The sequence below is a fragment of the Blautia sp. AF19-10LB genome, from assembly GCF_003461245.1.
Classification (GTDB): Bacteria; Bacillota; Clostridia; order Lachnospirales; family Lachnospiraceae; genus Blautia_A; species Blautia_A intestinihominis.
The window spans coordinates 14858-59862 of the sequence record NZ_QTWS01000026.1 but is presented as its reverse complement, the minus strand read 5'-3'; the positions used below and the strand labels follow the sequence as shown (position 1 = coordinate 59862).

The 45005-nt window shown below is 41.4% G+C and carries 37 protein-coding genes and 1 other annotated feature; of the genes, 30 read left to right on the top strand and 7 right to left on the bottom strand.

Translation table 11 applies throughout. From position 1 onward, the window contains the following. Positions 1-88: 88 nt before the first annotated feature. Positions 89-520, top strand: coding sequence for a winged helix-turn-helix domain-containing protein (locus DWX28_RS13965; protein ID WP_020993285.1), 432 nt, complete (start codon positions 89-91; stop codon positions 518-520). Between the two features lie 30 nt (positions 521-550). On the opposite strand, the gene DWX28_RS13960 is transcribed toward DWX28_RS13965, so the two are convergent. Further along, positions 551-1594 carry a hypothetical protein gene (locus DWX28_RS13960; RefSeq protein WP_118253151.1) on the bottom strand — a complete coding sequence of 348 codons (1044 nt, stop codon included), beginning with the start codon at positions 1592-1594 and terminating at the stop codon, positions 551-553. Positions 1595-1910: 316 nt separating this feature from the next. Between DWX28_RS13960 and DWX28_RS13955 the strand changes: the two genes are divergently transcribed. The 9 genes from DWX28_RS13955 (at position 1911) to DWX28_RS13915 (ending at position 13214) form a co-directional block, all read left to right on the top strand. Next, complete coding sequence (locus DWX28_RS13955) at positions 1911-2135, top strand: helix-turn-helix domain-containing protein (protein ID WP_008707138.1); 225 nt, start codon at positions 1911-1913, stop codon at positions 2133-2135. A 180-nt stretch (positions 2136-2315) separates the two neighbouring features. Beyond that, the gene (locus tag DWX28_RS13950) at positions 2316-3554 is read left to right on the top strand and encodes a hypothetical protein (protein ID WP_008707136.1); all 1239 of its coding nucleotides are present in this window, start codon (positions 2316-2318) and stop codon (positions 3552-3554) included. A 21-nt stretch (positions 3555-3575) separates the two neighbouring features. After that, positions 3576-4280 carry a CHC2 zinc finger domain-containing protein gene (locus DWX28_RS13945; protein WP_008707134.1) on the top strand — a complete coding sequence of 235 codons (705 nt, stop codon included), beginning with the start codon at positions 3576-3578 and terminating at the stop codon, positions 4278-4280. Further along, positions 4189-5538 (top strand): virulence-associated E family protein, encoded by a 1350-nt coding sequence (locus tag DWX28_RS13940; protein ID WP_008707132.1) that lies wholly within the window; start codon positions 4189-4191, stop codon positions 5536-5538. The genes DWX28_RS13945 and DWX28_RS13940 overlap by 92 nt, the downstream gene beginning before the upstream one ends. A 307-nt stretch (positions 5539-5845) precedes the next feature. Beyond that, positions 5846-6022: a hypothetical protein gene (locus tag DWX28_RS19590; protein ID WP_171030313.1), complete on the top strand. Its 177-nt coding sequence runs from the start codon at positions 5846-5848 to the stop codon at positions 6020-6022. 128 nt (positions 6023-6150) lie between these two features. Then, complete coding sequence (locus DWX28_RS13935) at positions 6151-7827, top strand: RNA-binding domain-containing protein (protein ID WP_117593511.1); 1677 nt, start codon at positions 6151-6153, stop codon at positions 7825-7827. Between the two features lie 27 nt (positions 7828-7854). Further along, on the top strand, positions 7855-9579 hold the full coding sequence (locus tag DWX28_RS13930; RefSeq protein WP_015541718.1) for a hypothetical protein: 1725 nt from the start codon (positions 7855-7857) through the stop codon (positions 9577-9579). Between the two features lie 119 nt (positions 9580-9698). Then, positions 9699-11387 (top strand): recombinase family protein, encoded by a 1689-nt coding sequence (locus DWX28_RS13925; protein ID WP_442857735.1) that lies wholly within the window; start codon positions 9699-9701, stop codon positions 11385-11387. A 99-nt stretch (positions 11388-11486) separates the two neighbouring features. Then, positions 11487-13214, top strand: coding sequence for a helix-turn-helix domain-containing protein (locus DWX28_RS13915; RefSeq protein ID WP_118253146.1), 1728 nt, complete (start codon positions 11487-11489; stop codon positions 13212-13214). Between the two features lie 16 nt (positions 13215-13230). Here the strand turns inward: DWX28_RS13915 and DWX28_RS13910 are convergent, their stop codons facing one another. Continuing rightward, positions 13231-14319, bottom strand: coding sequence for a pyridoxal phosphate-dependent aminotransferase (locus tag DWX28_RS13910; RefSeq protein ID WP_118253143.1), 1089 nt, complete (start codon positions 14317-14319; stop codon positions 13231-13233). A gap of 145 nt (positions 14320-14464) precedes the next feature. Here DWX28_RS13910 and DWX28_RS13905 point away from each other — a divergent pair, with 145 nt between their 5' ends. Genes DWX28_RS13905 through DWX28_RS13895 form a run of 3 tightly spaced genes read left to right on the top strand, consistent with a single transcriptional unit; the run spans position 14465 to position 16091 of the window. Continuing rightward, on the top strand, positions 14465-14716 hold the full coding sequence (locus DWX28_RS13905; protein WP_022213421.1) for a hypothetical protein: 252 nt from the start codon (positions 14465-14467) through the stop codon (positions 14714-14716). A 20-nt stretch (positions 14717-14736) separates the two neighbouring features. Then, complete coding sequence (locus DWX28_RS13900) at positions 14737-15288, top strand: GNAT family N-acetyltransferase (protein ID WP_118253140.1); 552 nt, start codon at positions 14737-14739, stop codon at positions 15286-15288. A 26-nt stretch (positions 15289-15314) separates the two neighbouring features. Then, entirely contained in the window at positions 15315-16091 is a 777-nt protein-coding gene (locus DWX28_RS13895; protein ID WP_118253138.1) for a sulfite exporter TauE/SafE family protein, read from the top strand. Positions 16092-16108: 17 nt separating this feature from the next. Here the strand turns inward: DWX28_RS13895 and DWX28_RS13890 are convergent, their stop codons facing one another. Beyond that, the gene (locus DWX28_RS13890; RefSeq protein WP_118253135.1) at positions 16109-17674 is read right to left on the bottom strand and encodes a CDP-glycerol glycerophosphotransferase family protein; all 1566 of its coding nucleotides are present in this window, start codon (positions 17672-17674) and stop codon (positions 16109-16111) included. Positions 17675-17856: 182 nt separating this feature from the next. Here DWX28_RS13890 and DWX28_RS13885 point away from each other — a divergent pair, with 182 nt between their 5' ends. Beyond that, entirely contained in the window at positions 17857-18969 is a 1113-nt protein-coding gene (locus tag DWX28_RS13885) for an acyltransferase family protein (protein ID WP_022213417.1), read from the top strand. A gap of 64 nt (positions 18970-19033) precedes the next feature. Here the strand turns inward: DWX28_RS13885 and DWX28_RS13880 are convergent, their stop codons facing one another. Further along, positions 19034-21124 carry a CDP-glycerol glycerophosphotransferase family protein gene (locus DWX28_RS13880; protein WP_022213416.1) on the bottom strand — a complete coding sequence of 697 codons (2091 nt, stop codon included), beginning with the start codon at positions 21122-21124 and terminating at the stop codon, positions 19034-19036. Between the two features lie 145 nt (positions 21125-21269). Next, positions 21270-21407: a sequence feature (ribosomal protein L10 leader region), on the top strand. A 32-nt stretch (positions 21408-21439) separates the two neighbouring features. Between DWX28_RS13880 and rplJ the strand changes: the two genes are divergently transcribed. The 7 genes from rplJ (at position 21440) to DWX28_RS13845 (ending at position 34285) form a co-directional block, all read left to right on the top strand. Continuing rightward, on the top strand, positions 21440-21952 hold the full coding sequence (gene rplJ / locus DWX28_RS13875) for a 50S ribosomal protein L10 (protein WP_022213415.1): 513 nt from the start codon (positions 21440-21442) through the stop codon (positions 21950-21952). Between the two features lie 42 nt (positions 21953-21994). Then, positions 21995-22369, top strand: a complete 375-nt coding sequence (rplL, locus tag DWX28_RS13870; RefSeq protein WP_118253130.1) for a 50S ribosomal protein L7/L12 — start codon at positions 21995-21997, stop codon at positions 22367-22369. A 202-nt stretch (positions 22370-22571) separates the two neighbouring features. Beyond that, positions 22572-26429 carry a DNA-directed RNA polymerase subunit beta gene (gene rpoB / locus DWX28_RS13865; RefSeq protein WP_118253127.1) on the top strand — a complete coding sequence of 1286 codons (3858 nt, stop codon included), beginning with the start codon at positions 22572-22574 and terminating at the stop codon, positions 26427-26429. Positions 26430-26446: 17 nt separating this feature from the next. Next, complete coding sequence (gene rpoC, locus DWX28_RS13860; protein ID WP_118253124.1) at positions 26447-30160, top strand: DNA-directed RNA polymerase subunit beta'; 3714 nt, start codon at positions 26447-26449, stop codon at positions 30158-30160. Positions 30161-30494: 334 nt separating this feature from the next. Beyond that, a complete protein-coding gene (locus DWX28_RS13855; protein WP_022213570.1) occupies positions 30495-32201 on the top strand; it encodes a serine/threonine protein kinase in 1707 nt (568 codons plus the stop codon). A gap of 13 nt (positions 32202-32214) precedes the next feature. Continuing rightward, complete coding sequence (locus DWX28_RS13850; RefSeq protein ID WP_118253121.1) at positions 32215-33021, top strand: PP2C family protein-serine/threonine phosphatase; 807 nt, start codon at positions 32215-32217, stop codon at positions 33019-33021. Positions 33022-33040: 19 nt separating this feature from the next. Continuing rightward, on the top strand, positions 33041-34285 hold the full coding sequence (locus tag DWX28_RS13845) for a hypothetical protein (protein WP_118253118.1): 1245 nt from the start codon (positions 33041-33043) through the stop codon (positions 34283-34285). Between the two features lie 62 nt (positions 34286-34347). Here DWX28_RS13845 and DWX28_RS13840 read toward each other — a convergent pair whose 3' ends face one another. Together DWX28_RS13840 and DWX28_RS13835 are read right to left on the bottom strand one after the other, a co-directional pair. Continuing rightward, positions 34348-35424: a serine hydrolase gene (locus DWX28_RS13840; RefSeq protein ID WP_118253115.1), complete on the bottom strand. Its 1077-nt coding sequence runs from the start codon at positions 35422-35424 to the stop codon at positions 34348-34350. Between the two features lie 33 nt (positions 35425-35457). Next, on the bottom strand, positions 35458-35886 hold the full coding sequence (locus DWX28_RS13835) for a hypothetical protein (protein ID WP_118253112.1): 429 nt from the start codon (positions 35884-35886) through the stop codon (positions 35458-35460). A gap of 300 nt (positions 35887-36186) precedes the next feature. Here DWX28_RS13835 and rpsL point away from each other — a divergent pair, with 300 nt between their 5' ends. The 4 genes from rpsL (at position 36187) to tuf (ending at position 40927) form a co-directional block, all read left to right on the top strand. After that, positions 36187-36603: a 30S ribosomal protein S12 gene (rpsL, locus tag DWX28_RS13830; protein WP_118253109.1), complete on the top strand. Its 417-nt coding sequence runs from the start codon at positions 36187-36189 to the stop codon at positions 36601-36603. A gap of 255 nt (positions 36604-36858) precedes the next feature. After that, entirely contained in the window at positions 36859-37329 is a 471-nt protein-coding gene (gene rpsG, locus DWX28_RS13825; RefSeq protein ID WP_044925146.1) for a 30S ribosomal protein S7, read from the top strand. A gap of 17 nt (positions 37330-37346) precedes the next feature. Beyond that, positions 37347-39470 carry an elongation factor G gene (gene fusA, locus DWX28_RS13820; RefSeq protein ID WP_227222331.1) on the top strand — a complete coding sequence of 708 codons (2124 nt, stop codon included), beginning with the start codon at positions 37347-37349 and terminating at the stop codon, positions 39468-39470. Positions 39471-39733: 263 nt separating this feature from the next. Beyond that, positions 39734-40927 carry an elongation factor Tu gene (gene tuf / locus DWX28_RS13815; RefSeq protein ID WP_005423313.1) on the top strand — a complete coding sequence of 398 codons (1194 nt, stop codon included), beginning with the start codon at positions 39734-39736 and terminating at the stop codon, positions 40925-40927. 258 nt (positions 40928-41185) lie between these two features. Here tuf and DWX28_RS13810 read toward each other — a convergent pair whose 3' ends face one another. Further along, entirely contained in the window at positions 41186-41668 is a 483-nt protein-coding gene (locus DWX28_RS13810) for a helix-turn-helix domain-containing protein (protein ID WP_015541737.1), read from the bottom strand. 232 nt (positions 41669-41900) lie between these two features. On the opposite strand from DWX28_RS13810, the gene DWX28_RS13805 reads away from it, so the two are divergent. The 5 genes from DWX28_RS13805 to DWX28_RS20600 all read left to right on the top strand — a co-directional run. Beyond that, entirely contained in the window at positions 41901-42095 is a 195-nt protein-coding gene (locus DWX28_RS13805) for a hypothetical protein (RefSeq protein WP_055258613.1), read from the top strand. Between the two features lie 11 nt (positions 42096-42106). After that, positions 42107-43192 carry a site-specific integrase gene (locus DWX28_RS13800; protein WP_055258611.1) on the top strand — a complete coding sequence of 362 codons (1086 nt, stop codon included), beginning with the start codon at positions 42107-42109 and terminating at the stop codon, positions 43190-43192. Between the two features lie 169 nt (positions 43193-43361). Continuing rightward, positions 43362-44438, top strand: coding sequence for an AAA family ATPase (locus tag DWX28_RS13795; protein ID WP_055258609.1), 1077 nt, complete (start codon positions 43362-43364; stop codon positions 44436-44438). 67 nt (positions 44439-44505) lie between these two features. Beyond that, positions 44506-44745 (top strand): complexin-2, encoded by a 240-nt coding sequence (locus DWX28_RS13790; RefSeq protein WP_118253106.1) that lies wholly within the window; start codon positions 44506-44508, stop codon positions 44743-44745. 148 nt (positions 44746-44893) lie between these two features. Continuing rightward, positions 44894-45005, top strand: a 112-nt coding sequence (locus DWX28_RS20600; protein ID WP_199611833.1) for a DUF5348 domain-containing protein, incomplete at its 3' end; no start/stop codon positions are given.

Below are 45005 nucleotides of genomic sequence, written 5' to 3'. Positions count from 1 at the left end.
ATTCTTTGCGCATTTACAGGTTTTCATATAATTTATTTGAAGTAGCACAATAGGTTAAGTTAGTATTAAATGAAACGAGGACGATTAGGTGGGAAAAATATTGCTGGTATCATTCGAGGGAGCTGAGGAAGATTTGGTAAATTCTGTTATTTCTGTGTTAGATTCCGGCAGAGAGAAATTTCTTTTTCAGGAAATACAATTTCAATCGAAAATATGGCATAAGGGTATAGCGATTGATTTGAAACGGAGAGAAGTCGTTCGTGATAATAGAAAAATAGAATTAACTTACACCGAGTTTGAAATCCTGCAGTTATTAGCACAAAATCCAGGAAGAGTATTTAGTAAAGAACAGATTTATGATATAGTCTGGAAAGAATCCTATTTTGGCGATTACAATATAGTAATGAGCCATATCAGTCATATTCGTGAGAAAATAGAAGATGATCCGGGTAACCCGGTATATATTCAAACCGTCTGGGGTGTAGGATACAAGTTCAATGAGAAGGCAGGCAGCGAGTAAATTCGCTGCCTTTCCTTTACAGGGATGGATTCAGATTTTGCTGAGTTTTAAGATAATATTGCTCTGCTGATACAACCAGTCTGTGAATTCTGTCGGACTGGTTGCTCCTGCCTTTACAGCTTTCTTACGCTGCAGAGCTTCTTTCTTAAAAAGGTCAAACGCATTTTTCATTTCTTCCAGGCGTTCAATCGGAAAATTAGCAGTTTTTTGGGACTTATTGATTTTATTACGCCAATTCTGGCATTCATTTTTATAAAGCAGATCATAGTTATTTTCTCTGGCTCGTTCATCAAACTCCCTTTTGTTTTGAAGTGCCTGTGCTTTACGGCACTTATCACTGCACAGTTCATAACGCTGGCTTTTTGCCAGAAAATATTTTACACAGACTTTGCACTGACGGAAACAAAGGCCCCAGTCATTCAGTCGATTCAAGTAATAAGTGATAAGCGGATAAAAAGAGCTATAGGCAGCTACGCATTCTGTTCTGCGCCTATTATCCGGAAACCAAAGTTCAAGTCGAGTGATTTCAGCAGGAGTGTTGCGGAAATAAAGACTGCCAGTATGAAAACGTTCTGGTTTTCCGGTATCAGAATTAAAATTCATGACATTTTCTGTTTGGAATGCCTGAGTCAAAATTTGGATTTTTTCTATAAAACGATCACAGGCAGTATTACGGTCACGATATTCCCCTGTAACAAGATATTCATTCCAAATACGGAATGTAGCATACATTCTCACCGGATCACCGGTGAGATATTTTTTTGCCAGAAAATCACCAGCAGTCTGTTCCAGTGCAGGCTGTTTCCAACGGTTAGTGTGCAATGCATCACGTAGGGGAGCAAGTCCATATATATTCCAGTTCTTTTCTTTATCATATTCAAAATCTATCAGAAAACGTCCTAGAGGACGTGTTATATCATATATGACATCGTTATCTTTATTTCCGTCCAGTCGAAAACGGATTTGCTGTTCCGTTCCGATTAAAATTCGCTCCTTCATTTTGTCTCTATCCAATGCCAGAACGAAGAGGATGTGGTCGTAGCAAGGTTCTTGCCTTATAAATTGATAAGCCATTTCTATTTGCTCCTGTTTTGTATGGTAATTTTAAAAAATATAATATTAGTTACATTTATGGTATCGCGAAAGTATTGAAAAGTCAAGATGAGATTGATAAGATACGATTGAATGGTAATTTCGTACTATGCAGTGTACTTTGACAACTTTATGACCGTCTAACCTGAGATAAACCGCCATGACCTTCGATAAAAGAAGTGAGCGCATCCGAATGGATGACGTGTTGTATGCCTTGACAGCAGTATGACTCAGGAAACAGGAAAGAGAAAACGGCAATGAGAAGCTAAAAAAATGAGATCAAAAATGGAGGAACAACATGAGTGAAAATAAGAGATTAAACAATTATGATGAACTGCCTCTTGTACTGGATGTGGCTGATATTCAGCGGATTATGGGGATTTCCAGAGTAACGGCTTATGAACTGGTTCATACACCCGGTTTTCCGGCATTTCGAAGCGGCAGATTAATTAAGGTTAGTAAAATTGCTTTTTTCGAATGGATGGCAAAGGGGAATGGAAGGGTGCCGGAGAATAGTAACTAAATCTGGAGCAGAGCGGAGAGCGAAGTCTTTTGTGCAGGTTAAGGGCGGCAGCCATTGCCCAGTGAGTTGATGCGTGCGTCTACTCGTACTGGGTATTACCTGACGCAAATTCACGCAGGTTTGCAGCTTCGCTGCCTTATTTAATTTGGAAAAACGTGAAAAAGGAGGGCAAGAAAATTATTGAAAGCAACAAGACACAATGGACGCTCCGGGAAAAATGGCACTTATAATCCCAGGCATAATGATCGCCGTTTCGACTTGGAAAACAGTGAACATATTGATGCTGGAAGAGTCAGAGAAAATATTTACTGGGACTGTTACCGTGGCTATACCACAATGCAGAACAGGGAAGAAGATTCTCAGGATATCAGTTTTGAGAAAATTGAATGTACTTTTTATCAGGAACATTATGGAAAATATATAGAAGCGCAGAATGAAAGAAATGCAAGAACCCGTCATACAGAGCGTAACCGATCTGTGGAAGATTTACTAAAGAACAATAAAACCTGTCCAGAGGAAACTATTTTTCAAATAGGAACAGTAGAAGAATCTGTTTCCTATGAAATATTACTTGCGGTCGTACAGGACTTTACAAAGCAGTTCACAAATCGGTTCGGTTCTCATGTCCATATTCTGGACTGGGCACTGCATTTGGACGAAGGAACGCCGCACATTCATGAACGTCATGTTTTTGATTGTGAGAATAAGTACGGGGAAATCTGTCCCCAGCAGGAAAAAGCACTGGAAGAATTAGGGATTGCACTTCCAAAACCGGATAAACCTAAAGGCCGCAATAATAATCGAAAGCAGACTTTTGATGCTATTTGCCGGACAATGCTTTTTGATATAACTCGAAAATACGGGTTGCATCTGGAAGAAGAACCGTCTTATGGAGGGCGAGATTATCTTGAAAAGCAGGATTATATCCTGTTTAAGCAAAAGGAACAGATGAAAAACCAGACAGAAATACTGGATACACTTACTTTGAAAATTGAAGAAGTAGAAGCTTTGATCGATGAAGTTTCAGATATTGCTTACGACAAAGCTGTGGAGGTTGTGACGGATGAGGTCAGAGTGGAAACCCATAAAGAAGACATTCGTCTGGTAGAACAGTCAAAGGCGTGGGTGCTTTCCCCTGAGCGCAAGGCTTCCCAAAAAGAAAGAACTTATGCTGTAAGTCGATTGGACGGAGTAATTACCAAAATTACAAAAGCTATGCAGACAGCAGTTAAAACAATCCAGACCACGCTGATAAAACCGGAAGTCAAAAAGGTGAATACCGAACAGATTAAGAAAAAAGCCAGAAGTTCCATTCTGGATAGGCTGGCAAAAGCAAAAATTACTGCGGAACAGGAGAACCGAGAGCGATGGGAACACGAAGGAAGAACTAAATTGGGAAGGAACGATATGGAGTTGTGATGTAAAGAAAAGAGGAAAAGGATGAATATATTTGAAGCAGTTAAACAGTCTGTGACTACCCGGCAGGCTGCAGAAAGCTATGGAATACGGGTAAACAAGAATGGAATGGCGGTCTGTCCATTTCACCGTGACAAGAATCCAAGCATGAAAGTGGACAGGCGTTTTCATTGTTTCGGATGTCAGGCAGATGGGGATGTGATTGATTTTACGGCACACTTGTACAATTTAAAACCAAAAGAGGCGGCAGAGAAATTGGCAAGAGATTTTTCTATACATTATGAGAACATGGGGCACAGCCCGCCACAGAGAAAACAAATCAAACGACAGCTAACACAGGAACAGAGGTATCTGCAGGCAGAAAATAGATATTTCCGTGCACTGGCAGATTACCTGCATTTGTTGAAACAGTGGAAAGAAGAGTGTGCTCCGAAACAGGTGGAAGATGTCTGGCATCCGCTGTTTATGGAGGCATTGGAAAAAATATCAGAAACAGAGTACCTGTTGGATACATTATTATCAGGCACATTAGAAGAACGAGTTGCCGTAGTGGTGGCTCATGGGAAGGAGGTGACAGCGATTGAACAGAGAATTTCAGACTTTATCACCACAGACACGACAGGAATTGTGCGAAGTAATGGATATAATGGAAACGGAGTTGACAGTAGAGGAAATCAGAGAACAACTGGAAATGACACAGAAGGGTGCTGTGAAAAACAATCGGCATAACTGTAAGCTAATTTTAGAACATGATCCTCTGTTAAAAGATGTATTCCGGCACAATATTTTGACTGAGCAGACAGACATTGTAAAACCCGTGTGGTGGGAACGGATAAGCCCGGCATTCACAGATATGGATTTGAACTATATTATGCTTTATTTGGAAGAGACTTACGGTCTGACGATGGATAAGATTGTGCAGAAAAGTATTGTCCATCAGGCAGATCGGAACAAATATCACCCTGTCCGGGATTATTTGAACAGTCTGCAATGGGATGGGCAGGAACGTATCCGCTATGTGCTGCATCATTTTCTTGGTGCACCTGTGGATGAGTTGACCTATGAAAGTATGAAAATGTTTTTGCTGGGAGCTATTGCCCGTGCGTTCCGCCCCGGAATTAAGTTTGAATATATGCTCTGTCTGGTCGGGGGTCAGGGCGTGGGAAAATCTACATTTTTTCGTTTCATGGCAGTAAAGGATGACTGGTTCACTGATGACATCGGCAAACTGGATTCGGAAAAAGTTTATTGTCAGCTTCGTGGTCATTGGATGATTGAAATGTCTGAAATGGTCGCAACGGCACGCTCTAAGAGTATTGAGGAAACAAAGAGCTTTCTGAGCAGGCAGAAAGAGACTTATCGGGATTCTTATGCAGTATATGCTCTTGATCGTCCGAGGCAATGTGTATTTGGAGGAACATCCAATATTAAGCGATTCCTGCCGTTTGACCGTACCGGAAATCGAAGATTCGTTCCGGTTCAGACGAACCGGGCAGAGATGGAGGTTCATATCCTCGAAAATGAGAAGGAATCCAGACAGTATATTGATCAGGTGTGGGCGGAAGCAATGATGTTGTACCGTAATGGAAATTTTAAACTGGCGTTTTCAAAGGAAACAGAAACACAGCTTGATAAACTGCGGCAGGAGTTCATGGCGGATGATACGGAAGCCGGAATGATACAGGCATGGCTGGATGAACATGAAGACAGAAAAGTCTGTTCATTGATGCTTTTTAAAGAGGCACTGGACAATCCTTATGTAAAGCCGAAGAAGGCGGAGACAGACCGCATCTGTGAAATCATGAATACAAGCATTGTGGGTTGGAAACAGGGGACGATGACAAGATTCAAGGATTACGGTACACAGCGTTCGTGGGTATGTGTAAACGAAAACTGTAAACGAGACGCAAAAGACTTAAAAAATGAAAATGACTGGCATCCGATTACTGAGAAGGAAGCCCGGCAGGTGGAGTTACCTTTCCAGTAAAATGCCAGTCAGGTTTACGGTAGTTGGCGTGTTGTTTACACTTTTTTCTATGGATATTGCTTTGACTTGTAGAATTTGTAAACAGTAAACAGATATATAAGAGTAATTTGGTATTGAGGAAAGAAAACTGAAAAAACAAAAAGAATTAGATTTTTTGGAGTTTGTTTACAGCGGTGGTTTACAACAGGGATGCCCCTTTGACCGGCATCTATTTAAGTTGAACAGGAATGGCATTTGGCAGGACTATTTCAAAAAACATTTTCATAGTTATGGACAAAGACATACGGGAGGAGGTGGAAATTCCGCTATGAAAAAGAGAAAACTTAATTATCGATTCCATAATCCAAACACTGCGGAAGTAACCGCCGACTATCTGTTAAAGATATTGATTGAAGCAAATGCAAGTAAGGTGGAACAGGCAATACAAGAAGCAGCGGATGAGCTTCCCAATGAACCAAAACATGATGGAGGGTGTCCTGCGTAGCGCGTGGGATGCCTTTTATTTTTTTGCTATTGCTTGTGTTCTGTCTGAAAATCAGTTAAAATTAGTTCTAGAAAGTCATAGATTAGTCATAGAATTTAGTCATAGAAAATTTTGAAAGGCGGAAGAATATGATATATACGGATAGCCAATTAAAAGAAAAGATTGTTCGCATGATAGAATCTTTTGAAAATGAAGTTGTAGAATTTAAAGAAGCACGCACAAATTATTCGTTTAATGACATTGGTAAATATTTTTCTGCACTTAGCAATGAAGCAAATCTTCGGGGATTACAGGAGGCGTGGCTGATTTTCGGAATTTCGGATGATAAACGATATGTAGGAACGGAATTTCGGAAACAGGGAAGTCTGCAAAGTTTGAAAAAGGAAATCGTAAATGGAACCAATGAACGATTGACATTTCTGGAGATATACGAACTGACAATGGAAAAATGTCGAGTGATAGCATTTCAAATTCCTCCAGCTATTAGGGGGATTCCGACAACATGGCAAGGGGCAGCGTATGCCAGAGAGCATGAATCTATATCACCGCTTCCGATGAATAAAGTAGATCTACTTAGAAGTCAAATAGGAATGGATTGGTCAAAAGAAATTGTAGAAGATGCAACGATAGAAGACTTGGATGAAGAAGCGATTAAAAGAGCAAGAGAACTTTTCTCAAAACGTCAGAGTGATCGAAAAAAAGCACAGGAAGTTTTAAAGAAACTGTCTGATATTGAGGTTTTAAATAAAGCTGGTATTACAATAAAAGGAAAAATCACCAGAACGGCATTATTGTTATTAGGAAAAAGTGAGGCTAAATATTTCTTTGATGGCTTTATTCCTAGAATTACCTGGACACTTTATAATGCAGATAATTCGGTAAAAGCTTATGAACATTTTGATATACCGATGTTAATGGCAGTGGATAAGGTATATTCCAGGATCAGAAATGTAAAGTATCGTTATATTGCCGGACAGCAGACTTTGTTTCCGGATGAAGTAGATCAATATGAACCAGAGCTGATCAAAGAGATTATTAATAACTGTATTGCTCATCAGGACTATCGCTTGCGTGGAAAAATCAACGTAGAGGAATTTGAGGACAGACTGGTATTTATCAATGAGGGGGCTTTTATACCAGAAACTATTGAACAAGCACTGGAACCGGGATATAAACCACCGTATTATCGAAATGTGTTTTTGTGTAACGCAATGGTAAATCTGTATATGATTGATACAAATTCAATGGGAATACCAATGATGTATCAGATACAGCGTGATAAATGCTTCCCATTGCCGACATATGATTTGAACACAATTAATAGAGTTACAGTGACTGTGTACGGAAAGATATTGGATAAGAATTATACTCAGCTTTTATATTCCAATGAAGATTTAGATATGAGAACTGTATTTTTGTTGGATAAAGTTCAGAAACAGGAAGTAGTTTCTAAAGAAAGCTTTAAGGATTTGAAGAAAAAAGGTCTTGTGGAAGGACGTTATCCTAATGTTTTTGTATCTTTCAAGGTGGCAGATATTGTCGGACAGAAAGCTGCTTATGTTCGAAATAAAGGGTTAGATGATGATATTTGCAAGCAGTTAATTATAAAAGCACTTCAGTCAATGGGAGAAGCCAGCAAAAGAGATTTAATGGAAGTACTGGAAAAAGCATTGCCAGAAGTACTTAGCGATGAACAGAAATCGAAGAAGGTTTCTAATTTGTTACAGGCAATGAAAAAGGATGGAATTGTTGTTACAACAGGAACTAATAGGTATGCAAAGTGGTACTTGATAAAAAATGATTGATTTACAAAAATGCGAGGGGGATGAAAAATGAAATATATTACACAAGATTGGACATCTACTAAGGATGGATATTTATTTTTTGTTCAAAGACTACAAGAAATGTTGTTTCATTATTCAGATGATATTGTTAAAGCGCCTGTTCATAATACACAAACATTATTAGAAGAATATGTTGATACTGAAAAAGATGTGGTGAAAGGGAGTATTAAGCAATATCAATTAGATATAATTGCAAAAGAGATTAAGTCGAGTTTAATGACAGACGTTATTGTTCGAGAGTTGTATAAATATGAAGTTATTGAAGAGATGGCAAAATTTTTAGATAAAGATCAAAGAACAGCGGTACATTATATATTCAATAAGATACCAAAGAAAAAGTACTATGAAATATGTTGTAAATACTTGAAAGAAAATTTGTCGGAATCAAACCGTAAAACAGAAATTGAAAAAGGACTTCGTGCTTGGCTTGCTTTTTTGCTATGGCATGGATATTCATCGGAATATATATATAGATTCCTGAGAAATATATTTGAGGAAAGTATAAATGATCCAGAAAAAAAAGCACAGATTTTTTTGAATAGGTTTGATTTTGAAATTGGTAAATACAAAGTGTACTTTGTTTTTTATGAAAAATTAAAGCCATATCAAAAGTTGTTAAATGAAAGATTGCATATTTCGTTTGAAGATGATGGTTGCTTTAAACAGATTAAAAGAAAGCAAAAGTCCTTTATAGGGGTTATGGAAACAAAGGCATATGATAATTATTCAGCAATGAAACGAGCGTATTCTGCATTAGAAATTTTTTTGAGATATTTAGAAGTTTTTTTGAATGATAATATCAGTGTAATAGGTAAAAACGGATTGGTAATTCGACAAGATACCCAAGAGGGAATAATTCTTCCCGTAAAAGCGTTTGGGTATAAAAGTATCAAGCCTGAGCCACGAGAAAATTTTAAAACTGAAATAGATACAATTGTTTTGGGATGCCAAGAAAAAGGAAAGGAAACTTATTCTCAGCTTAATAAGATTGTTGATTTGCATAATGCGGCATTAAATCAACAAGACTTAAATGATGCATTTCTTAATTTGTGGTCAGCGTTGGAGGTTGCAAGTGTTACAGATAGTTCAAAATCCAAAATTGAAAGCGTTACTGATAATATAGTTTCCATTCTACAAAATGACTATTTCGAATGCATATTTTCTAATATACTTGACGATTTGAAAAATAATTTAGGTAATCGAAAAGTAAGTTTGTTGCTTAAAGATATAACAGAATTCGATAAAGAGATTTGTAAAATCGCAGGCTTTATATTTCTTGAAAAATATGAGAAATATCGAGAAGATTATTTTGCGAATGAGCTTAAGTATTATCCCAATATACGTTATAAAATATATAACTTATATGAACAAAGAGAAAATCGCGAAAAATTATGGCATCTTTCCGAAAAGTATTGTCAAAGAATTGAATGGCATCTTTATCGCTTATATAGGCTTAGAAATGCTATTGTTCATGCAGGGGAAAGCCATAAACGAATACAAATGTTAGGAGAACATTTGCATATCTATGTGGATCGTGTAATTCTTGAGTTGATGGTTAAATTAGCAAAAGATAAATGCCTTGGGACGATACAAGATGTTTTTACAGATACATATTTGTTATTGAATAAAAAGAAAAAAAATTTAAAAGAACCAGGTAATGTTGATGAACAATCCATTATGCTATTGTTAGAAAATTTTTTTATCGAAGAGTAATGCATATAAGGAATATTCTGAAGAAAGGGTATTCCTTATTTTGCTATTTACAATTACATTTTAGATGGTACAATAAAGTTGTAACAGAACGACTTAAATATAACAGAAAGGTATTAGATATGAATATAGCTGCTTATTGTCGTGTCTCCACTGATAAAGCTGATCAGCTCAACAGTCTGGAAGCTCAAAAGCAATTTTTCTCTGAGTACACCCAGCGTACTGGTGACAACTTAGTTAGATTATATGCAGATGAGGGTATTTCAGGCACGAAAATAAAAAATCGAAAAGAATTTTTACGCATGATGGCTGATGCTGAACATGGACTATTTGATATGGTAGTAGTAAAGGACATCTCTCGCTTTGCCAGAAATACTGTAGACCTTCTGCAGAATGTCCGCAAACTGAAAGCATTAGGAATCGAGACACAGTTTTTGACGGCCAACATGACCAGCATGGGAAACAGTGAATTTGTTCTGACAATCTTCGGTGCATTGGCGCAGGAAGAAAGTGCCAATACTTCAAAGCGTGTGAAATTCGGCAAGAAAATGAATGCTGAAAAAGGACGAGTTCCGAATATTGTGTACGGATATGATAAAACCATTGGAGATTACTTTAATTTGGCAATCAACGAGGAAGAAGCAGCTGTTATCAGGCAGATTTATAAATGGTATATCGAAGAAGGATATGGTGCCGCCAAGATTGCAAACATGCTGAATGCGAAAGGCATCCGAACAAAGCGTAATTGTCAGTGGAGCCAGAATGCGACGTGCCGGATTTTAACGAATGAACTTTATACCGGAAAAATTATCAATGGAAAGCAGGAAGTAACTGACTTCCTGACCGGACAGAGAACGGAAAAAGATGAAACGGAGTGGATGGTAACAGAACGTCCGGAACTGCGGATTATTGAGCCGGAAATGTATGAAAAGGCACAGGAGATTTTGGAGTGCAGAAGCAAGACTTTTAAATTAACAAAGGAACGGCAGAGCAATAAGTATTTGTTTTCTACTCTGATTAAATGTAAGGAATGTGGCTGGTCATTTCGACGAACTGTTCGTACTTATAAGAATACTTATATTCGCTGGGTATGTTCCGGTCATAATGGACGTGGGGCGGATAGCTGCCCGAATGCTCAGACAGTGGACGAGGAAGAGTTGATTGAAGTTCTGTCCGAATACTTTTCCGAGCTGCTGAAAGCAAAGAAAAATGTAATTCGTCACGTAACAGGCGAATTCCAGAGGGTTTACAAAGCCAAGGATGAGAACCTGAATTACGAAAAGGAATTGAACGCACAGCTTCACAAGCTTCAAAAAATGCGTCAGAAATACATGGATATGTACACCGATGACCTCATTACACGTGAGGAACTGAATGAAAAAATCGGCGGCACAAAACAGGAAATCGAGCGTCTGGAGAATGAGTTGAAAATGGTTGCTTATCACCTGACAAAAGGTGAACAACTGGAAACAATCTTGAATCGCACGTTTAAAGAGATTGAAGATATTTCCGATGTTCACCAGATGACCAATGCACAGCTTAAACGGATTATCCAGAAAATTGAAGTAGACAAGGATGGTAACGTAGATATTTACTTACGAATCTTCGGTGATTTAGGCTTAGATGAAACCGTTCTAATTAGTGACAACCAAACACAAAGACTGTGCAGAACGTCTCAGAATGATCAATCCATCCCTGGCAATGGAAGTGAGGAAGGTCCTCGATGTAAACAAGCAGGAGCGTCATATCCGTGGGGGACTTGCTACGAAGGAAAAGTATCTGCATATGGTGAGATAATGTTGCGTATATAGAAATATTTGTACTAAATATAAGCGTGGTTTATATTTTTATACTATAATGCACCATAAAATAACAAAAGTGCAAAAAAGCATTGGCAGGAAGGTACACTTATGATGTTTCATGAAGAACTGAGAAAGAGCCTGGACGAAATGAACTGTACACAGAAAGAACTTGCTGAGGCGGGAAATCTGCCGGCCAGTACGGTAAATCGCTATGTTTCAGGAAAAAGAGTTCCGGAGCAGAGAAGTGAACAGTTAGAAAAAATACTCGATGGGTTGCAGATTTTAAGTAACAGAAAAAAATATACTGGATTTTCCAGAGAAAACTTTTATAAGATACTTGAGAAGCAGCTGGAAATAACTTCATTTGACTATGAGAGATTTCGCAAAAATCTGAATATGCTGATCGATACGCTTGAGATCAAAGTCAGCAAGATGACAAAGGAGCTGTATTACGAACCTTCCTATATTCAGAGAATCAAGAGCGGACAGAGGCGACCGGCAGATCCGGAGGATTTTGCAGGAAAGGTCGCGGCATATATTCTGGAACATCATATTGCGGACCGTACAGGGATCCGGCAGTTACTGGGAGTTGAGAAGGATAAGATCAGAAACGATGAAGAAGCTGTAAAAGCACTGGAGGAATGGCTGTGCACCGGAGAAGATCCACTGGTTGATCCGACAGATATATTTTTACGAAAAATAGATGAGTTTGATCTGAATGAATGCCTGCATAAGATTGATAAATCGGGAGAGTCCTATGTGACCCTCCCTTTTACGACACGAAAAATATATTATGGAAAAGAAGGAATGATGAAGGCAGAAATGAATTTTATCAGGCTGACGCTGGCTTCGGAATCTATGGAGCCGTCAATTCATTACAGCGATATGCCTGTTGAAAATATCTTCGGAAATCCGGAATTTTGTAATCGATGGATCGAGGGGCTTATGCTTCTGCAGAAAAAAGGTTTGAAACTGGTAGTTATCCATAATATGAGCAGATCGCTCCATGAACTTCTTCTTGGGATGGAAAAATGGATTCCGGTTTATATGGCGGGACAGATGGAGTCTTATTGTCTTTATCAGAGCCGGAGAAATAATTTTTGTAACGGGATCAGAGTTTCAGGTGCAGTTGCGCTGCGCGAAGGTGCGGTCAGGGGCTTCGATGAAGACAGCAAATACTATGTGACAGAAAAGAAAGAGGAAGTGGCTTATTACAATAAACAGATCCGAAATCTGATCTCAAGGGCAAATGTCCTGATGAAAGTGTACAGAGAAGAAAATAAACAGGAATTTTCCAGGTTTCTGCTGGAAGATCAGAAGGAGCAGGGAAAACGGAGAAATATCCTTCCGTCACTGCCCTTATACACAATGTCAGAAGCGACTTTAGATGAGATCATTTCCGAAAACTATTTTTCTTCTGAATTTATAAGAGAGCTGAAGTATTATTATCTGAACCAGAAAACAAGGGTGGAAGATATTTTGAAACACAGTGAAATGGAAAATGAAGTTGCCGTGCAGGAGGAGACGAATATTCAATTCTGTTTTATCCCGCTGGCAGGTATCTTTGGCGGTCAGGAATTATGGTATTCTGCAGATTTATACAAAAAACATCTTGAAGAAACGAGAAATTTTGCTGCCAGCCATACAAATTATATTCTGATCGAAAATTCTGCACCAAAATTCAGAAATCTTCAGGTATCCATTATGGATGAAAATTGGATTATGCTTTCCAAAACAAAAAATCCAACGATCCACTTTGTGATCCAGGAACCAAAACTCTGTAAAACTGTGTGGAAAATGATAGAGAAACGAAAGGCAAAAGAGAGTAGAGAATAAGACAAAAGCAGCTGGATCACAGCTGCTTTAATACGTTAAGTAAACGTGTATTATCTTCTGGCATCATGATGCAGAAGCGGATGAATTCTCCGTCAAGGCACTGGAAAGAAGCACAGTCACGGATCATGAGCCCTTCTTTGATGCAGGCTTCGAAGGCATCGGAAGAAGTAAGTCCCGGTTTCTGGATCTTGAGCAGGATAAAGTTTGCATACGCAGGATAAACTTTGTATGTTGGGAGTTCTTTCAGTTCTTTGTAAAGTTTGTCCCTTTCAGAAAGAATCAGATTTCTGGTCTTCTGGATATACTCCTGATCTTTGAACATTAATTCTCCGGCATAGGCACCAAGACTGTTGAGGGACCATGGTGTCTGTTTCTCTCTCATTTTGGCGAGAAAATCCATATTTCCGGTGACACCGTAGCCAAGACGCATTCCCGGTGCGGCATAGAATTTGGAAACGCCACGCAGAACCATGAGATTCGTAAATTCCTGTGTAAGCGGAACTGCGGTGATCTCATTGATATCCGGTGCAAATTCTACATAAGTTTCATCGATCATCACGAAAATATTATGCTTAGCACAGAAAGCGATCAGTTTACGGAGTTCATTCTGGGTAATCGCAGAGGAAGTCGGGTTGTTAGGATTACAGAGAATAAGGAAATCGTAACCATTTTCGAGCGTCTTGCAGAGATCATCAATATCCAGGCAAAAATCCCGTTCTTCCTGAAGATGATAATATTCCTGTGTGCTTCCGGAGAAAGAAAGTTCACGGGAGTATTCGGAATAAGTTGGTCCCAGGATCAGGGTATGCTTCGGAGCTCTTTCCTGGATCAACAGAGAGATCAGCTCGCTGGATCCATTTCCCGGGAGGATAAAGTCAGCCGGAATATTGCAGTATTCAGAAATTGTATTTCGAAGAGAAGTATAATTTCGATCCGGATAGGAAGAAAAAAGGTCAATATTTGAAGCCAGTGCATCCCTGACTTTGGATGAGAGTCCAAGCGGATTGACATTGGCACCGAATTTTACGATATCTTCTTTATTTAAATGATAGTACTCACATATTTTTTCTATGTCACTTCCATGAAAAACTATCTTTGTAGTCATAGCTGTACACTTCCTCGTATTTTTTTAGTCTTTTACTATCATAAAGCATTCCGGATCTATCTGCAAGTAGATAAACTTGCTTTTCAGGCGTATTTTGCATATAATAGTAGTCAGTTTTGCAGATAAACAGTTGGGGGGAAGAGAAATGCGATTACAAAAAGTACAGGATGCATTGGAAAAAAAGAATATCAAATATGAATACACAGAAGAAGACGGATGCGGAAGCCTTGATTTTATGTTCCGCGGCCTGAAATTCCATGTGTGGGAATATCATGATGGAGTCTGGGGAGCAGAGACCAATATTTATGAGGCTGGAAGAAGCCAGGATATTGAAGGAGATTATGAAGCGGAGATTTCAGCGGAGATCCTTTCCTGGCCGGATATGATCAGCAATTAACAGACAGGAGTCGGAAAACTATGAAACTAATAAATATCGCAGATGAGGGAGCGGGATACAAAGCACAGCTTTATGAATTGTATGACAATGCATTTCCGGAGCAGGAAAAAAAGCCGCTGCATGTAATGGAGCAGCTTGTCAATGACGGCAAAATGGAAATGCTTGCGATGGTGGATGAAGATGAGTTTGTAGGACTTGCCATCAATATGATCAGCGGGGATCGTGTGCTTCTGGATTACTATGCGATAGCACCGGAGAAGCGGAGCTGTGGCTATGGAAGTAAGGGGCTGGAAGTCCTTCTTGCGCATTTTGAGAACCAGAAATATATCTTTGAGATCGAGACACAGGATGAGAAAGCGGAAAATGCAGAGGATCGTAGACGGAGAAAAGCTTTTTACCTGAGAAATGGTCTGAAAGAGACCGGGCTGTCTGCGAATGTATATCATACAGATTTTGAAATCCTCACACCGGATGGGGAACTGTCTTTTCAGGAGTATGTGGATTTTCTGAGAGAAGTTCTGGATGAAGAGTATGTGCAGATGCTGCGTCCTACTCTGATTTCTGAGAGATAAAATAAACAAGGAACAAGGGGAGAGTTATGGGAGAACACATTGTTTTAGTCTATCTGGTTGTATGCTTTTTTGTATTTCTGGCAGGTTTTGTGGATTCGATCGCAGGCGGAGGCGGGCTGATTTCACTTCCGGCCTATATGATCGTAGGTCTGCCGGCGCATACAGCGATCGCAACAAATAAGATCAGCAGCAGTATGGGAACAGCAGTATCATCTTTTTATTATCTGCGTCAGGGATTTATGAAATGGAAGATCTGTGCACCATCCATTGTAGCGGCCTTTATAGGATCTGCACTTGGGGCAAGGATCACACTGATGATTGATGAGAAAGTACTGAAGATCGCCATGCTGATCGTGCTGCCGATCATTCTTTTTTATGTGCTTCGAAGCAAAGCACTACAGGAAAATCCAGATTACGAAGTGGTAGATAAAGTAACTCCGAATCTGATCATGAAATGTATCGTTATCGCATTTGCAGTTGGAATTTATGACGGAATCTATGGACCGGGAACAGGCACATTCCTGATGCTGCTTTTTACAGCTTTTTGTCATCTTTCTCTGCATGATGCGGCAGGGACAACAAAAGCGATCAACCTGACTACAAACATTTCGGCACTTGCAGTATTTCTGTTCAACGGGGCTGCGTATATTCCGCTGGGACTTGCAGCAGGGTGCTGTAATATGATAGGAAATTATCTGGGAAGCCATTGCTTTACAAGTAATGGAAGCAAGATCGTTAAGCCGATCATCGTGGTTGTGATCGTGATCTTTTTCATAAAAGTATTAACAGAATTGATAGGATAAGAAGAAAGACCGGGGCGTTAATAGCCCTGGTCTTTTATAAATTCATAAGTTCGTCTGCGATTGTTGTGGTCGTGATAAGCGAGATATTTCTTTCGCATTTCTGCGTATGCAGTCTTTTCTTTAAAACCATTTTCATAGTATTCGTGAATCTTCGGAAGCAGTTCCTCTCTGGTAAGGCAGCGTTCGCCGAAGAGATCTTTTTCCATGTCGATATAGCTTCCATTTGTTTCATTGTATTTGTCCAGATCAAACTGATAAAAAAGTATCGGTTTGCCAAGATAATAAACATCCCACGATACACTGGAATAATCGGTGATCAGCATGGAACATTTCATAATAAGTTGGTTCAGCGGAACACTGCCAAATGGGATCAGCCTTATCAGCGGATCATCTGCATGAAAAGCAGAGATGTACTCCCGGAGTTTCGGATGGATATAAAAGATCAGTTCGGTATGCGTCTGATGCAGAAATTCCCGGAGTTTCGGATCATTCAGAAGGGCAGCATATTCTCTGTAATAACTGCTCTGCCGGAAGGTTTCATCACTCTGGTCTTCCAGCCAGCTTCGCCATGTTGGCATAACAAGGATGGAAGGATGCGAAAGATCTGATCTGTCTTTCAGAACATCCCAGCGGCTGAGACCGGTCACAGGGATCTGTTCTGGTCTGTATCCGAAGTCCTGCTCGATGATCGCTTTTTCCATTTCGGAAGAAGCTGTGAAATAAGTCATGGAACTTGTGCCGCTGGCTCCAAAAAGATTCTCTACCCGCTTCAATGCCAGAACACCGTGCTGGAGAAAATAAATATCATGTTTGTTGATCTCCCGGGAGATAAGGTTTGGCATCGGTTTCCACGCAAAGGCATGAAGCCGGCTGTCAGAAGCAATATACAGCCGGGCTGTCATGAGGTACAGAAGATGGCAGAAACTCAGGAATGGAATGACATTGGAACGATACTTCCGTGTGGCCTTCCATTGTGGGGAAGATTTGTCCAATATAAAGAAAATGTTTTTCTTTTCTTCTGCTGGAAGATGTTTCATACAATACTGGAAAAAATAAAAACCATTGTCCTGAGCAGAAATACAGTATTTTTCATAGATCAGCCAGATATGCCGTTTCTTAAAGAGTGGGTTCATCAGTTTGCCAAGACCAAAAGCGGCGAGTTCTTTAAAATGAAAAAGAGGACTGTCGTATGACCGCAGTGGACGGCTCCGCAGGATAAAACGATGCCCGGTACTCCCCATCGGGAAAAACAGACATGTGTCTTTTTTTACAGAGTAGCTGCCGAGAATAAGCTGCATGCGAAGACGGCTGCCAATAACAGGCATCCAGGAGTCTGGACAGTCGTCTGAATACAGCCGCAGGTTCCAGTCGTTTTCACCAGGTTCCAGAACAGAGACATCGATCTGAAAGATCAGGTTCTGTGGATTTCTGGAAACACAGCGGAGCTGATGCCGGAAATTTTGTGAAGAATTCTGATAAAAAAGTTCTGCCTGAATCTTCATATCCGGTCTGGGGAGCTGTATTGTGAGATAAAGCTGTGATCTTTTTATTTTTATATGGGTTACATGTAATGAATGTTCCATGAAAAACTTCCTGTCCTTGTGATGTTTTTATTATAGTTACAGAAATTATACAGAACGGAGGAAAGATTTGCAATGGGTTTTGTCCGGTGGAATTGTGATATTCCTTTGATTGACAATCGATAAGAACCTGAGATAGAATGAAACAATACACAGTGATAACAAAAATTTATGAGGAAACGTAAATGGAGAGAAAATTTAAATTTACCAAAGCAGATACGGCTGCGGTGAAAGGAATTGCGATTATATTTTTGATTCTTTATCATGGCTTTTCAATAAAAAGCCGGCTGTATGGGTATCCGGTAAGCTTCTGGCCGCTGTCGGAGGCAAAGGCAATGGCAGTCTGCCGTGTGATGGTTCAGTGCGTTGGAATTTTTGCATTCCTGTCAGTGTATGGTCTTACTCTGTCGATGAAAGCCCAGTATCATGAATATGAGTTTACAGGACATGAGGCAACATTGTTTGTTCTGAAACGGTATGTGAAACTTGTGCTTTCTTTTACCCTGCCATTTCTGTTCTGCATGGGGGTAACTTACCTGACACATACATCCCGCTACAGTGATGGATTTCCGATTAATCTGATCAATGCCGGAATGGATTTCCTCGGGTTGGGACATCTCTTTGGGACGCAGATGCAGATCAATACCTGGTGGTATTTGAGCCTTGAGATTCTGCTGATCTTTTTTATGCCTTTTCTGGTCAGATTTTATAAGCGGTACGGGTGGCTGATGGTCTTCATGTTCCTGCTCATCGGAAGCTTTATGCTGGAAAAGCATGTGCATCTTACAAAGTATTTACTTGTAGCTCCGCTGGCAGTCTGCTTTGCAGATCAGAATGTTTTGGAAAGGCTCAGAGAATTTCATATTGTAAAAAACGCAGTATTAAATAAACTGCTGAAATTTATTTTGAGCACAGGTGCATTGTATGTCCTCTGCAAAATGTTTAATACGCAGTGGGGAATTGATCATTTTGAATTTGCACTCAACGGTGTGATTCCGGTGCTGATCGTTTACTGGTCTTATGAGTTTGTGATCGGAATTCCGGGGATTCGCCAGATTCTGCAGTTTATAGGAAAACATTCTGCAAATATTTTTTATATCCATACATTTATAAGAGCAGTATGGCTGAGAGATCCTACCTATTCTCTTGGACATGCGGCAGTGATATGGCTGTTTATTCTGGTTGTGAGTCTCGCACTTTCTATTTTGCTTGGCGTTGTGCAGAAAATCATACGATTTGATAAATTTTCTGCATGGATCAGTAACAGCATCATAAGCTGGGCAGATCGTACTTTATAAAACAGATAAAAAACGCAGTACCGAATCTGAAATAAATCAGGTTCCGGTTACTGCGTTTGCTATTTTAATGGAATCTTTTTTTGATTTCCTCGCAGATATGTCTGCTGTGTTCGTGATCCTTAAACTGGAGATATTCTCCGCGCATTTTTTCGTATTCCGGTTTTAAGTGGAAGTCATTTTGTACGGTTTCTTCCAGATAGTCAAGAAGCTGTTCCTGAGTTGCTGCCCTGTCGCCAAAAAGTTCTGTTTCCATATCAATATAACTTCCATGTGCTTCGTTGTATTTCTCAATATCAAACTGATAAAACAGACTTGGTTTATCCTGATAAAGAATATCCCAACATACACTGGAATAATCCGTGATAAGCATACGGCAGCGCATCAGCATTTCATTTACGGCAACTTCACCAAAAGAGATCAGATGGATCCGTTTACTGATTGATTTGAAGGTATCTGCATATTCCTGAAATTTTGCATGCAGATAGAAGTTGACTTCAAGATCATATTTTTCCAGAATCTGATTCAGACGTTCAGAATTCAGGAGCCCCATATAATGGCGGAAATAATCACTTTCTTCGAAATCTTTATCCGGTACGGAATCCAGCCAGTTTCTCCAGGTTGGCATGATCAGAATTTCACGTTTGCCCTGGGATTTATCTTTGAGTACATCCCATCGTGGAAGTCCGGTGTTGATGACTTCGTCAGGTTCATATTCAAAATTCTCAACAATTGTCTGTTTTTCCTTGTTGGTGGATACGACGAAGAGATCGCAGCCACCCTTTTTGCCTTTGCCGTAGAAGTTATCAACACGTTTCAGAGCGATAACTCCATGCTGGAGGAAGACAAAAGGAATTTTTTTGATATAACGGTTAAAAATACTGTGGCGGGACTGCATGGCATAGGTATGGTATCTGGAATCGGAGCTGACGATAAGATCTGCCGCGAGCAGATAAACCATGTGCCGGATGGACATAAAATCCAGAATCCGATTCTTATAAGGTTCCACTTTGGAACGGTCCGGAGAATCCTTATCTATGATATAGTAGATTTTTTTATTAAGGAAAGCTTCCTCGTCCTGTTCCATGCAGTGTTTGAAAAAGTAATAACCATTGTCCTGTGCCATGGAAGAAAATTTCTCGCATACCAGGCAGATGTGCTTCCGTTTCCAGTAAGGTCTGGCGACACGATAAAGGAAAACGGAGAGGAATTCCTTGAAGATGATATCCATGCCGTCATATTTTTCTCTCTGACGGTTTACAAATGCGAGAGTCTGTTTACTTGTATAATATGGATAAAAGTAAAAATTTTCGTCTGTCTTGTAGGCAACATTGGAAAGGAATTTTTGCTGCATTCGCTGCAGAGCGGTCATAAAAATCGGAATTCTGGAAACATCTCCGGTATCTGCATTTCGAACCAGAACAAAAATATCCCAGTACAGGCTCTTCCATTCAATAGAGCGAAGGTTCAGGGAAACGGTTATTCGCTGAAGATTTCCGTTGGATTTTATGCTTTTGGTGGTGAAATCATAAGTTACGGCATCTTCGGCAAGCTTGCTTCGGAAAAAAAGTCCGGTTTTTATATATTTGTGCCTGCTTTTTTCAAGGTCGAAAGATATCCGGAGAACTCCATGGCTCATCTTAAGACTGTGGTAGGCACAGGTCAGAAGATTTTCCATAAAATATGTCCGGCTGCATAAATCTATAATAAGAAGATTATCTAATCTGGCAGTAAATATACCGATATATTCTGCAGGCTCAGAAGAAGTATCTTCCGGGAAATAAATATCTTTGGCAAAAATGTGATATTTCTTATTAAAATTATTATCCGGACGGAGAGCATATAAGGTATGGCTGTTATCAGAAGCCACACAGCTTAAAGTGAGAATAAACTCCGAATGTCGTTTGAACTGGAAATATTCCTGAAAAGGCAGCAGGTCCAACTGGAATGTACAGAGATCAATCTGCGTAAAAGGAATGGAAATATCTTCTTTTGTCTTAGGATTCCGTGCAAGGAAACGATAAGAAGAAAAAGCTCCGGCAGAAAAGTCTGCGAATTTCAAAGTCACTTTCGTAGAGGAAAGAGCTGAAATATAAACAGAGAGGTTTCCGTTGATCCAGGAAAAGGATGAATCAGATGTATGTGATTTGATTTTCATAATTCCTCCAATATAATCTGTGGTTAAAGTTTTATAAGTAACATAATTATAACATAATATTAATAAAATTTAAACATTTTTCGACTGACAAAATATTTTGCTATTTTGCTAAAAAAATACTTGACATATAAAAAAGAATATGCTATTCTATCACAGAACGCTGCCGAAGACAGTAGGTGCCGTAAGGCATAAGGATCACAACGCCTACCGAGGACTTAGTATTCTATATGAGATTACATGAGACCTTACTGTCGTTATGCAGTAAGGCTTTTTTTATGACGCGGCGGTATAAATCTATAAGGAGGTGTACCATTTATGGCAAAAGTAGAACTGAAACAACCAATCGTAGAAGAAATCGCAAACAGCATTAAAGACGCACAGGCAGTAGTACTTGTTAACTACAGTGGTCTTACAGTTGAACAGGATACAATTCTGCGTAAAGAGTTAAGAGAAGCTGGTGTTCAGTACAAAGTTTACAAAAACACAATGATGAAACGTGCATTCGCAGGTACTGATTGTGAAGAACTTAGCCAGCATCTGGAAGGAACTAATGCTATTGCAATTTCTGCAACAGATGCTACAGCACCGGCAAGAATCCTTGCTAAATACGCAAAGCAGTTCCCAGCTCTTGAGCTGATCGCTGGTGTAGTTGAAGGAAACTACAACGATCAGGCTGGAATCCAGGCTCTGTCCCAGGTTCCGTCCAGAGAAGAACTTCTTGGAAAACTTCTTGGAAGCATCCAGTCTCCTATCACAAACTTCGCTCGTGTGCTTAATCAGATCGCTGAGGCACAGGGTGGCGCTGATACAGAGGCAGCAGCAGAATAATCCTAAAATAATAATAAAATATAATAAATGGAGGAAATTAAAATGGCAAAATTAACAACAGAAGAATTTATTGCAGCAATCAAAGAATTATCTGTATTAGAATTAAATGATCTCGTAAAAGCTTGCGAAGAAGAGTTCGGTGTATCCGCAGCAGCAGGTGTTGTAGTTGCAGCAGCTGGAGCAGGCGCTGAAGCAGCAGAAGAGAAAGATGAGTTCGACGTAGAACTTACAGAAGTTGGACCGAACAAAGTTAAAGTTATCAAAGTTGTTCGTGAAGTTACCGGTCTTGGACTGAAAGAAGCTAAAGCAGTAGTTGACGGTGCTCCGAAGGTTGTTAAAGAAGGCGCATCCAAAGCTGAAGCTGAAGACATCAAAACAAAACTTGAAGCAGAAGGCGCTAAGATCACTCTTAAATAATTCTGTTAAAGAAATAAGTGATGCGGGGACACCTGATGGTGTCCCTAAATTTTTGTGTAAAAAATTAAAAAAGTTGTTGACAGCTTGATTTTGCTATGCTATAGTGAAGAATGCTATATTATGGCAAGATATGCCTGTTTATCTCAAACCGTAAACAGGGTCGTGTTGTAAAATAAATAAAAAAAACAGGGGTGAAACGTCAATGGAAAAAAACAGAATTCGTTCTGTAAAAACTGGAAAAAGCATGCGCATGAGCTACCAGAGACAAAAAGAAGTTCTGGAAATGCCGAATTTGATTGAAGTCCAGAAAGATTCCTATAAGTGGTTTCTCGATGAGGGCCTCAAAGAAGTGTTTGATGATATTTCTCCGATCGCGGATTATGGCGGAAAGTTCAGCCTGGAATTCATCGATTTCACGTATGACGCAAAAGATGCAAAATATAACATTGAGCAGTGCAAAGAACGTGATGTAACTTACGCGGCACCTTTGAAGGTTCGCGTGCGACTGATAAATAAAGAAACAGAGGAAATCAACGAACACGAGATCTTTATGGGAGATCTTCCGTTAATGACAGAAACAGGTACTTTTGTTATTAATGGTGCAGAGCGTGTTATTGTCAGCCAGCTGGTGCGTTCCCCTGGTATTTATTATGCAATTGCACATGATAAAATTGGTAAGAGATTATTTTCCAGCACCGTCATCCCGAACAGAGGAGCATGGCTGGAATACGAAACTGATTCCAACGATATCTTCTATGTACGTGTGGACAGAACCCGTAAGGTTCCGATCACTGTGCTGATTCGTGCCCTTGGTGTCGGCACCAATGCAGAAATTGTTGACTTATTTGGTGAAGAGCCGAAGATCCTCGCAAGTTTTGGCAAGGATACTTCTACAAACTACCAGGAAGGTCTTCTGGAACTTTACAAGAAGATCCGTCCAGGTGAGCCGCTGGCAGTAGAGAGCGCAGAGAGCCTTATCATGGCAATGTTCTTCGACCCGAGAAGATATGATCTTGCCAAGGTCGGACGTTATAAATTTAATAAGAAACTTCATTTCAATAAACGTATCGCAGGCCACAAGCTGGCAGAAGCTGTTGTAGATCCATCTACAGGAGAGATTCTGGCAGAGGAAGGTACTAACGTTACAATTGAACTTGCAGATCAGATCCAGAACGCTGCTGTTCCATATGTATGGATCCAGGGCGAGGAGCGCAAGATCAAAGTCCTTTCCAATATGATGGTAGATCTTACATCATATGTAGATCTTGACTGCAATCCAAAGGAACTGGGTGTTACAGAATTAGTATATTACCCTGTCCTTGAGAAAATTCTGGAAGAAAATGATAACCTTGAGGATATCAAGGCTGCAATCGTCAGAGATATCCATGATCTTATTCCGAAGCATATCACAAAAGAAGACATTTTTGCTTCTATCAACTACAATATGCATCTGGAATATGGCATTGGTAATGACGATGATATCGACCATCTGGGTAACCGTCGTATCCGTTCTGTTGGAGAACTTCTTCAGAACCAGTACCGCATTGGTCTCTCCAGACTGGAAAGAGTTGTACGTGAGCGTATGACAACTCAGGACACAGAGAGCGTTTCTCCGCAGTCCCTGATCAATATCAAACCTGTAACAGCAGCAGTTAAGGAGTTCTTTGGTTCTTCACAGCTGTCACAGTTCATGGATCAGAACAACCCTCTTGGTGAGCTGACTCATAAGAGACGTCTTTCCGCACTGGGACCTGGCGGTCTGTCACGAGACAGAGCCGGATTCGAGGTTCGAGATGTCCACTACTCTCACTATGGACGTATGTGCCCGATCGAGACTCCTGAGGGTCCTAACATCGGTCTGATCAACTCTCTTGCATCCTATGCAAAAATCAATGAGTATGGTTTCATTGAGGCACCATACCGCAGAATTGACAAGTCTGATCCGGCTAACCCAGTCGTAACAGATGAAGTTGTTTATATGACAGCAGATGAGGAAGATAATTACCATGTAGCACAGGCGAATGAACCTCTCGATGAAGAAGGTCATTTCATGCACAAGAACGTATCCGGTCGTTTCCGTGAAGAGACACAGGAATACGAGAAACACATGTTTGACTACATGGACGTATCTCCTAAGATGGTATTCTCTGTCGCTACTGCACTGATCCCGTTCCTGCAGAACGACGATGCTAACCGTGCGCTGATGGGATCAAACATGCAGCGTCAGGCCGTTCCGCTTCTTACAACAGAAGCTCCTGTTGTTGGAACTGGTATGGAGACCAAGACTGCTGTTGACTCCGGTGTTTGTGTTGTAGCCAAGAAGTCCGGTACTGTTCTTCGTTCTACTTCTACAGATATCAGCATCAAGAATGATGATGGAACAAAAGATGATTATCATCTTACCAAATTCCTTCGTAGTAACCAGAGTAACTGCTATAACCAGAAACCGATCGTGTTCCAGGGCGAGCATGTAGAGGCTGGACAGGTTATCGCTGATGGTCCGTCTACCGCAAACGGCGAGCTGGCTCTTGGTAAGAACCCGCTGATCGGATTCATGACCTGGGAAGGTTACAACTACGAGGATGCCGTTCTGTTAAGCGAAAGACTTGTACAGAACGATGTATATACTTCTATTCATATGGAGGAATATGAAGCAGAAGCCCGTGATACCAAACTTGGACCGGAAGAGATCACAAGAGATGTTCCGGGTGTTGGCGATGATGCACTCAAGGATCTGGATGAGCGTGGTATCATCCGTATCGGTGCAGAGGTTCGTGCCGGTGATATCCTCGTTGGTAAAGTTACTCCTAAGGGAGAGACAGAACTGACAGCAGAAGAGCGTCTTCTTCGTGCAATCTTTGGTGAGAAAGCAAGAGAAGTTCGTGATACTTCCCTTAAGGTTCCTCACGGAGAATATGGTATTGTTGTAGATGCCAAAGTATTTACAAGAGAGAACGGCGATGAGCTGTCTCCTGGAGTAAATCAGTCTGTTCGTATTTATATCGCTCAGAAACGTAAGATTTCTGTTGGCGATAAGATGGCTGGTCGTCATGGTAACAAGGGTGTCGTTTCCCGTGTACTTCCAGTTGAAGATATGCCATTCCTTCCAAATGGCCGTCCGCTTGACATCGTGCTGAACCCTCTGGGTGTACCTTCCCGTATGAATATCGGACAGGTCCTGGAGATCCACTTAAGTCTTGCAGCCAAGGCACTTGGATTCAATGTTTCCACACCTGTATTCGATGGTGCGAGCGAGGTTGATATCCAGGATACACTGGAACTGGCAAATGATTATGTAAATATTGAAGATTTTGAAGAATTCCGTGCAAAATATCAGGATGTACTTGCTCCTGACGTTATGGAATATCTTGATGAGCACAAAGACCACAGAGAACTGTGGAAAGGTGTTCCGATTTCCAGAGATGGTAAAGTTCAGCTTCGTGACGGACGTACCGGTGAGTACTTCGATGGACGTGTAACTATCGGTCACATGCATTACCTGAAACTGCATCATCTGGTAGATGATAAGATCCATGCACGTTCAACTGGTCCATACTCCCTCGTAACACAGCAGCCTCTGGGTGGTAAAGCTCAGTTCGGTGGACAGCGTTTCGGAGAGATGGAGGTTTGGGCTCTGGAGGCATATGGTGCTTCCTACACACTGCAGGAGATCCTGACAGTGAAGTCCGACGATGTTGTAGGACGTGTTAAGACCTATGAAGCGATCATCAAGGGTGACAATATCCCTGAGCCGGGTATTCCGGAATCCTTCAAGGTACTTCTCAAAGAACTTCAGTCTCTGGGTCTTGATGTCAAAGTACTCAAAGATGACAATACAGAAGTACACCTTCTGGAAACAGTAGATTATGGTGATACAGATCTTCGTTCCGTAATCGAAGGTGACAGCAGACATCACAGAGAAGAAGAGTCCTTCGGCAAACATGGTTATACCAAACAGGAATTTGAAGGCGAAGAACTCGTAGATGTAGAAGAAGAGGATGAGGGCGAAGAGGATTTCCTGGACTTCGACGATTCCTATGATGATGATGACGACAAGTAAGAAAGGGGAAAGAATACATGGCAGAATCAACAACTACCAATGAAACATATCAGCCAATGACTTTCGATGCCATCAAGATTGGACTGGCGTCCCCTGAGAAGATCAGAGAATGGTCCAGAGGTGAGGTAACAAAACCGGAGACCATCAACTATCGTACTCTGAAACCAGAGAAGGACGGTCTTTTCTGTGAAAGAATTTTCGGACCAAGCAAGGACTGGGAGTGCCACTGCGGTAAATACAAAAAAATCCGCTATAAAGGTGTTGTCTGCGACCGATGCGGCGTAGAAGTAACCAAATCTTCTGTACGAAGAGAGCGTATGGGACATATCGAGCTTGCAGCTCCGGTATCCCATATCTGGTACTTCAAGGGAATCCCATCCCGTATGGGACTTATCCTTGACCTGTCTCCGAGAACATTGGAAAAAGTTTTATACTTTGCAAACTATATTGTACTGGATCCGGCTGACTCCGGACTTCAGTACAAACAGGTTCTCACTGAGAAAGAATATCAGGATGCCCGTGAAGCATACGGATACAATTTCCGTGTTGGAATGGGTGCAGAATCTATTATGGAACTTCTCAAAGCGATCGATCTTGAGAAAGATGCTGAGGAACTCAAGACAGAACTGGTAGATGCAACTGGACAGAAACGTGCCAGAATCATCAAGAGACTGGAAGTTGTAGAATCTTTCCGTGAATCCGGAAACCGTCCGGAGTGGATGATCATGACTGCAATCCCGGTTATCCCGCCAGATCTTCGTCCTATGGTACAGCTCGATGGTGGACGTTTTGCAACATCTGACCTGAATGATCTGTACAGAAGAATCATCAACCGTAACAACCGTCTGAAACGTCTTCTGGAACTGGGAGCACCGGATATCATTGTTCGTAATGAGAAACGTATGCTTCAGGAAGCAGTAGACGCGCTGATCGACAATGGTCGTCGTGGCCGTCCGGTAACAGGACCTGGAAACAGAGCTCTCAAATCCCTTTCTGACATGCTGAAAGGTAAATCCGGACGTTTCCGTCAGAACCTTCTTGGTAAACGAGTTGACTATTCCGGACGTTCTGTTATCGTCGTTGGGCCTGAACTGAAGATCTATCAGTGTGGTCTTCCGAAAGAAATGGCAATCGAGCTTTTCAAACCTTTCGTTATGAAAGAGCTTGTTGCAAACGGAACTTCCCACAACATCAAGAATGCCAAGAAAATGGTAGAGAAACTTCAGCCGGAAGTATGGGATGTACTGGAAGATGTTATCAAAGAACATCCTGTTATGCTGAACCGTGCACCTACACTGCATCGTCTGGGTATCCAGGCATTTGAGCCGATCCTTGTAGAAGGTAAAGCTATCAAACTTCATCCGCTCGTTTGTACCGCGTTCAACGCCGACTTCGATGGTGACCAGATGGCTGTTCATCTTCCGCTTTCCCAGGAAGCTCAGGCAGAGTGCCGTTTCCTTCTGCTTTCACCAAACAACCTTCTGAAACCTTCAGATGGTGGTCCGGTAGCCGTTCCTTCACAGGATATGGTCCTTGGTATCTACTATCTGACACAGGAGAGACCAGGAAATCCGGGCGAAGGCAAATACTTCAAGAGCGTAAACGAAGCAATCCTTGCTTACGAAAATAAAGTTATCACATTACAGTCCAGAATCCATGTACGCTGCACAAGAAAACTGGCAGATGGAAGAGAGCTGACAGGAACTGTAGAGTCCACACTTGGACGTTTCCTGTTCAACGAAATTCTTCCGCAGGACCTTGGATATGTAGACAGAAGCATTCCGGGTAATGAACTTCTTCTTGAGGTTGATTTCCTGGTAGGTAAGAAACAGCTGAAACAGATCCTTGAGAAAGTCATCAACACTCACGGAGCTACCAAGACCGCAGAGGTTCTCGACTCCATCAAGGCTATGGGTTACAAATATTCTACCCGTGCAGCTATGACAGTATCCATTTCTGATATGACTGTGCCGCCTCAGAAACCTGAGATGATCCAGAACGCACAGAATATCGTTGACAAGATCACAAAGAACTACAAACGTGGTCTTATTACAGAAGAAGAGCGTTACAAAGAAGTTGTTGAGACATGGAAGAAGACTGACGATGAGCTTACCAAAGCCCTTCTGAACGGTCTTGATAAATACAACAACATCTTCATGATGGCTGACTCCGGTGCCCGTGGTTCCGATAAGCAGATCAAACAGCTTGCCGGTATGCGTGGTCTGATGGCCGATACAACTGGTCACACTATCGAGCTTCCTATCAAGTCAAACTTCCGTGAAGGTCTTGAAGTACTGGAATACTTCATGTCCGCGCATGGAGCTCGTAAAGGTATGTCCGATACCGCTCTTCGTACAGCCGACTCTGGTTACCTGACCAGACGAATGGTTGACGTATCTCAGGAACTTATCGTTCGTGAAACAGACTGCTGTGAAAACAGACCGGAGATCTCTGGTATGTATGTCAAAGGCTTCATGGATGGCAAGGAAGAGATCGAGAACCTTCAGGAACGTATCACAGGACGTTTCTCCTGCGAGACCATCACAAACAAAGATGGTGAAGTTCTTGTTAAAGCAAACCATATGATCACACCAAGACGTGCAGCACGTATCATGAGTGAGGGTGTAAACGCTAACGGTGGTCCGATCGAAGAAGTTAAGATCCGTACGATCCTGACCTGTAAGTGCAAGGTTGGTGTCTGCGCTAAATGTTACGGTGCAAATATGGCAACTGGTGAAGCTGTTCAGGTTGGAGAATCTGTTGGTATCATCGCAGCACAGTCTATCGGTGAGCCTGGTACACAGCTTACCATGCGTACATTCCATAGTGGTGGTGTAGCCGGTGGAGATATCACACAGGGTCTTCCTCGAGTTGAGGAGCTTTTTGAGGCAAGAAAACCTAAGGGTCTTGCTATCATCACAGAAATCCCTGGTGTTGCAGTTATCAACGATACCAAGAAAAAACGTGAGATCATTGTTACCAATCCGGAAGACGGCGACTCCAAGACTTACCTGATCCCTTATGGATCCCGTATCAAGATCACAGACGGACAGGTACTTGAAGCTGGTGATGAGCTGACAGAAGGTAGTGTAAACCCACACGATATCTTGAGAATCAAGGGTGTTCGTGCTGTTCAGGATTACATGCTCCGTGAGGTTCAGCGAGTATACCGTCTCCAGGGTGTAGAAATCAGTGATAAGCATATCGAGGTTCTGGTCCGCCAGATGCTGAAGAAGATCCGTATCGAAGAAAACGGAGATACAGAATTCCTTCCGGGAACACTTGTTGATGTTCTTGAATTCGAAGAAGTTAACGAAAAACTTGAAAAAGAAGGCAAGACACCGGCAGAAGGAAAACAGGTTATGCTTGGTATTACCAAGGCCTCCCTGGCAACAGATTCCTTCCTGTCAGCAGCGTCCTTCCAGGAAACAACCAAAGTCCTGACAGAAGCTGCTATCAAGGGTAAAGTTGACCACCTGGTAGGTTTGAAAGAGAATGTTATCATTGGTAAGCTGATCCCGGCCGGAACTGGTCTGAAACGTTACAGAGACATTCAGCTTGATACAGGAATGCCGGAGGAAACACCTGTGGCAGAAGAAGAGCCTGTAGATGAACTTCCAGAGGATGATGAAATGCTGACAATGGAAGAAGAATCCGCAGAGGATGTTTCTGATGATGCAGAGGATGAGATCCTTCTGGACGATGAGGATATCGATACAACAGAAGAATAAATGAACTACAGAAGAAGTTCCAGATTTATGATCAAAGTAAATCTGGGGCTTCTTTTTTTCTTTTTGCAGGAAAAGTATAAAGATTGTGTGAAAAAAGATGGAAGAAAAGCGAAAACTACAGACAGACGCGGGTGGACATGCTATACTAAGAGCACTTCCTGATGGAAGTTTCAAAGATACAGAGTTTTAAAGACATAGAGTTACTTAGTGTTTTTTATATAGATATAGGATTTAGAATAAAATAGAAGTTATGTAACTGTGAGGCTATTGAACAGTTACGAATTACATTCAAATAAATATAGATCATATTACGAGAGGAGAGGAGGGAGGATAGATGGACAAACAACTTCCGGTTTCTGTATGGCCGGAATGGAAGATCGTGGAGAAGATCGGTGAAGGATCCTTCGGTAAGGTCTATAAGGCAAAACGTACAGAGCAGGGCAAGACCTTTTATTCTGCGATCAAAGTTATTACGATTCCCTCGAATGCCGGAGAATTGAGCAGTATTCGTTCGGAAAACCCGGATGAACAATCGGTAAAGGAATATTTTCACAGCCTGGTAGAAGAATGTATCCAGGAAGTGAATACGATGGAGTATTTTCGAGGCAATTCTCATGTAGTCTCTGTTGAGGATTATAAAGTAGTGGAATATCTGGACGATATTGGATGGGATATTTACATCCGAATGGAATATCTGACCAGCTTTCTTGATTATTGTGCCGGACGCGCACTTTCAGAAGATGATGTGATACATTTAGGAATCGATTTGTGTAAAGCACTGGAATACTGCCAGTGCCAGAATATCATTCACAGAGACATTAAACCTGAGAATATTTTTGTTTCCAGATTTGGGGAGTTCAAACTGGGAGATTTTGGCATTGCCCGGGAACTGGATCGGACAATGAGTGGGTTATCTAAGAAGGGTACATTTTCTTATATGGCACCGGAAATGTACAAAGGAGAGGCATATGATGCCAGAGTAGACATCTATTCCCTTGGAATTGTACTTTATAAATTAAGAAACCATAACAGACTTCCTTTTATCAGCCTTAAGAAGCAGCTGATCACGTATCGGGACAAGGAAGAGGCACTGAACAGGAGAATGGCAGGAGAGGAACTGCCTCCGCCGGCAGAAGCAGGGGAGGCTTTTGCAGACGTGATTCTCAGAGCATGTGCTTATGATCGCCATGATCGTTATGAAAGTGCTGAGGAATTTCGAATGGCACTGGAGCAGGTTCGATATCCTGGGCAGCCGGAACTGTCGGATATCAGAAAACCGGAGATCATATCAGATTCTCCGGAAACAGACAGAAATTTTACAGAAGAAGAGAAACCTGAGGAAACGGTTGTACTGAGAAATACAGACAAAAGGACAGGCAGAAGAATCAGCCGTTCTCCACAGCATCGAAGGAAACCTGCAAAGAAAAAGCAGAAATTTGAGCCACTTGTTGCGGCTGCTGTCATTATGGTGATAGCAGTTTGTATTGTTGTGGGCGTTTTTATCTGGCTTCTGAAAGAAAATGCAGAATTACAGCGTCTGAAGCAGTCAGTTACAGAGACGGTTCAGAGTGCAGAAAATAAACAACTTCAGGAGACTCTGGAAAAAATTCAGTCACAGGCAACAGAGATCAGCGATGATCTGAATGATTACAGCTGGATTGGATCTGAAGAAGAAGGAAAGATCAGTTACCTGAAACAGCGGGATAATGGAGACTGGCAGGTTATGAAGATACTGATCTATCCGGATCTGTCAGAAGATGGTTATTATGAAGAATATTATTACTGGAATGATGAACTGTTTTTTGCCTATATATGGGCTGATAACAATACGCTGAGTGATCTGAAGGACGGAGAGCAGAAAATAGACAGATATTATTATGAGGACGGTAAGCTGATCCGCTGGATCGATGACAAAAACCGTTGTCATGATAACGAGACAGACAGTGAGGAGTATGTAACAAGAGGAGAGAAATACTGGGATCGTGCGGAAGAGTACAAAGCTCAGTTGAATCTCTCTGCTGACAGTACATCTGCATCCTGAGAAAGGAAGGGCTATGGCGTATCAGATTGAATATGCATATACGTGCCACATAGGTAAGGTGCGGAATAATAATGAGGACAATTTCTGGTGCTGTGGCGAGAGTCTTGATTCAGAAAACAAGGGAATGAGTCATGTCCGCAGCGGAAAGATAAAACAGAAGGATTTTCCGCTTCTTGCCGTATTTGACGGAATGGGAGGCGAAAGCTGTGGAGAAATGGCAGCATTCCTTGCAGCAGAATCCTGTGGTGAGTTTTATAAAGAAAAAAAGAAAGAAATCTCAGAATATCCGGAAGAGTTCCTGAATGAACTCTGCTTCCAGATGAACCGTGCTGTATGTGATTACGGACAGGAAAATAAAATAAACAGCATGGGAACAACTGCAGCAATTCTTGCTTTTGGGGAAGACCAAGTATATTCATGCAATCTGGGTGACAGTCGTATTTACCGCGTTTCGCCGGAAGGACAGATACATCAGCTTTCGCTGGATCATGTCCTTGGGGGAGGAAGATTCGGCAAGCCGCCGCTGACACAGTATCTTGGGATCCCGGAGGAAAGCATGGGACTTGAGCCGACGATCACAGCACAGGAGGCAGTGATCGGGACTCGGTATCTCATATGTTCAGATGGAATCACAGATATGCTTACTGACAGTGAGATCGCGGCTGTTCTTGCAAGGGAAGTTCCGGTAGCGGAAACAGCAGAACTTCTGGTAGAACAGGCCCTCCAAAAAGGAGGCAGGGACAACATTACAGTAATACTCTGCGAACTTGCAGAGCAGGAACAAAACTGGTTTAGAAAATTATTAAGTTATTTTTTATAGAATATGAAGGTGACAGACTATGAAAAACCGTATGCAGGATTTGGATTTTGAACAGACAGTTGCTTTTGATTCTGTCAAAGATTTTGAATTCACACGAAAAGCAGCACAGAGATTCCGACAGGTCGTCAGTCTGGATGGGTTTGAAGACGAAGATGCTGATGTTATTTTTCATTATTTATATAAAGAAATGGAACTGGTATCTTTTGGAGATCACCTGAAGCGATATATTTATGAACGTGCAGGACTCGAAGAACCCTATAATGAAGTAACGCAGGATATTTACAGAGACATCGTGATTGAGTCTTTTCATGAGACTTGTACACCGAAATCAATGAATCCTACATCAACGAAACTGACATCTCTTGTCAATAACTGGCTGACACAGGCATCTGTCAAGAGAGAGACTGTATTTTTGCTTGGTTTTGGACTTCGTATGAGTTCGGAGGATGTTTCGGATTTTCTGACACGGGTACTGAGAGAGCAGGATTTTGATTTCCATAATCCGGATGAGGTGATCTACTGGTATTGTTATACCATGCAAGTTGGCTATCATAAGGCAGAAGAACTTAAGAAAGCCTATGAGAAACTGGAGCCTGATCCGGATTACACCGAGGCATCCAAGGTATATTCAGGCGCATTGATCCTGGACAATGAGGAGAAACTTCTGAAGTATCTGGCCTATGTCAAGGTTGGAGCGGATGACCCGATGTCAGAGAAGAGTCAGGCATTTCAGGAATTTGTGCGCCTTCTGACTCATGCCAAGGAAATCATCGCCAGGATGTATCAGGGTGATGAAGTGGAAAAAGACCGCAACAAAGTGTGGAATATTTCTGATATTACGGATTCTGATGTGGAAAAAGTTATCTGCAGTGGAATTCCTGTAAATAAGATGGGAAATCTCAAAAAAATGTCTGCGTCTATTCTGGCGAAGCATTTCAGCCAGAAGCGGTTCAGCAGACAGCGGATCAACAGCATCATGAATCATAAGTTTCCGGTGGAACGTTTTGATCTGATCACGTTGGAGTTTTTTATTGTTTCGCAGGAGATGCAGGATGATGATCCATATAATCGATATCATCATTTCCTTGAAGAAATACAGAAGATCCTGCATAAATGTGGAATGAGTGAGATTTATATTGTGAATCCGTATGAGTGCTTTTTGCTGATGTGTCTTCTTACGGACTGCCCGCTGGCGGTTTTTGCTGATATATGGGAGATGTCCTATGAAGATACAGACGGGGAAACCTCGGAAGAAAAAAGCTGATTTTTTTATAAAAATAAAGCCATACGATCTGTTTAAACCGTATGGCCTTTGGGTGATGCGTTTTATTCGTTGTAGTATCCGTAGATCATACGGGAATCCTGAGCAATCGTTTCCTGCGCATTGCTGGTACTGCTCAGATTCTGAGACATGAAGCATACAACCAGGTCGATGCCTTTGGTTGTGTTGTAGATGATTCCAACATCATTTTCAACATTGTCGAGTTCGCCGGTCTTGTTTGCAACGCTGACACCTTCCGGCATGTCTGCCGGGATTTTGTTGCGGCGTTCCTGCATCTTGAGAAGAGAGTACATGGCATCGGCATGGGATAAAGTTGGGTTCTCAGCAGTACCTGCATTGATCTGGTAGATCTCTTTGAGAAAATGTCCGCAGTCATTTACGGAAGTATAATTATCGCCATTTTCATTGCTGTGTAGAAGAAGTCTGCCCATGGAAGTACTGGTATATCCGTGCGCCTGGCAAAAGGCATTGACTACATCCATGCCGGCAGAATCATCGCCGCCGCCGAGCATATTTACGAGAGTATTTGCAGCATCATTATCACTAACAGTAATCATAGGATTGAGATAACTGTTCAGGGTATCTGCATCGTATGTTTCGCAGAGCTGATCGTAGTTTTCGTAAACGGTGCCCATAATGAACAGCTTGATCAGGCTGGCAGCCTGCATCGGCTGATTGTCGATCGTGCCTTCGGTGCCTTTCATAAGGTTGCAGACGTAAACGGACCAGTTTCCATTATCCTGCGGAAGAAGAGTTCTGACTTGTGAAAGAAGATTGTTCAGACTTTCATCCGTTGTAGTCTCAGAGGAGACCGTCTCGGAGGAGTGGGATGGGGAAAGCGTTCCTTCTTCCTGACTTGCAGATTCAGCAGAAACTGTATCGGAAGACGACTGCTGATTTTGTTCCTGGAGCTGCTTGAGTTCATCGGACTGAGCAACGAGGTTTGCGGATGTTTCTGCCATTTCCTGTACGGTATCCTGAAGTTCAGTGACTTTGGACTGGAGGGAGGCAAGACCATTCAGTGAATACAGAGCCAGTCCGCCAAGTCCGATGACTGCTACAGCCAGAATGCTGATGATAATGTACAGAAAAAAAGGTTTTTGCTGTTTAGGGGTATTCATATTAAGATATCCTTTCTTTTTAAGTGCAACAGGTTATTGATCGCTGAAAAGATCTTCGGAATCCTGCGGGTTGATCTCAGATATTTCGTCTTCAGTATCGTTGTTTCCCCCTGAAGTGAAAGAATTGTATTCGGGCGAAGTATTCTGATTGAAAACAGAGGTCTGTGTATCAGCAGATTCTGCTTCAGGAAGGCGTTCACTCACGGTCTGACGTGTACCGGAATTCTGTTGTTTCTTCCAGTTGAGAAGATCCTTCTGAGACTGGATCGCATCAGCGTAAGCGGAACTGGCGTTATCAAGTTCTTCTTTTTTGGCATCCACCTGCTGAATGAAGGTGTCCAGCTGGGCTTCGTAATCGGAGATCTGCCGGGCAGTTCTGAGTTCGACAAGGAAAATTCCGGCAATAAAGAGAAGACCAGTCAGGACCAGCAAAAGAATGCCAGGATTCAGCTTTTCTTTCATGATGAGAAATCCTTTCTTATTATATAGAAGTAAAGCAATAAAGTAAAAATGATTATCAGCATCAGCGAAATAATCTTTTCAATATTATAAACAGAGTACCTTCAAAAAGCAATAATCAGGAATTCGTAAAAAAAAGAAAAAATCATGTAAAATGCCTTGACAGCCGCATTTTTACGGGATATAATGAGCAGGCGTGCAACAGGAACGCTGTTTTTTTGTTGCCCGGCATTTAAATTTGACAATAGCAACCGCGCTACCCCATGGCAAACCATGGAGAAAATAATCGGGAGGTGAAATGGAATGCCAACATTCAACCAGTTAGTAAGAAAAGGACGTCAGACATCTGTAAAGAAATCTACAGCACCGGCTCTGCAGAGAACATTCAACTCTTTAAGAAAGAAAGCTGTTGAGCAGTCTGCACCACAGAAACGTGGAGTTTGTACAGCAGTTAAAACTGCAACACCTAAGAAACCTAACTCAGCTCTTAGAAAGATCGCCAGAGTTCGTCTTTCCAACGGTATCGAAGTAACAAGCTATATCCCAGGAGAAGGACATAACCTTCAGGAGCATAGCGTTGTTCTTATCCGTGGTGGACGTGTTAAGGACTTACCTGGTACCAGATACCACATCATCAGAGGTACACTGGATACCGCAGGTGTAGCTAACAGAAAACAGTCTCGCTCCAAATATGGTGCTAAGAGACCTAAAAAGAAATAAAGCAAATTTCGCAGCTTAGCGAGAAATTTGCGATACTTCTTGAATATGCAATATTCAAGAAGGTTCCCGTCTGAACGGGAGACAAAATAGAAAATAAGCAATCAATCGAAGATTCACTTATAGCTATAAATATTGTACGGTATTCCATATACCCTGTCGGTTGCGGGTTAAATATAGGACTTTACCAGTGCGAACACCTTAGTTTTTATAGTGAGTACCGATGATTTAATCATTTTGATTAAGGAGGGAAGTAACGTGCCACGTAAAGGACATACTCAGAAAAGAGACGTTCTGGCAGACCCGATGTACAATAACAAAGTGGTTACCAAGCTTATCAACAACATCATGTTAGATGGTAAGAAAGGTGTCGCTCAGAAGATTGTATACGGCGCATTCGCTAGAATTGAAGAAAAAGCTGGCAAACCAGCTATCGAAGTTTTTGAAGAGGCTATGAACAACATCATGCCGCTTCTCGAAGTAAAAGCAAGACGTATCGGTGGTGCTACTTACCAGGTTCCGATCGAGGTAAGAGCAGACAGACGTCAGGCACTGGCTCTTCGCTGGCTCACCACATATTCTCGTAAAAGAGGCGAGAAGACTATGGAGGAGAGACTTGCAAACGAGCTTCTGGATGCAATGAACAACACAGGCGCATCTGTTAAGAAGAAAGAAGATATGCACAAGATGGCTGAAGCAAATAAAGCATTTGCTCACTATCGTTTCTAATCAAGGAGGAAATCCAATTGGCTGGAAAAGAAGGTAGAGAATACCCGCTTGAGCGTACCAGAAACATTGGTATCATGGCTCATATCGATGCAGGTAAGACAACTCTTACAGAACGTATCCTTTATTATACAGGTGTCAACTACAAAATCGGTGATACTCATGAAGGTACCGCAACAATGGACTGGATGGAGCAGGAGCAGGAGAGAGGTATCACAATTACTTCCGCTGCTACAACATGTCACTGGACTCTGCAGGATCACTGCAAGACTAAACCAGGTGCTCTGGAACACCGTATCAACATCATTGATACTCCAGGACACGTAGACTTCACCGTAGAGGTTGAGCGTTCACTCCGTGTACTTGACGGCGCTGTCGGCGTCTTCTGTGCAAAAGGTGGTGTAGAACCTCAGTCTGAAAACGTTTGGCGTCAGGCTGACACTTATAACGTACCGCGTATGGCATTCATCAACAAGATGGATATCCTCGGTGCAAACTTCTACAATGCTGTAGATCAGATCAAGACTCGTCTTGGTAAAAACGCAATCTGCTTACAGCTTCCAATCGGAAAAGAAGATGAATTCAAAGGAATCATCGACCTTTTCGAAATGCAGGCTTACATCTACAATGATGAGAAAGGTGAAGACATTTCCATCACTGAGATCCCAGAAGACATGCAGGAAGAAGCAGAACTTTATCATACAGAACTCGTAGAGAAGATCTGCGAACTCGATGATGATTTAATGATGGAATATCTGGAAGGTGAAGAACCGACTGTTGAAAAGATGAAAGCAGTTCTTCGTAAAGCTACTTGCGAATGTACAGCTGTACCGGTATGCTGCGGTACTGCATACAGAAACAAGGGTGTTCAGAAACTTCTGGATGCGATCATTGAATTCATGCCTGCTCCAACAGACATTCCTCCAATCGAGGGTGTTGACCTGGAAGGCAACCCGATCGTGAGACATTCTTCTGATGAAGAGCCGTTCTCCGCTCTGGCATTCAAGATTATGACAGACCCATTTGTTGGTAAACTGGCATACTTCCGTGTATACTCCGGTACTATGAATTCTGGTTCTTATGTACTCAACGCTACTAAGGACAAGAAAGAACGTGTTGGCCGTATCCTTCAGATGCACGCTAACAAACGTATGGAGCTGGATAAAGTATACTCTGGAGATATCGCAGCAGCAATCGGTTTCAAATTCACCACAACTGGTGATACAATCTGTGATGACCAGCATCCGGTAATCCTTGAGTCCATGGAGTTCCCGGAACCGGTTATCGAACTTGCAATCGAGCCTAAGACAAAAGCTGGTCAGGGTAAACTTGGTGAAGCTCTTGCAAAACTGGCAGAAGAAGACCCGACATTCCGTGCACATACAAACCAGGAAACAGGTCAGACAATCATCGCTGGTATGGGTGAGCTGCATCTGGAAATCATCGTTGACCGTCTGCTTCGTGAATTCAAAGTAGAGGCTAACGTAGGTGCTCCTCAGGTTGCATACAAAGAGACTATTACTAAGGCCGTAGACATCGACAGCAAATATGCTAAACAGTCTGGTGGTCGTGGACAGTATGGTCACTGTAAAGTTAAATTCGAGCCTATGGATGCCAACGGAGAAGAACTGTACAAGTTCGAATCCACAGTTGTTGGTGGTGCTATTCCGAAGGAATACATCCCGGCTGTTGGCGAAGGTATCGAGGAAGCTATGAAAGCTGGTATTCTGGGTGGATTCCCGGTAGTCGGCGTTCATGCAAACGTATATGACGGTTCTTATCATGAAGTCGATTCCTCTGAAATGGCATTCCACATTGCAGGTTCTCTTGCATTCAAGGATGCTATGCAGAAAGCATCTCCGATTCTTCTTGAGCCTATCATGAGAGTCGAAGTTACTACTCCGGAAGATTACATGGGTGATGTTATCGGTGATATCAACTCCCGTCGTGGTCGTATCGAAGGTATGGATGATATCGGCGGAGGTAAGATGATCCGTGGATTCGTTCCGCTTTCTGAAATGTTCGGATATGCAACAGACCTTCGTTCCAGAACTCAGGGACGTGGTAACTACTCCATGTTCTTCGAGAAATACGAACAGGTTCCGAAGTCCGTTCAGGAAAAGATTCTTTCTAAGAAAGACTGATAAATAGAGAGACTACTGTTTACAGAGAATATTCCGCGAGGTGTTTTGCCATGAATATGGCAGAATCCCGAGACATGCGGGGCAAAATGCTATCACCGTAGGTGATTTGGAATGCATTTTGACCAAGTTACTGTGAACGGAGTGAACAGTAATAAAAAAGCTTGCAAATATCCTTGATTTGCAATATAATCAAGGATAGCAAGTCTAAAACTGATAAAATGCTCTGGAAGAAAGAGCATAGTTTTTAAGGAGGACATTTTAAAATGGCAAAGGCTAAGTTTGAGAGAACAAAACCGCATTGTAACATTGGTACCATCGGACACGTTGACCATGGTAAAACAACTTTAACAGCAGCTATCACAAAAGTTCTGGCTGAAAGAGTTCCAGGAAACACAGTTGAAAACTTCGAAGATATCGATAAAGCTCCAGAAGAAAGAGAGCGTGGTATCACAATTTCTACAGCACATGTTGAGTATCAGACAGAGCATAGACATTATGCACACGTTGACTGCCCAGGACATGCTGACTACGTTAAGAACATGATCACAGGTGCAGCTCAGATGGATGGTGCTATCCTCGTAGTTGCTGCTACAGATGGTGTTATGGCTCAGACAAAAGAGCACGTTCTTCTTGCTCGTCAGGTTGGTGTTCCGTACATCGTTGTATTCATGAACAAATGTGATATGGTAGATGATGACGAACTTCTTGAACTGGTTGAGATGGAAATTCGTGAACTTCTTTCCGAGTATGACTTCCCAGGAGATGACATTCCGGTTATCCAGGGATCTGCTCTTAAAGCTCTTGAAGATCCGGCTGGCCCATGGGGAGACAAGATTATGGAACTCATGAACGCAGTTGATGAGTACATTCCGGATCCACAGCGTGACACAGACAAACCGTTCGTTATGCCTGTAGAGGATGTATTCTCTATCACAGGACGTGGAACAGTTGCTACTGGTAGAGTAGAAGCTGGTGTTCTTCACGTATCTGAAGAAGTTGAAATCGTTGGTATCAAAGAAGAAACACGTAAAGTTGTTGTTACAGGAATCGAAATGTTCCGTAAACTTCTTGACGAAGCTCAGGCTGGTGATAACATCGGTGCTCTTCTTCGTGGTGTTCAGAGAAACGAAATCGAGCGTGGACAGGTTCTTGCTAAACCAGGAACACTTACATGCCATACAAAATTCACAGCTCAGGTTTACGTTCTGACAAAAGATGAAGGTGGACGTCATACTCCGTTCTTCAACAACTATCGTCCGCAGTTCTACTTCAGAACAACAGACGTAACAGGTGTTTGCAACCTTCCAGAAGGAACAGAAATGTGCATGCCTGGAGATAACATCGAAATGACAATCGAACTGATCCACCCAATCGCTATGAGCCAGGGTCTTACTTTCGCTATCCGTGAAGGTGGACGTACTGTAGGATCAGGACGTGTTGCTACAATCATCGAGTAATACAATCTGAAAATAGATTTGTTATCGCAAGATAACTTGTGTCCAAACGTAAGATACCCCAGAAACCTTGTGTTTCTGGGGTTTTTCTGTACTCTAAGAAAAGAATTGTTTGTAAAATTATCAGATTAGAAACAGTGAAACGTTTATCAGAAAGATGAAATACGGATAAATTTAAAATTGAAAAATCAGTCTAGCGGTGCCAAAACGGTGCCAAAAAGAAACTCCTGCGAATATTTGCTATTCACAGGAGTAATTTTTTTACCAGCCTTTGATCTGTTTGATCTGTTCAGCACGTTCCGGATCACGATGATATTGCAGTTTCAGACGGATCGTTTCCACAACTTCCTGTCTGGCTTCATCATCAAGCTGATAGAACGATGTGAGCAGATTATCTACATCAGGCATACTGTTCTTACCGAAAAGATACATCAACGGGTACATAGAATTTTTTAAATAAGTCTTTACACGGCTTGCGTCTAATGCTCCGTTCAAACCGTCTGGAAGTGTAGGATAAATCTCTTCTTCCTTAATTGTGCCAGAAAATGGACTGGCAGAACATATCTCATTCACATCAATTTGTAATTCATTTGCAAGTCTTAAAGCAAAATCAAATCGAATATTGGAATCTTTTTGAATAATTGAATATAAGGTTGTGGCACTGATTCCGGTTGCCTTTGCAATTTTACGGACATTTGTGCCTTTTTCATCAAGATATTTCTTTAAATTTTTACCGTCACCCATAGAATCCTCCTTTTTCATATATTGCGAAATTACGAAAAACATAAATCTATAGAATATCATAGCACAGACCTGGAATAAAATAAAGAGAAAATAATATACGAAGTTCGTAAAAATATGTTTACGAAATATTGACAATGAAATAAATACATGATATTATCAATTTACGAAAATCGTACAGATATAGAAATACAGTAAACGTATTCTGTATCTGGAGAGGAAAGGAGGATGCAGTATGGCAAGCTACAATTATATGATGAGTGCTGATGAAGTGGCACAGGAATTAAACTGCTCAAAATCTTATGCTTATAAACTGGTGAAAGCTATGAATAAGGAACTGGCTGCACAGGGATATATTACGATGGCTGGAAGAATACCAAAGGCGTTTTGGGCAAAAAAGATGTATGGCTATGAAATAGCAGGAAATTAAGGAGGATTAATATGGCTTACAGAGAAAAAGACACAAAAAAATGGACAGCCCAGTGGTTTGAGACAAATGTTATGGGTGAGAAGAAAAAACGCAGAAAGCGTGGATTTGAAACAAAGCGAGAAGCATTGGAGTTTGAACGAAGTAAAAAGTTGAGCACTGAGCGAAGTATGGATATGAAACTGAGCGATTTTATTGAGATTTATTTTTCAGACAAACAGAATGACCTAAAAGATCGAACAATCAAAAATAAAAGATATATGATGCAACAGCATATCGTTCCATACTTTGGAAATCAGATGATGAGTGAGATCAAGGCTTCACAGATTATTCAGTGGCAGAATGAAATTCAGAAAAAAGGATATTCAGATTCTTATCTGAGAATGATTCAGAATCAGTTGACCAGTCTGTTTACACATGCAGCTAAAATATATGATTTGCCAGTTAATCCATGCAAGAAAGTGAAACGAATGGGAAATTCGGATTCGAGAAGTTTGAACTTCTGGACACTGGACGAGTACAAACAGTTTATACAGACAATGGAGCCGGGAACAAGATATTATCTTATATTTGAGATGCTGTTCTGGACTGGGTGCAGGATTGGGGAGCTGCTTGCGATTACAAAAGCTGATATCAATTTTGAAAAGAATCAGCTTAGTATCAATAAGACTTATTACCGAACAGGAATGCAGGATATTATCACAGAACCAAAAACAAAACAGTCCTTTCGAACAATCGAAATTCCAGAATTTTTGAAAGAGGAAATTAAGGAATTTGTAGATGGTCACTACGGAATGCCGGATACAGAAAGATTGTTTCCAGTTGTTCAGGAAGCGGTACAGCATAAGATGAAACGGCAGATTGAACTGGCAGGAGTAAAGAAAATCCGAGTGCATGATCTCAGACACAGTCATGTGGCTTATCTCATTGAGAAAGGTGTAGAACCGTTACTGATCCGGGACAGATTGGGTCATAAAGATATTCGTATCACATTGAATACTTATGGACATCTTTATCCAAATCAGCAGAGGAAGATTGCAAATCTGCTGGATAATGAAAATGCAGTTACCGGATTGGGAGAAGAAAGAGATGAATGTTGAAAAGGCAAAAGAAAAAGCCCAGATAAATAATCTGAGCAAGTTCTCTGATAATCAGATTAACTGATATACCATCTTGGCAGATTCAGTATATCACGAATCGAGAAATACGACAATTCCCGAATATCTGTTCATCAGAGACTTGCCCGGAAGGGCAGGAGGAGATGATGGAATGAATATGAATGAAAAAAACAAAATTAAGAATTGCAGAATAGAACCAAAACTGAAACTGATCAATATGGATTCAGTAGAGGTGGAACAGGTAGAATGGCTGCTTTATCCGTTTATTCCTTATGGAAAAGTGACCATTATACAGGGAGATCCAGGAGAAGGAAAGACAACAATGGTACTTCAGATTATTGCAAAACTGACCAGAGGAGAGCCGATTCTTCCTGTTACTGATACAACAAAAGAAAAACGAAGTGATGAAGTCGGTAGTGAGAATGAAGATCTAGATGCCAAAGATAATATTCAGGAACAGTCTTCTATGTCACCTGTAAATGTGATTTATCAGACAGCGGAAGATGGTCTAGGAGATACTATCAAACCCAGATTACTTGCTGCAGGTGCAGATTGTTCGAGGGTGCTGGTGATTGATGACAGTGACCAGCCACTGACAATGGCAGATGCCAGATTAGAAGAAGCAATCGTGCAGACAAAAGCCAAAATGGTTGTTCTTGATCCGATTCAGGGATTCCTGGGAGCAGAGGTAGACATGCACAGGGCAAATGAGATCAGGCCATTGATGAAGCGTGTCGCAGTGCTGGCAGAAAAATATCACTGTGCAGTCATTTTAATCGGTCATATGAACAAAAACAGTAACGGCAAATCTTCTTATCGAGGACTTGGCTCCATTGATTTTCAGGCTGCTGCAAGAAGTGTCCTGATTGTCGGGCGAGTGAAAGATGAACCAGAAGTAAGAGTGGTATGTCATACGAAGAGTTCTCTTGCACCGGAAGGAACGTCCATTGCATTCAGACTGGATAAGAATAATGGCTTTGAATGGATTGGAGAATATGATATCAGTGCCGATGAACTTCTTAATGGAGACGGCAGAGGGCAGAAAAGTCGGAAAGCAAAAGAATTTCTCCTTGAAATACTGGCAAATGGAGGAATGACTCAAAAGAAAATTGCAGAAGAAGCCGAAACCAGAGGAATAAAAAGTAAAACGTTATGGAATGCCAAACGGGAACTTGAAATTGATTCTGTAAAACGTGGAAAGCAATGGTATTGGATGCTGCCAGAATAAAAATGGAAGATGGCAAGATTACCATTTCTTAAGAAGAGGGAATCTTGCCACCTTGAAAGGAGAACAGATGCAAAATAGAAATGTACAGATACCATACGAGTTATTCTTTCAGCTCCTCCAATATTTTTTGATGGATAACTACGATGGTGAAGAAATAATCCGGTTGGGGTTGGAGAAGAAACTGGATGCAATGGTGAATCGTGAAGTGTACAGCAAATCCAAAACAGCACCAACGGAAGAAGAAAGAGAAAAGTTCAGGCAGGAATATCTGGATAGACGGGGAATACCGGAGAACTTTCGATGGTAAAGGTTCTTTCTGATTGCTTTATTACAGGAGCGTGTCACGCACCTGTAGATAGCAGACAAGGAGAAAGCCGGTAAGGTGTAGTCGGGAGTTTTTGGATGGATATAAGGTTGCTATAAATTGATAGTTGTGAAGAAGGGAGAAAGATACAATGAAACAGGGAAGATTAGGATATAACAGCAGCAATGACAGATATGGTTTATTATCATCAGATTTATGGATTGATACAGGATTTCACTGTGGCGAAGGTCTGGAAGTTCTGC

Excerpts from the sequence above, each read along its gene's own strand:
- DWX28_RS13960 (WP_118253151.1), bottom strand. The coding sequence starts at position 1,594 with ATGGCTTATCAATTTATAAGGCAAGAACCTTGCTACGACCACATCCTC.
- DWX28_RS13955 (WP_008707138.1), top strand. The coding sequence starts at position 1,911 with ATGAGTGAAAATAAGAGATTAAACAATTATGATGAACTGCCTCTTGTA.
- DWX28_RS13945 (WP_008707134.1), top strand. The coding sequence starts at position 3,576 with ATGAATATATTTGAAGCAGTTAAACAGTCTGTGACTACCCGGCAGGCT.
- DWX28_RS13940 (WP_008707132.1), top strand. The coding sequence starts at position 4,189 with ATGGATATAATGGAAACGGAGTTGACAGTAGAGGAAATCAGAGAACAA.
- DWX28_RS19590 (WP_171030313.1), top strand. The coding sequence starts at position 5,846 with ATGAAAAAGAGAAAACTTAATTATCGATTCCATAATCCAAACACTGCG.
- DWX28_RS13935 (WP_117593511.1), top strand. The coding sequence starts at position 6,151 with ATGATATATACGGATAGCCAATTAAAAGAAAAGATTGTTCGCATGATA.
- DWX28_RS13930 (WP_015541718.1), top strand. The coding sequence starts at position 7,855 with ATGAAATATATTACACAAGATTGGACATCTACTAAGGATGGATATTTA.
- DWX28_RS13925 (WP_442857735.1), top strand. The coding sequence starts at position 9,699 with ATGAATATAGCTGCTTATTGTCGTGTCTCCACTGATAAAGCTGATCAG.
- DWX28_RS13915 (WP_118253146.1), top strand. The coding sequence starts at position 11,487 with ATGATGTTTCATGAAGAACTGAGAAAGAGCCTGGACGAAATGAACTGT.
- DWX28_RS13910 (WP_118253143.1), bottom strand. The coding sequence starts at position 14,319 with ATGACTACAAAGATAGTTTTTCATGGAAGTGACATAGAAAAAATATGT.
- DWX28_RS13905 (WP_022213421.1), top strand. The coding sequence starts at position 14,465 with ATGCGATTACAAAAAGTACAGGATGCATTGGAAAAAAAGAATATCAAA.
- DWX28_RS13900 (WP_118253140.1), top strand. The coding sequence starts at position 14,737 with ATGAAACTAATAAATATCGCAGATGAGGGAGCGGGATACAAAGCACAG.
- DWX28_RS13895 (WP_118253138.1), top strand. The coding sequence starts at position 15,315 with ATGGGAGAACACATTGTTTTAGTCTATCTGGTTGTATGCTTTTTTGTA.
- DWX28_RS13890 (WP_118253135.1), bottom strand. The coding sequence starts at position 17,674 with ATGGAACATTCATTACATGTAACCCATATAAAAATAAAAAGATCACAG.
- DWX28_RS13885 (WP_022213417.1), top strand. The coding sequence starts at position 17,857 with ATGGAGAGAAAATTTAAATTTACCAAAGCAGATACGGCTGCGGTGAAA.
- DWX28_RS13880 (WP_022213416.1), bottom strand. The coding sequence starts at position 21,124 with ATGAAAATCAAATCACATACATCTGATTCATCCTTTTCCTGGATCAAC.
- rplJ (WP_022213415.1), top strand. The coding sequence starts at position 21,440 with ATGGCAAAAGTAGAACTGAAACAACCAATCGTAGAAGAAATCGCAAAC.
- rplL (WP_118253130.1), top strand. The coding sequence starts at position 21,995 with ATGGCAAAATTAACAACAGAAGAATTTATTGCAGCAATCAAAGAATTA.
- rpoB (WP_118253127.1), top strand. The coding sequence starts at position 22,572 with ATGGAAAAAAACAGAATTCGTTCTGTAAAAACTGGAAAAAGCATGCGC.
- rpoC (WP_118253124.1), top strand. The coding sequence starts at position 26,447 with ATGGCAGAATCAACAACTACCAATGAAACATATCAGCCAATGACTTTC.
- DWX28_RS13855 (WP_022213570.1), top strand. The coding sequence starts at position 30,495 with ATGGACAAACAACTTCCGGTTTCTGTATGGCCGGAATGGAAGATCGTG.
- DWX28_RS13850 (WP_118253121.1), top strand. The coding sequence starts at position 32,215 with ATGGCGTATCAGATTGAATATGCATATACGTGCCACATAGGTAAGGTG.
- DWX28_RS13845 (WP_118253118.1), top strand. The coding sequence starts at position 33,041 with ATGAAAAACCGTATGCAGGATTTGGATTTTGAACAGACAGTTGCTTTT.
- DWX28_RS13840 (WP_118253115.1), bottom strand. The coding sequence starts at position 35,424 with ATGAATACCCCTAAACAGCAAAAACCTTTTTTTCTGTACATTATCATC.
- DWX28_RS13835 (WP_118253112.1), bottom strand. The coding sequence starts at position 35,886 with ATGAAAGAAAAGCTGAATCCTGGCATTCTTTTGCTGGTCCTGACTGGT.
- rpsL (WP_118253109.1), top strand. The coding sequence starts at position 36,187 with ATGCCAACATTCAACCAGTTAGTAAGAAAAGGACGTCAGACATCTGTA.
- tuf (WP_005423313.1), top strand. The coding sequence starts at position 39,734 with ATGGCAAAGGCTAAGTTTGAGAGAACAAAACCGCATTGTAACATTGGT.
- DWX28_RS13810 (WP_015541737.1), bottom strand. The coding sequence starts at position 41,668 with ATGGGTGACGGTAAAAATTTAAAGAAATATCTTGATGAAAAAGGCACA.
- DWX28_RS13805 (WP_055258613.1), top strand. The coding sequence starts at position 41,901 with ATGGCAAGCTACAATTATATGATGAGTGCTGATGAAGTGGCACAGGAA.
- DWX28_RS13800 (WP_055258611.1), top strand. The coding sequence starts at position 42,107 with ATGGCTTACAGAGAAAAAGACACAAAAAAATGGACAGCCCAGTGGTTT.
- DWX28_RS13795 (WP_055258609.1), top strand. The coding sequence starts at position 43,362 with ATGAATATGAATGAAAAAAACAAAATTAAGAATTGCAGAATAGAACCA.
- DWX28_RS13790 (WP_118253106.1), top strand. The coding sequence starts at position 44,506 with ATGCAAAATAGAAATGTACAGATACCATACGAGTTATTCTTTCAGCTC.